Source organism: Pusillimonas sp. (genome assembly GCF_044464525.1).
GTDB lineage: Bacteria > Pseudomonadota > Gammaproteobacteria > Burkholderiales > Burkholderiaceae_B > Pusillimonas.
Window position 1 is genome coordinate 1 of the sequence record NZ_JBIQLE010000026.1, and the last position, 50785, is coordinate 50785.

The 50785-nt window shown below is 59.8% G+C and carries 49 protein-coding genes and 1 tRNA gene; 6 read left to right on the forward strand and 44 right to left on the reverse strand.

Features of this window, described 5'->3' with window-relative positions; translation table 11 throughout:
* The first annotated feature begins 212 nt into the window (after positions 1-212).
* The 3 genes from ACIY1O_RS13460 (at position 213) to ACIY1O_RS13470 (ending at position 2895) form a co-directional block, all read left to right on the forward strand.
* Positions 213-1019: an aspartate dehydrogenase domain-containing protein gene (locus ACIY1O_RS13460; protein ID WP_397475609.1), complete on the forward strand. Its 807-nt coding sequence runs from the start codon at positions 213-215 to the stop codon at positions 1017-1019.
* A 49-nt stretch (positions 1020-1068) separates the two neighbouring features.
* Positions 1069-2325 carry a kynureninase gene (gene kynU, locus ACIY1O_RS13465; RefSeq protein ID WP_397475610.1) on the forward strand — a complete coding sequence of 419 codons (1257 nt, stop codon included), beginning with the start codon at positions 1069-1071 and terminating at the stop codon, positions 2323-2325.
* Between the two features lie 90 nt (positions 2326-2415).
* Positions 2416-2895, forward strand: coding sequence for a MarR family winged helix-turn-helix transcriptional regulator (locus ACIY1O_RS13470; protein WP_397475611.1), 480 nt, complete (start codon positions 2416-2418; stop codon positions 2893-2895).
* Positions 2896-3066: 171 nt separating this feature from the next.
* On the opposite strand, the gene ACIY1O_RS13475 is transcribed toward ACIY1O_RS13470, so the two are convergent.
* The 8 genes from ACIY1O_RS13475 to petA all read right to left on the reverse strand — a co-directional run bounded on the left by ACIY1O_RS13475 (position 3067) and on the right by petA (position 9842).
* Positions 3067-3142, reverse strand: a tRNA-Thr gene (locus ACIY1O_RS13475).
* Positions 3143-3255: 113 nt separating this feature from the next.
* A complete protein-coding gene (locus ACIY1O_RS13480; protein ID WP_397475612.1) occupies positions 3256-4143 on the reverse strand; it encodes a universal stress protein in 888 nt (295 codons plus the stop codon).
* A gap of 62 nt (positions 4144-4205) precedes the next feature.
* Positions 4206-5327 (reverse strand): baeRF11 domain-containing protein, encoded by a 1122-nt coding sequence (locus ACIY1O_RS13485; protein WP_397475613.1) that lies wholly within the window; start codon positions 5325-5327, stop codon positions 4206-4208.
* A gap of 275 nt (positions 5328-5602) precedes the next feature.
* Positions 5603-6043, reverse strand: a complete 441-nt coding sequence (locus tag ACIY1O_RS13490) for a ClpXP protease specificity-enhancing factor (RefSeq protein ID WP_397475614.1) — start codon at positions 6041-6043, stop codon at positions 5603-5605.
* Between the two features lie 47 nt (positions 6044-6090).
* Positions 6091-6699: a glutathione S-transferase N-terminal domain-containing protein gene (locus ACIY1O_RS13495; RefSeq protein ID WP_397475615.1), complete on the reverse strand. Its 609-nt coding sequence runs from the start codon at positions 6697-6699 to the stop codon at positions 6091-6093.
* 178 nt (positions 6700-6877) lie between these two features.
* A complete protein-coding gene (locus tag ACIY1O_RS13500) occupies positions 6878-7720 on the reverse strand; it encodes a cytochrome c1 (RefSeq protein ID WP_397475616.1) in 843 nt (280 codons plus the stop codon).
* A gap of 19 nt (positions 7721-7739) precedes the next feature.
* On the reverse strand, positions 7740-9128 hold the full coding sequence (locus ACIY1O_RS13505) for a cytochrome b (protein ID WP_397475617.1): 1389 nt from the start codon (positions 9126-9128) through the stop codon (positions 7740-7742).
* A 54-nt stretch (positions 9129-9182) separates the two neighbouring features.
* Complete coding sequence (petA, locus tag ACIY1O_RS13510; RefSeq protein WP_397475618.1) at positions 9183-9842, reverse strand: ubiquinol-cytochrome c reductase iron-sulfur subunit; 660 nt, start codon at positions 9840-9842, stop codon at positions 9183-9185.
* A gap of 126 nt (positions 9843-9968) precedes the next feature.
* Here petA and mscL point away from each other — a divergent pair, with 126 nt between their 5' ends.
* Positions 9969-10427 carry a large conductance mechanosensitive channel protein MscL gene (gene mscL, locus ACIY1O_RS13515; RefSeq protein WP_397475619.1) on the forward strand — a complete coding sequence of 153 codons (459 nt, stop codon included), beginning with the start codon at positions 9969-9971 and terminating at the stop codon, positions 10425-10427.
* A gap of 49 nt (positions 10428-10476) precedes the next feature.
* Here mscL and ACIY1O_RS13520 read toward each other — a convergent pair whose 3' ends face one another.
* Entirely contained in the window at positions 10477-11253 is a 777-nt protein-coding gene (locus tag ACIY1O_RS13520) for a Nif3-like dinuclear metal center hexameric protein (RefSeq protein WP_397475620.1), read from the reverse strand.
* A gap of 16 nt (positions 11254-11269) precedes the next feature.
* Between ACIY1O_RS13520 and ACIY1O_RS13525 the strand changes: the two genes are divergently transcribed.
* Entirely contained in the window at positions 11270-12442 is a 1173-nt protein-coding gene (locus tag ACIY1O_RS13525; protein ID WP_397475621.1) for a S1C family serine protease, read from the forward strand.
* 10 nt (positions 12443-12452) lie between these two features.
* Here the strand turns inward: ACIY1O_RS13525 and tatC are convergent, their stop codons facing one another.
* From tatC to ACIY1O_RS13650, 25 genes are all read right to left on the reverse strand, one after another.
* A complete protein-coding gene (tatC, locus tag ACIY1O_RS13530) occupies positions 12453-13214 on the reverse strand; it encodes a twin-arginine translocase subunit TatC (protein ID WP_397475622.1) in 762 nt (253 codons plus the stop codon).
* The gene (tatB, locus tag ACIY1O_RS13535) at positions 13211-13729 is read right to left on the reverse strand and encodes a Sec-independent protein translocase protein TatB (protein ID WP_397475623.1); all 519 of its coding nucleotides are present in this window, start codon (positions 13727-13729) and stop codon (positions 13211-13213) included. The genes tatC and tatB overlap by 4 nt, the downstream gene beginning before the upstream one ends.
* A gap of 141 nt (positions 13730-13870) precedes the next feature.
* Positions 13871-14104 (reverse strand): Sec-independent protein translocase subunit TatA, encoded by a 234-nt coding sequence (gene tatA / locus ACIY1O_RS13540; protein WP_397475624.1) that lies wholly within the window; start codon positions 14102-14104, stop codon positions 13871-13873.
* A gap of 143 nt (positions 14105-14247) precedes the next feature.
* Positions 14248-14595 (reverse strand): phosphoribosyl-ATP diphosphatase, encoded by a 348-nt coding sequence (locus ACIY1O_RS13545; RefSeq protein ID WP_397475625.1) that lies wholly within the window; start codon positions 14593-14595, stop codon positions 14248-14250.
* The gene (hisI, locus tag ACIY1O_RS13550) at positions 14592-14999 is read right to left on the reverse strand and encodes a phosphoribosyl-AMP cyclohydrolase (RefSeq protein WP_397475626.1); all 408 of its coding nucleotides are present in this window, start codon (positions 14997-14999) and stop codon (positions 14592-14594) included. The genes ACIY1O_RS13545 and hisI overlap by 4 nt, the downstream gene beginning before the upstream one ends.
* Positions 15000-15001: 2 nt before the next feature.
* Positions 15002-15802: an imidazole glycerol phosphate synthase subunit HisF gene (hisF, locus tag ACIY1O_RS13555; RefSeq protein ID WP_397475627.1), complete on the reverse strand. Its 801-nt coding sequence runs from the start codon at positions 15800-15802 to the stop codon at positions 15002-15004.
* Entirely contained in the window at positions 15799-16542 is a 744-nt protein-coding gene (hisA, locus tag ACIY1O_RS13560) for a 1-(5-phosphoribosyl)-5-[(5-phosphoribosylamino)methylideneamino]imidazole-4-carboxamide isomerase (protein ID WP_397475628.1), read from the reverse strand. The genes hisF and hisA overlap by 4 nt, the downstream gene beginning before the upstream one ends.
* Positions 16543-16589: 47 nt before the next feature.
* Positions 16590-17243: an imidazole glycerol phosphate synthase subunit HisH gene (gene hisH, locus ACIY1O_RS13565; protein ID WP_397475629.1), complete on the reverse strand. Its 654-nt coding sequence runs from the start codon at positions 17241-17243 to the stop codon at positions 16590-16592.
* 21 nt (positions 17244-17264) lie between these two features.
* Positions 17265-17852: an imidazoleglycerol-phosphate dehydratase HisB gene (gene hisB, locus ACIY1O_RS13570; RefSeq protein WP_397475630.1), complete on the reverse strand. Its 588-nt coding sequence runs from the start codon at positions 17850-17852 to the stop codon at positions 17265-17267.
* A gap of 92 nt (positions 17853-17944) precedes the next feature.
* Positions 17945-19246 carry a histidinol dehydrogenase gene (gene hisD, locus ACIY1O_RS13575; protein WP_397475631.1) on the reverse strand — a complete coding sequence of 434 codons (1302 nt, stop codon included), beginning with the start codon at positions 19244-19246 and terminating at the stop codon, positions 17945-17947.
* Positions 19247-19347: 101 nt separating this feature from the next.
* A complete protein-coding gene (hisG, locus tag ACIY1O_RS13580; RefSeq protein ID WP_397475632.1) occupies positions 19348-20019 on the reverse strand; it encodes an ATP phosphoribosyltransferase in 672 nt (223 codons plus the stop codon).
* Positions 20016-21278 (reverse strand): UDP-N-acetylglucosamine 1-carboxyvinyltransferase, encoded by a 1263-nt coding sequence (gene murA / locus ACIY1O_RS13585; RefSeq protein ID WP_397475633.1) that lies wholly within the window; start codon positions 21276-21278, stop codon positions 20016-20018. Before murA ends, hisG begins: the two co-directional genes overlap by 4 nt.
* Positions 21271-21519 carry a BolA family protein gene (locus tag ACIY1O_RS13590; protein WP_017523125.1) on the reverse strand — a complete coding sequence of 83 codons (249 nt, stop codon included), beginning with the start codon at positions 21517-21519 and terminating at the stop codon, positions 21271-21273. Before ACIY1O_RS13590 ends, murA begins: the two co-directional genes overlap by 8 nt.
* A gap of 11 nt (positions 21520-21530) precedes the next feature.
* Positions 21531-22322, reverse strand: a complete 792-nt coding sequence (locus ACIY1O_RS13595) for an ABC transporter permease (RefSeq protein ID WP_397475634.1) — start codon at positions 22320-22322, stop codon at positions 21531-21533.
* Complete coding sequence (locus ACIY1O_RS13600; RefSeq protein ID WP_397475635.1) at positions 22319-23113, reverse strand: ABC transporter ATP-binding protein; 795 nt, start codon at positions 23111-23113, stop codon at positions 22319-22321. The genes ACIY1O_RS13595 and ACIY1O_RS13600 overlap by 4 nt, the downstream gene beginning before the upstream one ends.
* A gap of 83 nt (positions 23114-23196) precedes the next feature.
* Positions 23197-23844, reverse strand: a complete 648-nt coding sequence (locus ACIY1O_RS13605) for an MlaC/ttg2D family ABC transporter substrate-binding protein (protein WP_397475636.1) — start codon at positions 23842-23844, stop codon at positions 23197-23199.
* 14 nt (positions 23845-23858) lie between these two features.
* A complete protein-coding gene (locus ACIY1O_RS13610; RefSeq protein WP_397475637.1) occupies positions 23859-24719 on the reverse strand; it encodes an MlaA family lipoprotein in 861 nt (286 codons plus the stop codon).
* A 37-nt stretch (positions 24720-24756) separates the two neighbouring features.
* A complete protein-coding gene (gene mlaD, locus ACIY1O_RS13615) occupies positions 24757-25242 on the reverse strand; it encodes an outer membrane lipid asymmetry maintenance protein MlaD (protein ID WP_397475638.1) in 486 nt (161 codons plus the stop codon).
* A 15-nt stretch (positions 25243-25257) separates the two neighbouring features.
* Positions 25258-26043, reverse strand: a complete 786-nt coding sequence (mlaE, locus tag ACIY1O_RS13620; RefSeq protein WP_397475639.1) for a lipid asymmetry maintenance ABC transporter permease subunit MlaE — start codon at positions 26041-26043, stop codon at positions 25258-25260.
* Positions 26040-26873: an ABC transporter ATP-binding protein gene (locus tag ACIY1O_RS13625; protein ID WP_397475640.1), complete on the reverse strand. Its 834-nt coding sequence runs from the start codon at positions 26871-26873 to the stop codon at positions 26040-26042. Before ACIY1O_RS13625 ends, mlaE begins: the two co-directional genes overlap by 4 nt.
* Before the next feature lie 336 nt (positions 26874-27209).
* Positions 27210-28352 carry an ABC transporter substrate-binding protein gene (locus ACIY1O_RS13630; RefSeq protein ID WP_397475656.1) on the reverse strand — a complete coding sequence of 381 codons (1143 nt, stop codon included), beginning with the start codon at positions 28350-28352 and terminating at the stop codon, positions 27210-27212.
* 358 nt (positions 28353-28710) lie between these two features.
* A complete protein-coding gene (locus tag ACIY1O_RS13635; RefSeq protein ID WP_397475641.1) occupies positions 28711-29757 on the reverse strand; it encodes an aromatic ring-hydroxylating dioxygenase subunit alpha in 1047 nt (348 codons plus the stop codon).
* A 229-nt stretch (positions 29758-29986) separates the two neighbouring features.
* Entirely contained in the window at positions 29987-31450 is a 1464-nt protein-coding gene (locus ACIY1O_RS13640) for a glutamate synthase subunit beta (protein WP_397475642.1), read from the reverse strand.
* Between the two features lie 10 nt (positions 31451-31460).
* Positions 31461-36179 (reverse strand): glutamate synthase-related protein, encoded by a 4719-nt coding sequence (locus tag ACIY1O_RS13645; protein ID WP_397475643.1) that lies wholly within the window; start codon positions 36177-36179, stop codon positions 31461-31463.
* Positions 36180-36523: 344 nt separating this feature from the next.
* Entirely contained in the window at positions 36524-37255 is a 732-nt protein-coding gene (locus ACIY1O_RS13650; RefSeq protein ID WP_397475644.1) for a hypothetical protein, read from the reverse strand.
* Between the two features lie 137 nt (positions 37256-37392).
* Between ACIY1O_RS13650 and fghA the strand changes: the two genes are divergently transcribed.
* Positions 37393-38253: an S-formylglutathione hydrolase gene (fghA, locus tag ACIY1O_RS13655; protein WP_397475645.1), complete on the forward strand. Its 861-nt coding sequence runs from the start codon at positions 37393-37395 to the stop codon at positions 38251-38253.
* 6 nt (positions 38254-38259) lie between these two features.
* On the opposite strand, the gene ACIY1O_RS13660 is transcribed toward fghA, so the two are convergent.
* The 10 genes from ACIY1O_RS13660 to ACIY1O_RS13705 all read right to left on the reverse strand — a co-directional run.
* Positions 38260-39456, reverse strand: coding sequence for an MFS transporter (locus ACIY1O_RS13660; protein WP_397475646.1), 1197 nt, complete (start codon positions 39454-39456; stop codon positions 38260-38262).
* Positions 39457-39478: 22 nt separating this feature from the next.
* Positions 39479-40207, reverse strand: a complete 729-nt coding sequence (locus ACIY1O_RS13665; RefSeq protein ID WP_397475647.1) for an SDR family NAD(P)-dependent oxidoreductase — start codon at positions 40205-40207, stop codon at positions 39479-39481.
* Entirely contained in the window at positions 40204-41019 is an 816-nt protein-coding gene (locus tag ACIY1O_RS13670) for a cyclase family protein (protein ID WP_397475648.1), read from the reverse strand. Before ACIY1O_RS13670 ends, ACIY1O_RS13665 begins: the two co-directional genes overlap by 4 nt.
* 34 nt (positions 41020-41053) lie before the next feature.
* A complete protein-coding gene (locus ACIY1O_RS13675) occupies positions 41054-42295 on the reverse strand; it encodes an SDR family NAD(P)-dependent oxidoreductase (protein WP_397475649.1) in 1242 nt (413 codons plus the stop codon).
* The gene (locus tag ACIY1O_RS13680) at positions 42292-43467 is read right to left on the reverse strand and encodes a thiolase family protein (protein ID WP_397475650.1); all 1176 of its coding nucleotides are present in this window, start codon (positions 43465-43467) and stop codon (positions 42292-42294) included. Before ACIY1O_RS13680 ends, ACIY1O_RS13675 begins: the two co-directional genes overlap by 4 nt.
* A complete protein-coding gene (locus ACIY1O_RS13685) occupies positions 43464-45092 on the reverse strand; it encodes an AMP-binding protein (protein WP_397475651.1) in 1629 nt (542 codons plus the stop codon). Before ACIY1O_RS13685 ends, ACIY1O_RS13680 begins: the two co-directional genes overlap by 4 nt.
* A gap of 14 nt (positions 45093-45106) precedes the next feature.
* A complete protein-coding gene (locus ACIY1O_RS13690) occupies positions 45107-45601 on the reverse strand; it encodes an aromatic-ring-hydroxylating dioxygenase subunit beta (RefSeq protein WP_397475652.1) in 495 nt (164 codons plus the stop codon).
* Positions 45598-46926, reverse strand: coding sequence for an aromatic ring-hydroxylating dioxygenase subunit alpha (locus tag ACIY1O_RS13695; protein ID WP_397475653.1), 1329 nt, complete (start codon positions 46924-46926; stop codon positions 45598-45600). The genes ACIY1O_RS13690 and ACIY1O_RS13695 overlap by 4 nt, the downstream gene beginning before the upstream one ends.
* A 52-nt stretch (positions 46927-46978) precedes the next feature.
* Positions 46979-48529, reverse strand: a complete 1551-nt coding sequence (locus ACIY1O_RS13700) for an indolepyruvate oxidoreductase subunit beta family protein (protein ID WP_397475654.1) — start codon at positions 48527-48529, stop codon at positions 46979-46981.
* A 10-nt stretch (positions 48530-48539) separates the two neighbouring features.
* Positions 48540-50785, reverse strand: a 2246-nt coding sequence (locus tag ACIY1O_RS13705) for a thiamine pyrophosphate-dependent enzyme (protein ID WP_397475655.1), incomplete at its 5' end; no start/stop codon positions are given.

Sequence of the window (50785 nt, forward strand, 5' to 3'; positions counted from 1 at the left end):
GCGTCAGATAGCAGCGCCCATTGTTGGAGCTGTCGTGTATTACCAGTTGTCATCACTGGCCTTGGCGCTGGGGCTCAATCCATCCGATTTAAAGCTGGTAACGGGTCTGTTTGTCCTGCTGACAATTGGCTGGCCTTATTTGGTGGGCCGTAAGGTCAGTGGGACAGGTCTATAACACCGCGCTTCTTGGGCATCGGTCAATGGAGGAAGTTATGTTGTCGTCGGTTCGAACCCGGGTAGGGGTGGCAGGATATGGGTTTATTGGCCGGCACCTATGCGAAACGATCAATAGCCACCCTGAATGGGGTCTGGAGCTTGCTTTCGTGTGGAACCGGGATGGCGGCAAACTGGCAGGCCTGCCGAAGTCTATTGTGCTTGATGACCTGAGCCGCTTTGCCGACTATGCCCCCGACTTAATCGTCGAATGCGCGCATCCGTTGATTACGTTGAATCACGGTGAAGCTTTTTTACGTCGGGCCGATTATCTGCCTTTATCGGTCAATGCCCTGGCGGACGGCGAGCTTGCGACGCGCCTTACGCAAGCCGCGCAAAGTAGCGGACGACGCTTGTTCATACCCCACGGTGCCTTGATCGGCCTGGACAATCTGGTCGAAGTACGGGATATGTGGGAAGCCGTCACCATTACCTTTAAAAAACATCCCGACAATATCGACTTCAGTGATAGCGGAATATCCGCATCCGGCTTTGATGAGGCGACGGTTGTTTACGACGGCCCTGTCCGCGGTATCGCGCGCTTGTTTCCCCGCAACGTCAATACCATGACAACCTGCGCCTTGGCCACCGTTGGCCTGGACCGCTGCCGGGCGGTGTTGATCGCCGATCCAAATTTAAAAGTGGCTATCGCCGAAGTACGCGCGCAGGGTAAAGACGGTTCCGTGCATGAGTCCCGCAAGGTGCAGCCGGTCGTAGGAGTTTCGGGGACGGAAATGCTGGCGGCCCAGGTCGGCTCCGTGCTGCGCGCCGCCGCCGTCTGTCCGCCCGGAATGAACTTTGTTTGACCACGCAAAGCGATATTGCGTTGACGTTGAAACACTTCGAGAGATCACCATGACGACACCCGATACATCAATGGCCGGGCTGGACGCAGCCCTATTGGATGAACAAGATTCGCTGCGCCAATTTCGGCAGCGCTTTCATTTGCCCGAAGACGTGATTTATCTGGACGGAAACTCTTTGGGCCCTGCCAGCCATGCCGCCCTGGCGGCGCTGAAGCGGGCCGCCCACGACGAATGGGCCGAGGGCTTGATCCGCAGCTGGAACACGGCGGGCTGGTTCAAGCTGCCTAAAACGCTGGGTAGCCGTATTGCTCCCTTGGTAGGGGCGGCTTCTGAACAGGTAATTGTGTGCGATACGGTTACCTTGAACTTGTATAAGCTCTTGCATGCCGCCCTTACTTTACGCCCGGGGCGCCGTCGCATCGTCGCCGAGGCCGGTAGTTTCCCCACTGATTTGTACATTGCCCAGGGCGTGGCACGGCATTTTCCTGGAGTCGAACTAAAACTTTCGGGCCGCGACGGAGACACCCTTGAAGAGTTGATCGATGAAGACACAGCGGTGGTGCTCGTCAACCATGTCGACTACCGCAGCGGTGTATTGCAAGACATGGCAGCGTTAACGGCAATCGCCCACCAGGCGGGGGCGCTGGCGGTGTGGGACTTATGCCATTCTGTAGGCGCCATGCCTATTGAGCTGGATGCCTGCCAAGTCGATTTTGCCGTGGGGTGCACGTATAAGTATCTTAACGGCGGCCCCGGAGCCCCAGCCTTGGCCTACGTGGCGGAACGTCATCATGCCCGGTTGGAACAACCTTTGGCGGGCTGGTGGGGGCATGCACGCCCTTTTGATTTCGACACCGACTACACCCCGGCGCCAGGCGTACAAAGCTTGCAGACAAGCACGCAGGCGATGCTGTCCATGCGCTGTCTGAGCGGGGCGCTTGACGACTGGGACGAAGTCGATCTACACGCGTTGCGTGAAAAAAGCTTGCAGCTGACGCAATACTTCATGGACTTGGTAGAAGCGCGGCTGTCGGCATACCCGCTGCGGTGCATTACCCCCACGCGCCCCGAGCAGCGTGGAAGCCAGGTCTCCATACAGTTCGAGCATGCTTATCCGATGGTGCAGGCCTTGATAGCCCGAGGTGTAATCGGTGACTTTCGAGCGCCGGACGTGATGCGGTTTGGGTTTACGCCTCTGTACCTCGGTTTTTCAGACGTCGCGCGTGCGGTCGAAATAATGCAAGATCTACTTGATACCGAAACCTGGAAGGATCCAGCTTACGCGGTCCGGCAGGCCGTGACTTAAATTGCGGGGCCCGCACGGGAAATGCCAGCCCGTAAGCCGGCCAACGCGGATATGGGCGTATCGGGTAAATACAAAGCGGACGAGAATGGAATGAATGTGGATCAATGCGTCAGTTACGATGAGAACCAGACGGACGCGATGACGGTGCCGGTGGGTTTCGAAGTGCAGCAACTGCTTTCGCACTTGCTGCGTCGCGCGCATTTCTATGCCGAGTCAGAGTTTGTGGGCGCCTATCCGGGCTTGGACGCGACATCCCGTCAGCTGGCATTGTTATTTACCATCAATCGCATGCCTGGGGCAACGCAAATTGACCTGGCCCAAGCCGTAGGTATTGACAGCAATACGTTTAGCGATCTGGCTAAGCGCAGCGAACAAAAAGGCTTGCTGAAGCGCGTGCGCATGGCCAGCGACCGCCGTGCCTGGGGCCTGTACTTAACTGAGCTTGGAAGGAGCCTGGTGGCGCAAGCTGCGATACTGACGCCGGATTATCAGAATAGTCTGGCCAGACGGCTATCAGAACAAGAAGCGCTGCAGTTGGTATCGTTGTTGAAGAAGATGCTGGATTTATAGGCCGAGTGTGGATATGAAAAGAACATACGACTGTCACAGAAAGCTGGGCCTACAACCGGCCGCCTCTTCATTTGGCCTTTCATACCATATCGATTGGTGAGCCAACACAGTACACAGCATGGAAAGCAAAACGCCAACCCCGAAGGATTGGCGTATGTACCCTGATAACTGTGGTGCCGGCTAGAAGAGTCGAACTCCTGACCTTCGCATTACAAGTGCGCTGCTCTACCAACTGAGCTAAGCCGGCACAGCGCAACATTGTAGCAGAGATAGATTGCTTGCACTCAGCTGCATCTTATTGTTCTCAAGGGCGCCGAAGAGGGTGCATTCCGTGTGGCCCCGGTTCCTGCACAAGCGTGTTCAGGCTGCGGTAGCAGGCACTACCAGAACATCGCATTTTGCTCCGGCGAGAACTTCCCGGGCGACGCTTCCAAGCAGGTGTTGCGCCACTGCGTTTGCGCCCTGGGTGCCCAGAGCCACTAGATCGACCTGTTTTCGGCGCGAGACCCGAATAAGTGCAGTGGGAGCATCCCCTCTGACGATTCTGGCACGCATCATCTTTGGAAGCCGGCCGTTTTCTCCGTAGATGTTCAAGATCTGCTGACGTACTTTTTTAGCCCTGGCGTCTCGATATTGATCAATGTCAGTTTGGGAAGTGCCGGCTTCGTGCATGGCCTGTTCGACCACTAGCGGAATTTCAAAGACGTGGATAAGCTCGCGCAAAGCCTCTGGAGATAAATGGGAAGCCCATAACGCAGCTGCTTGAGCATGAGTGGACAAATCCACTCCCACTACGATATGTCTATAAGGCGCGCTCGCATTCTCGCGGACCACAAGCACGGGACACGGAGCACATCTGACCACGCGATCGGCCGTAGAGCCGAACACTTTCTCGCGTAAATTCCTGGGAACGCCCGGTCCGATCACGATCAGATCGGCCCCACATGAATGGGCCAGACTCTCAATGATGCCATGGGGTTTTCCCGTTTCCACATGAATCGTGGGCGGCTTTTCTGCCGCGTCCAGAAAGCGCTGAAGTTCAGACCTGCGCTGATCTTTGATTCTGTCGATGAGCGTCGGTGCATCAATGGCCGGCGGGAGATCGGAGCTCAACGGGTCCATATCTTCGATGACATGGACACACACGAGCTTGGCTTTATGCTGATTGGCCAGTTGAACCGCCCGGCCAGCGACTCGCTCGCTGTCGCCATGAAGTGCCAGGGTGACCAGGATTGTTCTAATAGGCATGGAGATTCGTTGTTTCGGGCCGGCCGGAGGAACGGCGCTACGTCAGTTCATCCGGCTGGCTGTCAGAGGGAATAGCGCAGGATCGCCGCAAGGTCATGGCCACCGGGGATGTCTTTGCGTCGCACTCCCAGTACTCTGGCGCCACTGGAGAATGCCCGGGCAGTGATCTCGTCGATCACACCGTAGGCCTTGGCGTCGTCCGAATCGACGAAGGATACCGCGCCGGTTTCATCATCAACAAAGCCCGGCACGACCGCGTCAATGTCGACCATGAGCGTCTGGATCGCGCCAAACGTAGCTGCACGGGCTGCATCGGAAATGTCCGTTGTGGTACGGCGCTCTCCTGCCCGTTTTTCATACAGTGCTTTGATGTCTGTAATCTGCTTGGCATAGGCGTTGTCGAGGACCGGTCGCGCGCGCTTGGTCAGTTCGGCCTCGGTCAGATGGTCGGGGCTTTCTGCGATTGTATCGGGCAAGATGTTCGAATATGAACTGACTTGTTTGAATAAATCGGCAAGCCGTCCTGCTGCGGCGAGGACCAACGGTGTTTCGCGACCGGCGAGAATGGGCCGCAGCGCTGCGTCGATTTCACGCGCATATTGTCGAAGCAGGACGTTATGGCCTTCCATTCCGCGTATGCGGCTTGCGAAGACGCGCTCATTGTTCGGGGAGCGACCCACAGAGGAGGCCATGTCCTTGGGCAGATCAGGTACTTCAACCTCAAGGGCCGGTTGATCTGCGTTTAGTTCAAAGAGACGCACCGCGTTCTCGGACAGCGCGAGAATGAATGCGGTATGCGGGAAGGTGATTGCACGGAACAAGGGCTTGACATGAAACCTGTCTGCGACTTGCACCATGGAAACAAGGTCGTTCGCGAGCCGATAAGTCTGAACGTTATCCGGTGTCGCGAAAACGGCCAGGCTGTTTGCCTGGAAGCGCCAGAACTTGTCGTCATCGAGAAGGTCGTTGAGGTTGTCGATCAGTGCGCCCAAGCGCCTTTTATCCAGCGCGGCTTCCTCGAGCTGTGTTTGCGCCTCTTTGACGAGGTTGCCCATTTGGATGCGGGAAGCCTGAACGTCCTGAGTAATGGGCGTGGTCTTCAGATATATTGAAACGCAGGCATCGGCACGCTGATTTGCCAGCAGGGAAAACTCGATACGGCTCGGAATGTCGACATACAGCATAAATTTCACCTTTTGTTGGGTTCTATCCTGCGTGCTTCGGACGGAAACCAGCAGATATGGCTGCCAGCGCAAGGCAGATGATATTGGATTACACCTCGTGAAGCGTTAAGGCACTACGAGAATTGATTGGCAATGCTCAATTAGATTAGCACACCGGTAGTTTGGTGATCGAAGCGGCAAGTGGTGTGCAGGAAACAAAGCAGCACTTTCGGGGGCTACAAATATAATGCGCCGCTCTACCAGCTAAGCCAAGCCGGCTAAAGGCAGTGTTCTGCCTATTTAACGATGGTCAGCCGTGGCCGTTTCGGGTCGTCGTCGGTGGGGTCGGGCTTGTCGGATGCCGCAGTCTCGCTGGTTTCGGCGGTATCGGCAGAGACGTCACCGCTGCCAGGATAAGCCTGCGACTCTTGCACCTCGAACCCCATGCCGGCGCCGGTTTCTCGGGCATAGATGGCGGAAACCGCTGCCACAGGCACAAAGATATGTTCAGTGACGCCGCTGAAGCGTGCTTGGAACTCGATGTATTCATTGCCCAGGACCAGCCGGTTGGTGGCAAGCGTACCGATGTTCAGCGTAATCTGGCCGTCGTGTATGTGGGCTCGGGGCACGACGGTGTTGGCGTCAACGGTGACGACGATGTGCGGGGTATAGCCGTTGTCGGTGCACCACTCGTGCAGGGCGCGTATCAGGTAAGGCTTGGTAGAGGATTCGGGCATTGACATAGGCATTGGGCCCGGGGCCTAGGCCCCGGCGGGCATGGGCTTTAGCGGCGCATGACCTTCTCGGAAGGGGTGAGCGCCTCGATGTAGGCTGGGCGTGAGAAGATGCGTTCGGCGTATTTCTGGATAGGTGCGGCATTCTTGGGAAGCTCGATGCCGTAATGGTCAAGACGCCAAAGCAAGGGGGCGACGGCCACGTCCAGCATGGAGAACTCTTCTCCGAGCATGAACTTGTTCTTCAGCAGCAGCGGAGCCAGCTGCGACAAGCGATCACGGATGTTCTGGCGCGCGTTCTCAAGCACTTTTTCGTCGGGGGTGGCGCGATTTTCAAGCGCCGAGACATGGACGAAAAGCTCTTTTTCAAAGTTGTACAGGAAGAGGCGGGTGCGCGCGCGCATGACCGGGTCGGCCGGCATGAGTTGCGGGTGCGGAAAGCGCTCGTCGATATACTCGTTGATGATGTTTGATTCGTAAAGGATCAGGTCGCGCTCGACAAGGATGGGCACTTGTCCATACGGGTTCATGACTCCGATGTCTTCAGGCTTGTTGTAAAGATCGATGTCGCGGATTTCGAAATCCATGCCTTTCTCGAACAACACGAAGCGGCAGCGTTGCGAGAAAGGGCAGGTCGTTCCAGAGTAGAGAACCATCATGTCGAGGCATCCCATCCAAAAAATACTTGAGCAATTACGTGCTCAAAAAAATGAAATAGGCGTACTACTTTACGCCTATTTTAGAAATGCTGCCCTGGCGGGAGGGCCGGAGCGCAACAGTATTTGCCTGTTGCGCTCCGGCAGAAACCAGGGGTTGCGGTGTCAATGAAGCCGTAGCTTATTTGACATGCTTCCAGTAGGCAGCGTTAAGTCGCCATGCTACGACCAGGAACAGACCCAGGAACAGCAAGACCCACACACCCAGCCTTTTGCGATAAAGCTGGTTGGGTTCGGCCATCCAACCCAGGAAGTTCGCCAGGTCGGCAACGTTGTTGTCGAAGGCGGCTTGGTTTTGTCCTTGGAAGTTATGCTGGGTGGCTTCGCCGCCCCGATAATTCTGAAGGACTTCGGTTTTGGTGTCGGCATAGCCCATTGGGTCGTACGACGTATTTGTGCGTTGCCAGACCATGTTGCCGTCTTGTTCGGCTTTGTGAATGTGACTTTCAGTATACGTGACCGGGCCTTGCAGTTCCCACAGCACGTTGGGCATGCCAACGCTTGGGAATACCGCGTTGTCCCAGCCGGTTTTCTTGGTGGTATCGCGATAATACGTGCGCAAGAAGGTGTAGATGTAGTCTACGCCCGAGGGGCCCAGGTTGGCCGACTTGGCGCGAGCGATGACAGAAAGGTCTGGGGGCGCGGCGCCGAACCAATTGGCAGCGTCCGGGCGGGTCATGGCGATAGTCATGAGGTCGCCGATCTTGTCGGTGGTGAACAGCAGGTTCTTCTGGATCTGTTCGTCGGTCAGGCCCAGTTCGGTGAGCTTGTTGTAGCGCATGGAAACCGCACTGTGGCAGCCCAGGCAGTAGTTGACGAACAGCTTGGCGCCGTTTTGCAGCGAAGCCATGTTGTTGATTCGGTCGGGAGCGTTGTCAAGCTTGTACCCGCTGTCGGCGGCGAGCGCCACCGAGCAGGTGAGGGTCATGGCCAGAACGCCTAGCAACTTTTTGATCATGATCATTCCGTAAGTGTTATGGGCCTTAGTGAGCGCGGAACGTGATGCGTTCAGGAACCGGCTTGAACGTACCCAGGCGGCTCCACACGGGCATCAGCAGGAAGAAGCCAAGATAGATCAGGGTGCCGATTTGGCTCATCAGGTTGAAGACCGGGCTTGGCGGCTGGGTGCCAAGATAGCCCAGGATCAGGAATGTCACGATGAAAATGCCATACAGATACTTGTGCCACGTGGGGCGGTAGCGGATGGAGCGCACCGGCGAGTGATCAAGCCAGGGAAGGAAGAACAGAATGACGACTGAACCGCCCATGGCCACCACGCCCCAGAACTTGGCGTCGATGGTGCGCAGCAGAACGGCAACGATCAGCAGGATTACCGGCACGGCGATGCGCCAGATTCCGCGCAGATTGCCGCGCAGGAACATGGCCACGGCGCCCAATACCGATGCCGCCGCCAATACCCATGTGAAGTCGGCCGTAATGGCGCGCAGCATGGAATAGAACGGGGTGAAGTACCACACCGGAGCAATGTGCGGAGGCGTCTTGAGTGAATCGGCCGGGATGAAGTTGTTGAACTCGATGAAGAACCCGCCCATTTCGGGGGCGAAGAACACAATGGCGGCAAAGACAATTAAGAAGCCGGCCACACCCACCAGGTCGTGCACTGAGTAATAGGGATGGAAGGGGATGCCGTCAATGGGACGACCCTTGGCATCTTTGGGGCCGTCTTTGATTTCGACGCCGTCCGGGTTGTTGGAGCCCACTTCGTGCAACGCGATAATGTGCGCAACCACCAGGCCGATCAGCACCAACGGAAGGGCGATGACATGGAAGGCGAAGAAGCGGTTGAGGGTTGCGTCGGACACTACGTAGTCGCCGCGAATCCATAGCGAAAGCTCGGGCCCGATGAAGGGGATGGCCGAGAAGAGGTTGACAATAACCTGCGCGCCCCAGTACGACATCTGGCCCCAGGGCAGAAGGTAGCCCATGAAGGCTTCGCCCATCAGACAGAGGAAGATGGCCATGCCGAAGATCCAGACCAGCTCGCGGGGCTTGCGGTAGGAACCGTAAAACAGGCCGCGCAGCATGTGCAGGTAGACGACGACGAAGAACATCGAGGCGCCGGTGGAGTGCATGTAGCGGATCAGCCAGCCCCAGGGTACTTCGCGCATGATGAACTCGACCGAGTTGAACGCGAGTTCGCCGTCGGGCTTGTAATTCATTACAAGGAAGATGCCGGTGACGATCTGGATGACCAGCACCAATAGAGCCAATGATCCGAAGAAGTACCAAAAGTTGAAGTTCTTCGGAGCGTAGTATTCCGACATGTGCTCTTTGAACATCTTAGACAGCGGGAAGCGCCTGTCTATCCATCCCAAGAGTCCTGTCGTTTCGACGGTTTTTTCGCCAGCCATGAAACGGTTCCTTTTATATCTCTATCTTACGAGGCGTAATGGTTCAATGCGGGGTTAGGCCTTATTGTTTTCGTCGACGCCGATGACAACTTGTGTTCCATCGGCGGACAGCTCGTAAGGCGGTACCTCGAGGTTGTCGGGCGCGGGTACGTTCTTGTAGACGCGGCCGGCCAAGTCAAACGAGGAGCCGTGGCAGGGGCAGAAAAAGCCGCCCTCCCAGTTGGCGGGCAGGCCGGGACCCTGGCCGGCGGCCAGGTGCGGCGTGGGCGAGCAACCTAGGTGAGTACAGATGCCCACGGCAACCCAATATTTGGGGTCGCGCGAGCGGTATTCGTTCTTGGCATACTCGGGCGTGAAACCCGGACGGTCGGAGTGCGGATCGGCCAGGAACTCGTCGTTGTCCTTGAGGTCTTCTATTTGGGCCGCCGTGCGATGCATGACCCAGACCGGCTTGCCGCGCCACTCGACGGTGCGCATTTGGCCTTCGGGGATGCTTGTGAGGTCGACCTGAACCGGGGCGCCTGCGGCGCGAGCCTTGTCCGAGGGCGCAAACGAGCCTACAAAAGGAACGGCCGTTGCGACGCCGGCGATGCCGCCGACGACACAGGTAGTGGCCACCCATGTGCGTCGCGAGGGATCGGGGGGTAGGTTGGCATCGATAGCAACCGTTCCGTCAGCCGAAACGCCGCCGAACTGTGACTTGTCCTGACTCATGCTTGTATCCTTGTTCGTGCCCTGGCGGGCAGCGCGATTCAGAGTATTTTAGTGTGTTGGATATTCTTTCAACCGCGTATTATAGCGTTAGCCCGAACTGGGGTGAAATTACTAGGGGATAACACAATGAGTACGACGCGAGGTTTTTTGGCTGAATTCCGCGAGTTTGCCGTCAAGGGCAACATGATCGATCTGGCTGTCGGCGTGATTATCGGCGCCGCATTTGGCAAGATCATCGATTCATTGGTGAGAGATGTGGTCATGCCCATCATCAGTTTCATACTGGGAGGACAGGTCGATTTCACCAATTTGTTCTGGGTGCTGAAAGAGCCCGAAAACTATACGGGGCCGCGCACTTACGACGCCATGGTCGAGGCCGGCGGCAACCTGCTGGCCTGGGGCAATTTCATTACCATCCTCATCAACTTCATCTTGCTGGCGCTGGTGGTGTTCTTGATGGTCAAGGCCGTTAATCGCGCCCGCACCAGCTTCGAGCGCGACAAGGCGGTTGCCGAGCCGGCGCCCGAAGTTACGCCTGACGACATCCTGCTGCTGCGCGAAATACGCGACCTGCTCAAGAGATAAAGCATCGGGCCGATGCCGAAGGGCGCTTTGCCCTTTGGCGCCGGCCGCCCTAAACCGGGTTGTCCAGGTCGATGAACTCGACCTTTATGCCGAAGTGTTCTTCGATGGCCTGCCCTACCGCCTGCGCGCCATAGCGTTCGGTGGCATGATGGCCCGCGCCGATGAAGCCGACCCCGGTTTCGTTGGCCAGATGAAAATTCGGCTCGGAGGCCTCGCCCGTAACGTAGGCTTGCGCGCCCGCGTCGATGGCTTCCTGCATCCAGCCTTGTGCGCCGCCGGTGCACCACGCCACGCGTTCAATTGTCTGGTCGGGCCGGCCCAGCACCAGCGGTTCACGCCCAAGTGCGCCGGCCACGTGGCGCCCCAGTTGTTCTAATGTCAGGCCGGGTTGGCAGCGTCCGAGCCAAATCAGGTTTTCGGGGCCGCAGGTACGTGGATTGCCTTCGGCGTCTTGGTCGGGTGTAAAACCCAGCACTCGCGCCAACTGGGCGTTGTTGCCCAGTTGGGGGTGGGCGTCCAATGGCAGATGGTAGGCGAACACGTTCAACTCATGCTGGAGCGCCAGGGCGATGCGTTCGCGTTTGGCGCCAATGATGCGAGCGTCTTCGTTTTTCCAGAACCAGCCATGATGAACGAACACGGCATCGGCTTTTCGGCGGATCGCTTCTTCGAGCAAAGCGCGAGAAGCTGTGACTCCGGTGATAATGTGGCCGATGGCGGGTTTCCCCTCGACTTGCAGCCCATTGGGGCAGTAGTCGCGAAAGTGCTGGGGCTGAAGGGTGTCGTCCAGCCAGGTGGCCAGGTCTCTCGTATTAATTTGTTTCATTTTTGCCTTTAGTCCTATGCGTCGATTTTGGTTGCTCTTCGCCCAAACCGTGACAGTGTGTTTAGGCATTTTATTCATTGTCGCCACTTTAAGGCCCGACTGGCTGGCTCGCGCGCCCGAAACCCTGGCAGTCAAGCCCGAGGCGCCGGCTTCGCTTGCGGCAAGCACTGTGCCGCCGGGCCTGGCGGCATCTTATGCCCAAGCGGTTGCGCGAGCGGCGCCCGCCGTGGTCAATGTATACACCACCAAGCAGATACGTGAGCCGATCTCGCCCTTACTGAACGACCCCGAGCTGTCCCGGCTGCTGCGGGGGATGCCCGGGTTCACCCGCAAGCGTGAAGCTACAGCCCTGGGGTCTGGCGTTATTGTTCGTGCTGATGGCTACGTGCTGACCAACTATCATGTAATCGCGGCGGCGGACGCCATCGAAGTGGCGCTTAACGACGGCCGCGAGATGTCGGCCAAACTGGTGGGGGCCGACCCCGAAACCGACCTTGCAGTGCTCAAGGTTGATCTTGATGGCTTGTCGAGCATCACTTTCAGTGGCCAACACAATGTGCAGGTAGGCGATGTTGTGCTGGCCATTGGCAACCCGTTCGGCGTGGGCCAGACAACCACCATGGGCATTGTTTCGGCGTTGGGCCGGAATCGGCTCGGCATCAACATCTACGAGAACTTCATCCAGACCGATGCCGCCATCAACCCGGGCAACTCCGGTGGCGCGCTTATCGACACGCATGGCAGGCTGATCGGCATCAATACGGCGATCTATTCCGAGACCGGCGGCTCGCTGGGTATCGGGTTCGCCATACCCGCCATAGCGGCGCAGTCCATTCTCGAGCAGATCATTGCCACGGGCCGGGTAACGCGCGGATGGCTGGGCATTGAGCCACAGGACATCACGCCTGACTTGGCCAAGGCCTTCGGTCTGGAGCGAAGCGACGGTGTGGTCGTGGCCGGCGTGCTGCGAGGCGGACCCGCAGCCGGCGCCGGTCTGCGCGTGGGTGATATCGTTCTTGCGGTAGGCAGCGAACCGGTCGTGGATACGATCGGGTTTCTGAATCAGATTGCGAGTCTGGAGCCTGAAAGCAAAATCGAGGCGAAAATCTTGCGCGCGGGCCGGCAACGGGTTGTGCCGATACAGGTGGGAGCCCGGCCTTCACTGCGGGGTGCGGGCCGCGTCCAGTAGCAAGAATTCTTCAGGCTTGGTCGTTGCTGTCTTCGGCCGGCTCGCCGACGGGTTCCCGAGGCGTCAGGCGCGCCGATATAAGCAAGCCCAGCTCGAACAGCAGACACAGCGGCACGGCCAGCATGAACTGGCTCAGGACGTCTGGCGGCGTGACGACGGCTGCAATGATGAAGGCGCCGACAATGACGTAGCCGCGCGCGGCACGCAGTTTTTCGACGGTGACGATACCGGCCTTGACCAGTAATATGACGGCCACCGGCACCTCAAAGGTGATGCCAAACGCAACGAACATGGTAATGACGAAGCTGACGTAGGCTTCGATGTCGGGGGCGGGCGTGATCGACTGCGGCGCAAACCCGGCAATGAAGTGAAATACCGTGCGAAACACGACAAAATAGCAGAACGCCATGCCTGCAAGGAAAAGCACGGTGCTTGAAAAAATCAGTGGCAGTGCCAGGCGCTGTTCGTGCTTATATAGACCCGGTGCGACGAACGCCCAGGCCTGGTACAGCACTACCGGCAGTGCGATGACGAAGGCCGCCAGCAATGTCACCTTGAGCGGCACCATGAACGGCGTGATGACGCCTGTTGCGATCATGCGGGTGCCTTGCGGCAAGGCGGCGAGCATGGGTTGAGCCAGCACGTCGTAAATGGCAGAGGCGCCCGGGTATAGAAACAGTGCGATGAATATGATCAGCACAGCACCGACGGCCTTGAGCAGGCGCGTGCGCAGCTCGATCAGGTGGGAAATGAAGCTATCTTGCTGCGTCACGGCTGCGCACCTTTGTCGGTGTGGTCCGGATTATCCGGCGCGGTTACCGGAGCCTGTTTCTGCTCGAAGCCGGGTAGTGGAAGAGTGCGGGTGTCGACCTCTTCGTCCGGTTGCGCATCTTGTTCAACGGCTTCAGAAGGCTGTTTTTCCGGCTCGTCTTCCACAGTCGTAGGCGATGGCGATTTTTGCGCGGCATCAGCCAGCGTCTTGATGGAGTCGGATGCTTCTTTGAGCGCTTCCTGGGCCTCGTCGATAGGCGCGCGCCACGATTTTCCGGCTTCCTCGACAGACGACTTTACCGAGTTGGCCGCCTCTTGCATCTGATCTTTGAGGTTGCCGATTTCGGTGGCGTCCATCTCTTTGCGGATGTCGGTTTTCACGTCATTCACGTAGCGTTGGGCACGACCCAACAGGTGGCCCACGGTGCGAGCCACCTTGGGCAGTTTTTCGGGGCCGATCACAATCAAGGCGACGACACCGATCAGCATAATCTCGCTGAAGCTAAGTCCGAACATGAGTCAAAGCCGTTTAGGGCTGGTTATAGCGGCTAAAGGGAGCAACCACGACACCGTTGTAGGCGATATGGGCTGCGCAGGGCTGGCGTTGCGCGGCGGAGCCACGTAAAGACAAGAGCGGAATATACGCCGGCCGGAATGTCAGGAGCCGTTTTTCTCTTTGGCCTGAACGTCGATGGTTTCTTTGGTTTCCACGCGCTCGGTTGTGACCGACTCGGGCTTGTCGGCTTCGCCGGCGGCGTCGGCCATGCCCTTCTTGAAGCCTTTGACGGCTCCGCCAAGGTCTTCACCCATGTTACGCAATTTCTTGGTGCCGAATATAAGGGCTACGATGACCAGAACGACAAGCCAATGCCAAATGCTGAAACTACCCATGTTTATCTCCGTGAGGCGGCGTTTCCGCCTGCATTTAAATGGTGGCGGCTAACGCCTGTGCTTTGAATAATTCCATTCTACCTAAGGATGCCCGGAATAAGTGTCGCATGCCCGGGCGGCAGTCCAGCGTACGTGCACTTGGCTTAAGAGTCGCCCCGCGCCGCTTTCTCGGCCAGGCCCGACACGCCTTCGCGACGGGCAAGTTCACGCAGAACATCTTCGGGCCGCAGATTATAGTGTGTCAAGGCGACGAGGCTGTGAAACCAGAGGTCGGCTGTTTCGTAAACGATACGGTCGGGTGCGTTATCTTTGGCCGCCATGACCAGTTCGGTGGCTTCCTCGCCGATTTTCTTCAAGAAGGCGTCTGGCCCGCGCGCCAACAGTTTGGCCGAGTATGACGACTCGGGGTCTGCGCCGCGCCCCGGCAGGCGGGATTCGAGCGTGTCGGCCAGGCGGGACAGAATATCGGCGGGGTTGTCGGCGTGCTTCATTTGTAGATCAGTTCTGGGTCTTTAAGTACCGGGTCTGTGATTTTCCATTTGGGGGCGTCGGGCGCGCCATCGAGCCGGCGGAAGAAACAACTGGGCCGACCCGTATGGCAAGCGATTCCCCCCACCTGTTCCACCTTAAGAAGGACAACGTCGCTGTCGCAGTCGAGGCGGATTTCGCGCACGACCTGATGGTGGCCGGACTCTTCGCCCTTGCGCCAGAGCCTGCCGCGCGACCGTGACCAATACACGGCACGGCTGGTGGAAGCGGTTTCGGCCAGTGCGTCACGGTTCATCCAGGCGACCATCAGCACGGCGCCCGAGTCGGCGTCCTGGGCGATGGCCGGCACCAGGCCGGCCGCGTCGAAAGCGACGTCGTCAAGCCACGAAGTAGAGGTGGTGTCCATGATTACAGTCGCATGTTGATGCCCTTGCGGGCCATGAATTCTTTGGCTTGCGGGATGGTGAATTCGCCGTAATGGAAAATGCTGGCGGCCAATACGGCGCTGGCGCGGCCTTTGATGATGCCGTCCGCCAGGTGCTCGAGCTTGCCAACGCCGCCGGACGCGATGACGGGAACCGGCACGGCGTCGGAGACGGCCCGCGTAAGGGCAAGATCGAAACCGGCCTTGGTGCCGTCGCGGTCCATGCTGGTAAGCAGGATTTCGCCCGCGCCATAACTTGCCATTTTGCGGGCCCATTCGATCGCGTCGATACCTGTGGCCTTGCGGCCGCCGTGGGTGAAGACCTCCCAGCGCGCGGGTTCGCCGGCCTCGGAGGTGCGGCGGGCGTCGATGGCCACGACGATGCATTGCGAGCCGTGGTAGTCGGCCGCCGCTTTTATCAGTTCGGGGTTGGCTATTGCGGCGCTGTTGATGGAGACCTTGTCGGCGCCCGCATTCAACAGTCGCTGGATGTCGCTCACCTGGCGTACGCCTCCGCCCACGGTAAGCGGGATGAAGACTTCGGAGGCCACGGCTTCGATAATGGGCAGGATGAGGTCGCGTCCGTCGCTGGTGGCGGTAATGTCGAGGAAGGTAAGTTCGTCCGCGCCTTGCTCGTTGTAGCGGCGGGCTATCTCGATGGGGTCGCCGGCATCGACCAGGTTGACGAAGTTGACCCCCTTGACGACCCTGCCGGCCGTGACGTCCAGGCAGGGGATAATGCGCCGCGTCAGCGTGTTGTTCATCGGAATGTCGGCTTGGCTCATGATGGGTTCAGTTCATCGGCGAGGTCTTGGGCTGTGGCGAAGTCTATCGTGCCTTCGTAGATGCTGCGTCCCAGAATGGCGCCTTCGATGCCTTCATCTTCGACGGCGCAAAGCGCGCGGATGTCGTCAAGATTGGTGACGCCGCCCGATGCGATGATGGGAATATTGACTGCCTGAGCCAGCTGGACGGTAGATTCGATATTGACGCCGGTAAGCATGCCGTCGCGACCGATATCTGTGTAGATAATGGCTTCGCAGCCATAGTCTTCGAACTTGCGGGCGATGTCAATGACGTCGTGGCGGGTAAGCTTGCTCCAGCCATCGGTGGCCACCTTGCCGTCGCGGGCATCAAGCCCGACGATGATGTTGCCGGGGAAGGCGCTGCATGCATCGCGCAAGAACCCGGGGTCTTTGATGGCCGCCGTGCCGATGATGACGTAAGACAAACCGATGTCGAGATAGCGCTCAATGGTGTTGAGGTCGCGGATACCGCCGCCTATCTGCACGGGTATGTCATTGTCGATTTCTTCGAGAATTGCCTTGATGGCTGCCTGGTTCTTGGGTGTGCCGGCCACGGCGCCGTTAAGGTCGACCAGGTGCAGCCGGCGCGCGCCTTGCTCGAGCCATTGCGCGGCCATCAAGGCTGGTTCTTCGGAAAAAATGGTGGCGTCGCCCAGGTCGCCCTGGCGCAGCCGAACGCATTGGCCGTCTTTGAGGTCGATAGCGGGGATCAGAAGCATGATCGGAATTCGTTAAGCAAAAAAGGAAAAAAGGCGAAGAACGTGAATCAAGGGTTCCAGGCTATGAAGTTGCGATACAGGCGTAAACCCGCCTCAGCGCTTTTTTCGGGATGGAACTGCACTGCGAAAATGTTATCCCGAGCAACCGCACAGGTAAAGCTTACCCCGTAATGGGCCAGTCCTGCCGTTAGCGCTGGATCATTGGGCTGCACGTAATAGCTGTGCACAAAATAAAAATGGGTGTTGTCTGGAATGCCATCCCAGAGCGCGTGACGCTGCACGTGCTTGACCCGGTTCCAGCCCATATGGGGAACTTTCAGCAGTTCGGTTTCGTCAGCCGCGGCCGAAGGCGAGGCGTAGCCGGGGCCCGAGAAGCGTTTGACGCGGCCCTGGAAGATGTCAAGACAGGGCGTGTCGCCTTCTTCACTGTGGCTGAACAGCATTTGTTCGCCTACGCAGATGCCCAGCAGAGGCTTGCTATGCGCTGCCCGCAGCACGGCCTCGCGCAGGCCGGATTCATCTAATGTGCGCATGCAGTCAGGCATGGCGCCCTGGCCGGGAAACACCACCCTTGACGCGTTGTCGATCTGGCTGGCTTCGCGGCAGATGCGTACATCGGCATCAGGCGCAGCCGCCCGCAAGGCGCGTGCCACCGAGTGGAAGTTGCCCATGCCGTAGTCGACAATGGCGATAGTATTCACGATAAACGCTGGTCGGTTGGGTTACAGGACGCCCTTTGTGGACGGGATGGTTCCGTTGGCGCGCGGGTCGACTTCGGTGGCGGCGCGAAGCGCCCGTCCGAATGCCTTGAAGACGGTCTCGCATTGATGGTGCGCGTTCTCGCCCTTGAGGTTGTCGATGTGCAGCGTGGCCAGGGCATGGTTGACGAAACCCTGGAAGAACTCGCGCGCCAGGTCGACATCGAAGCGGCCGATCATCGCTCGGGTGAAGGGCACGTTGTAGAACAGGCCGGGACGACCGGAGAAATCGATGACGACGCGGGTAAGTGCCTCATCCAGGGGCACGTACGAGTGTCCGTAGCGGCGCAGGCCGGCTTTATCGCCCACGGCGGCGGCAAAGGCCTGCCCCAGCGCGATGCCGACGTCTTCGACCGTGTGGTGGTCGTCGATGTGGGTATCGCCGTCACAGTGGACGTCGAGGTCGATGAGGCCGTGGCGGGCGATCTGGTCCAGCATGTGGTCCAGGAAAGGAACGCCGGTATTGATGGTTTGACGGCCCGTGCCATCAAGGTTGATGGAGACGCGGATGCGCGTCTCGTTGGTGTTGCGGGTGATGTCGGCAGTACGCATGATGGAAAATGAAATAGTGGTCGGGTCGGGCGCCGGCTGCTTGCGCGGCCGGCGGCGTTGCGGTTCATGGGCGGCGCGATGTCTTTGTTATATCAGGACTCGAGCCGGTATTGCGCGCTGCCCGCGTGGGCTTGCAAGCCTTCTCCGTGCGCCAGCGTTGCGGCGATGCGCCCCAGGGTCTGGGCGCCTTGGCGGGACACATTGATGAGGCTGCTGCGCTTCTGGAAATCGTATACACCCAGTGGTGACGAAAAGCGCGCTGTGCGCGAGGTTGGCAGGACGTGGTTGGGGCCGGCGCAGTAGTCGCCCAGTGATTCCGAGCTATAGCGGCCCATGAAAATGGCGCCGGCGTGGCGAATTTTCTCGGCCCACAGCTCGGGTTGCTCGGTGGAGATTTCAAGGTGCTCGGGTGCGATGTCATTGGCGATTTCGCAGGCCTGGTCAAGATCGTCGACCAGAATCAGTGCGCCTCTGCCGGAAAGGCTGGCGCGAATGATGTCGGCGCGTTCCATGGTGGGCAGCAGGCGTTCAATGGCGGCCTCTACCTGGTCGAGGTAGGCAGGGTCGGGGCACAATAGTATGGCCTGGGCCAATTCGTCGTGTTCGGCCTGCGAGAAGAGGTCCATGGCGATCCAGTCGGCCGGCGTGGCGCCGTCGGCGATGATCAGGATTTCGCTGGGGCCCGCGATCATGTCGATGCCCACCGTGCCGAATACGCGGCGCTTGGCGGCGGCGACATAGGCGTTGCCGGGGCCGACGATCTTGTCGACGGCCTGTATGGTCTGCGTGCCGTAGGCCAGGGCTGCAACGGCTTGCGCACCGCCGATGGCCCACGCGCGATCGACGCCCGAGATGGCGGCGGCGGCCAGCACGATGGGATTGCGCAAGCCATCGGGGGTGGGCGTAACCATGATAACTTCGGGCACGCCGGCAACTTTGGCTGGAATGGCGTTCATGAGCACCGACGACGGGTAGGCGGCCTTGCCACCGGGTACGTAAAGGCCGACGCGGTCCAGCGGCGTTACCTTCTGGCCGAGCACTGTGCCGTCGGGCTCGGTGTACGACCAGCTTTCGGCTTTCTGGCGCTCGTGATAGACGCGTACTCGCCGTGCAGCCTCTTCAAGGGCCGCGCGCTGATCTTGAGGCAGGGCGCAAAGCGCCGCCCGCCACTCTTCGCGGGGGATTTCAAGCGCCTGTACCGACCCGGCCTCGACACGGTCGAAGCGGCGGGTGTATTCAAGCAGCGCTTCGTCGCCGCGATGTCGCACGTCTTTGAGCACGTCGGACACAACGTGCTCGATGCTGTCGTCCTGTTCGGCGTCGAAGGCCAGGAGGGTGCGCAAAGACTTGGCGAAATCGGGATCTTGCGAGCGAAGGCGGTTGATGAGCGACATGAAAGCGAAAAAATAAATCTTTTAAATCAAGAGTATATATTAATTTCCAGGGGCGCCTGGTTTTGCGTATTTGCCCGGTGCGCCACGTTCCACATGCGGGGTCAGACGCCCGACGCCTGCGCGAAGGCGTCGATCAGGGGCTGCAGTTTTTTTGCACGGGTCTTCAGTGAAGCCTGATTGACGATAAGGCGAGAGGAAATGTCCACGATGTCTTCCACGGCGACCAAATGATTGGCCTTGAGCGTATTGCCCGTGGAGACCAGGTCGACAATGGCGTCAGCCAGGCCCACCAGTGGAGCCAGCTCCATCGAGCCGTAGAGCTTGATCAAATCGATGTAGACGCCTTTGCGCGCGAAATGCTCGCGTGCGGCGCGCACATATTTGGTGGCCACGCGCAGCCGCGAGCCTTGCGCCACGGCGGCTTCATAGTCGAAGCCTTCACGCACGGCCACGCACATGCGGCACTTTGCAATTTCCAGGTCGATGGGCTGGTATAACCCGCCGCTATTGCCGGCGGCATGCTCGAACAGGACATCCTTGCCCGCGATGCCGAAGTCGGCGGCGCCGTACTGCACATAGGTGGGCACGTCGGACGCGCGCACGATGATCAATTGCAGGCCGGGGTCGCTGGTCGGCAGGATCAGCTTGCGCGACGACTCGGGGTTCTCGCTGACCTGAATGCCGGCGGCGGCCAGCAAAGGCAAGGTTTCATCGAAGATGCGTCCTTTGGACAGGGCCAGGGTCAGGGGTTTGTCCAGGGCTGCTGGGCTCATTGGGCCTCCGTGATGCGGACGATGTCGGCGCCGACCTGGCGCAATTTTTCTTCCATGCGCTCGTAGCCGCGGTCAAGGTGATAGATGCGTTCGACTGTGGTGGCGCCCTGGGCGGCCAGGCCGGCGATGACGAGGCTGGCCGAGGCGCGAAGGTCGGTCGCCATGACTGTGGCGCCCGAAAGGGTGTCTATGCCCGTAACCACCGCGGTTGGACCGTCGATATCGATCTGCGCCCCCATGCGGCGCAGTTCTTGCACATGCATGAAGCGGTTCTCGAAAATGTTCTCGACGATGACGGCAGTGCCTTCGGCGATGGTGTTCATGGCCATGAGCTGAGCCTGCATGTCGGTGGGAAATGCGGGGTATTCATAGGTGCGGAAGCCCACGGCGGACGGACGGCGGCTCATGGAGCCCCGCACCCAGTCGGGGCCGGTTTCTATCACCACGCCCGCCTCGGCCAATTTATCCAGGACGGCGCCCATGGTGTCGGGCGCGGCATGGCGCAGCATGATATCGCCGCCCGTTGCGCCCACCGCGCACAGGAATGTGCCGGCTTCAATACGGTCGGCCACGATGTGATGCGTTGCGCCGTGCAAGCGCTCGACGCCGTCGATGACGATGCGGTCAGTGCCGTGGCCTTCGATGCGCGCGCCCATCTTGATCAGCAGTTCGGCCAGATCGGTGATTTCCGGTTCGCGGGCGGCGTTCTCGAGTATCGTGCGGCCCTCGGCCAGCACTGCCGCCATCATCAGGTTCTCGGTGCCGGTAACGGTGACCATGTCGGTGCGGATGGACGCGCCCTTTAGACGCTTGGCGCGAGCCACCACGAAACCGTGCTCGATGTTGATTTCGGCGCCCAGGGCCGCCAGACCCTTGATGTGCTGGTCGACCGGGCGCTGCCCGATGGCGCAACCGCCCGGCAGGCTGACCCGCGCCTCGCCGAAGCGGGTGAGCAACGGACCCAGCACCAGAATGGACGCCCGCATCGTCTTGACGAGCTCGTAGGGCGCTTCCAGGCTGTCGACCTGCGAGGCATTGAGGGTGACGACGCCAGCTTCGGGCTGATGCGCCCTTACGCCCATCTGCTCGAGCAGTTTGAGCGTGGTGCCGATGTCTTTGAGCGCCGGCACGTTATGAAGCGTGATGTCGTCGCTGCACAGCAGCGCGGCGCACAATATGGGCAGGGCGGCGTTCTTGGCGCCCGAAACGGTGATTTCACCTTGCAGACGCTTGCCGCCCGTGATCGACAGTTTATCCATTCGGATTCGCTTTATATTCTTCGGGCGTGAGCGTGCGCATGGACAGGGCGTGGATTTCCTCCTTCATGCGCTCGCCCAGCGATGCATAGACCAATTGGTGGCGTGCGATACGACGCTTGCCTTCGAAGGCCGGACTGACGATCAGGGCCTCGAAGTGAGAGCCGTCGCCCGCAACTTCAATATGTTCACAGGGGAGGTGGTCAGCGATGTATTGACGCACTTGCTCGGGGGTAGGCAGCATGATGTGGACTCCTAATTCCGCAGTTTGTAGCCAGAGGCCAATAGTCGTAGCGTGCACAGGCACAGTACGGCGAATACGCCCGCGACGACCGCCAGGCTGCGCCAGGGCGAAACATCGGATATGGAGAAAAATCCGTAACGGAAGCCGTCGATGGTGTAGAAGATGGGGTTCCAGTACGACACCTTTTGCCAGAACGGCGACAGGCTGTGTATGGAATAGAACACGCCTGACAAAAAGGTGGCCGGAAGAATCAGGAAATTCTGAAATGACGCCAGTTGGTCGAATTTTTCAGACCACAGGCCGGCGATGATGCCCAGCGAGCCCATGATGCCGCAAGCCAGAATCGCAAATGCGACGATCCATGCCGGGTTTTGCGGGGGGAGCGCCGTGAAGAACAGCGCCACGAGCCAGATGGCCAGCCCCACGCACAGCCCGCGCGCGATGGCCGCCAGAAGGTAGGCGCTGAATATCTGGCGATGAGACAGCGGAGGCAGCAACACAAACACCAGGTTGCCGGTGATGCGGCTTTGAATCAGCGAGGACGACGGGTTGGCAAACGAGTTTTGCAGCATGCTCATCATCATCAGCCCCGGAATCAGGAACGACGTATATGCAAGCGTGCCGTACACCTGAACCCGGCCTTCGAGCACATGGGCAAACACAAGCAGGTACAGCAGCGCCGTCAGCACGGGCGCGGCGACAGTCTGGAAGCCGACCTTCCAGAAACGCAACAGCTCTTTGCGCAGCAAGGTTGGAAAACCCGACCCGAGCCCTGCCTGGGGTTCAGTAATGGGTGTGCTCATGCCAGAACCTCCAAAGTGCTGTCGCCATGCATGATACGCACGAAAGCATCCTCCAGGTCGTTGCCGCCCACTCGCGCCAGCAGCGACTGGGTGGTGTCCAGCGCCACGATACGCCCGCTCTTGAGCATGGCGATACGCCCGCACAGCGCCTCGGCTTCTTCCAGATAGTGCGTGGTTAGCAAGATGGTGTGCCCCTCTTTGTTCAGGCGCGAAATGAACTCCCAGAGCGTGCGCCGCAGGTCGACGTCAACGCCCGCAGTGGGTTCGTCAAGGATGATGACGGGCGGGCGATGCACCAACGCCTGGGCCACCAGCACGCGGCGCTTCATGCCGCCCGACAGTGCGCGCATGTTGGTGTCGGCCTTATCGGTAAGGCCCAGATTGAGCAGAATTTCGTCTATCCAGTCGTCGTTCTTGCGCAAGCCGAAGTAGCCCGATTGCAGGCGCAAGGTTTCACGAACCGTGAAAAATGGATCGTAGACCAGCTCTTGCGGCACGACGCCCAGCGAACGGCGCGCTTGTTTGTATTCGGATACCACGTCGTAGCCACAGACACTGGCCGACCCCGAAGTGGCCCGTGCCAAACCGGCCAAGATGGAGATCATCGTGGTCTTGCCGGCCCCGTTGGGGCCGAGCAGGCCGAAGAACTCGCCGGGCTCGACTGTGAGACTGACGTCATTCAAGGCCTGAAAGCCGCGCCGTTTCGAGGCGGAAGCCGAAAACAGCTTCGCAAGCCCTGCCGACTGCGGAGGATAGATCTTCGAGATGTTGTGTAAAGTAAGCGCTGACATAATAAAAAAAAGCTTGGCTCGTGATTGAGCCAAGCTATCTATTATATAGATCGGCGGCGGCCCACTGGCCTGCCTGCGAAGAACTACTGATTTTGGCGGTTTAAAGCGTCGATCAGCCCGTCAATGCCGTTTTGGTTGATCTGCTGGGCAAATTGGTTGCGATAGTTCTGGATCAGCCAGATGCCCTCGACGTTCAAGTCGTAGATTTTCCATCCGTCGGGGGTTTTCTCAAGACGGTAATCGACGCCCACGGCCGGCCCGTTTCGCTGCGACAAGCTTGAGCGCACCACGACGTCGTCGGCGGCGGGGTCACCGCGAAACGGCAGTATCTGCAGGGAAGAGATCTCATCCACTTTTGCCAAAGCGCCGCTGTAGGTGCGGATCAGAGTGCCCTTGAACGCCTCGACCAGGTCTTTTTGCTGTTGCGCGCTGGCCTGGCGCCAGTAGCGGCCGGCGGCAAGCCGCGTGGTCTTCTCGAGGTTGACGTAAGGCAACACATATTCATTGACCAGTTCATTGATGCGGTTCAGGTCGCCTTGTTGCGCGGCCGGCTCTTGGCGTAGGGCCTGAAGCGCGTTGTTGCCGACGGTTTCAACGAACTCGTTGGGCGCCGCCTGCGGATCGACCGCCTGCTTGGCCTGTGCCGTCAGGGCGATGCCCAATGACAGCAATAGTGCAAAGCCGAATTGGTAGAGAGGGTTGTTGCGAAAGCTTGAGGCCGAAAAATTCATATGCGGTTTCCTGTTTATTGCGCTGCGGGCGCAGTACCTGAAGCGGGAGCGGCTGCCGGGCCGGCGGGCGCATCCTCGTCGTCGGAATAGTCTGGCAGCTCGTCGTCGGAGTAATCAGGCAAACTGCCATAAGGCGCGTCGGGGTCGACCGACTGGCCTTCGACCAGCGCTTGACGCCTCTGCAGGTAGGCGTCGCGTATGAAGCTGTAGCGATCGAGCGCGATGCGGTCTACCAGGTCGTCGGCGTCGAGCAGGCTTTCACGCAGGTCGAGCGCGGCCACGGCCAGGATGGTGTTGCGCAGCGGCACGTTGTCGATGGCCATTACGGGGGTATAGGCGGAGGCTCCCGCCCAGGTCATGGCGCCTCTGCCGCCGGCATCGCGCACCGAGCTGGAGCCCAGGAATGGCAGCACCACGTAAGGCCCCGGCTTGAAGCCCCAAACGCCCAGCGTGACGCCGAAATCGTTGGGGATGCGCTTGACGCCGTTCATGGAAGCGACGTCGATACAGCCGCCGATGCCCATTGTAGTGTTGAACAGCACACGACCGAACATGTTCACGCCGTCGTGTCCGCGCCCCTGCAGGAAGCTGTTGACCGACGACCAAAGGTCGGCCATGTTGGCGAAGATGTTATGGATACAGGTTCGCGCCGGCTGCGGGGTCAATTGCCGGTATCCCGTGGCGATCGGCTTGAAAAGCGCCTTGTCGACGGCATCGTTGAACTGGTACATGCTGCGGTTATAGCTTTCCCAGGGGTCTTGCGGGCTGGGGTTGGGCACATGTGCACAACCCGCCACGACGCCCACGAGCGCCAGTGCGGAGGCGAGTCGGCCAAGCCGCGCTTTGGTTTCAGTATTGATCGCTTTATTGTCCATGATTGTTCTTGGCCTGTTACTTGTCGAATGCCATCGATTAAGGCTGGGGCGCGGGTGTCGCGGTGCCTTCTTTATCGGCGGAGCTGTATAAGAACTTGCTGATCAGTTCCTCGAGTACCACTGCGCTTTGCGTGTATTGTATGCGGCTGCCCTGCTCAAGCATTTTATCGTCGCCGCCCGGCGTCAAGCCAATGTATTGTTCGCCCAGCAGGCCCGAGGTAAGAATGGAGGCGGACGAATCGGCAGGAAACTCGTAACCGTCATTGAGATCAAGCGTGACCAATGCCTGGTACATCTGATTATCGAATTGAATGCCGCTGACACGTCCGACGACGACGCCGCTGCTTTTAACGGGCGCACGCACTTTAAGGCCGCCCAGGTTGTCAAAATGCGCCTGCACCTGATAGCTGCTGCTGAACGAGAACGAACTGAGGTTGCCGGCTCGCAGAGCCAGGAACACCAGGGCGACGATACCTAACAGTACGAACAGGCCGACCCAAAAATCGGTTTTTTCACGCGTCATGATGGTTGTTCCGTGTTAATTGCTGAACATTAGAGCGGTAAGCAGGAAGTCCAGGCCGAGCACCACCAGCGCTCCGCTGACGACCGTGCGGGTGGTGGCCTTGGCGACCCCTTCAGGGGTGGGCCGGGCGTTCCAGCCCTCGTAAAGGGCGATAAGTGTGACGGCGATGCCGAAGATCAGGCTTTTGACCACGCCGTTGGCCACATCCTTGAAGACGTCCACGCCGCTTTGCATTTGCGACCAGAAGGCGCCCGGGTCGATGCCAATAAGCAGCACGCCCACAACCCATCCGCCGATAATGCCGACCATCGAGAAAACCGCCGCCAGGATGGGCATGGCGATGACCCCGCCCCAAAACCGTGGCACCAGGACCCGGCGCACAGGATCGACCGCCATGACCTCCATCGCGGCAATCTGCTCGCCGGCTTTCATCAGCCCGATCTCGGCCGTCAGCGAAGTGCCGGCGCGGCCCGCGAACAGCAAGGCCGTAACAACCGGGCCCAGTTCTCGGGTCAGCGACAGCGCCACCAGCAGCCCCAACGCCTCTTCGGAACCGTAGCGGTTGAGCGTGTAATACCCTTGCAGGCCCAGCACGAAGCCGACAAACAGCCCAGATACCGCGATGATGATGAGCGAATAATTGCCAATGAAATGCACTTGCTGCGACACCAGGCCCGGGCGCCGCAGGGCCGCGCCGCTGCGCGCCAGGATCAGCCCCAACAGCCGGGCGAACGCTCCAAGCCCGAACACGAAGTTAGTCACCCAAGAGCCTATGGCGCGTATGCCTTTGATTGGATTCATGGGCGGCCTCGCTGCTTGTCCAGCCACTGCTTGAAGGCGGGCGTCTCGGGGTAATGGAAAGCGATGGGCCCGTCGGGCTGACCGTCAAGGAACTGGCGGATATAAGGGTCGGCCGATTCGGCCATTTCAGTGGGGACGCCCGAAGCCAGCAGCCTGCCCTGGCCCACCATGTAGACCTGGTCGGCGATGGCAAAAGATTCGATCACATCGTGGGTAATCAGTACCGACCCGCAATTCAGGCGATCAGTCAGGTCGCGGATAAGCTGGGCCGTAATGCCCAGCGAGATGGGATCAAGGCCGGCGAAGGGCTCGTCATACAGAATTAGCTCTGGTTCGAGCACAATGGCGCGTGCCAGCGCCACTCGGCGGGCCATGCCGCCGGAAATCTCTGATATGCGCAAATGCGCGGCGGCGCGCAGGCCCACTGCATTGAGCTTATCGAGCACGCACTCCACGATTTGGGCTTCGGAAACTTGAGTGTGCTCGCGCAGTGGGAAGGCGACGTTCTCGAAAACGTCCAGGTCGGTAAACAGCGCACCCTGCTGGAACAGCACGCCCATGCGCTGACGCAGCTTGCGCAGCTCGTCGGGCGACGCTTGCGCCACGTTCTGGCCGAAAGCGGTGATGGCGCCCTGTTGGGCATGAATCTGGCCGGTGGCGCCGCGCAACAGCGTGGTTTTGCCCGACCCCGAACCGCCCATCATGGCGACAACCTGGCCGCGCTGGACGCGCAAGTCGATGTCCCGCAGCACGGTGAAATCTCCGTAGCCAAGGGCAACGCCTGAAAAGTCGAGGAGCGGGTCTGTGTTTTGGCTCGCGTCGGGTTCCATGTAAATGCCGGCCTGATGATCAACTGGGCATTGTATCGTGAGTCTTTGGGAACGGGCTTTCTTCTGTGGTTTGGGAGTGTGAATTTGTTTCTTTTATGCTATTTGCGAGCTCGTGGACAAGCTGCGCCTCTACATGCTGGGGTGGAAAGGCCATGTAGCGGGCATTGCGGTCGCATGGCCCCCGGCCCCCCGAACCGCCCGGAGCGGACCCGCATGCCGGGTGGTGTGGCAGGGGCGCAGCTCATGAGAACTGCGCCCTATGCCGATTAATTGAGTAGATGACTATAGCCAGTTTTTAGCAGGTTTAAATCATACAACCACCGCGGTAGAAATCTATTAATTCGCGGCCTTCAAAATGTCGCGCGGGCCCGCGAATTGTTCGAATTTATCAAACTCAATATTGTAGAGTTCTCCGTCGACCCTTTCCGTACGGCGGATGAAAATGTCTTGAATAATGTCGCGCGTGTCGGGGTCAATTTGTACGGGGCCACGGGGGCTGACCCACTTCATGCCTTTCATGGCTTCAAGCAGCTCTTCACCAGTTGCCTCGGGGCCGGCTTTTCTAAGGGCTTCATAAATCAGATGCATGCCGTCATAGGCTTGCACCGATTGAAAGCTGGCGCGCATGCTGCCGTTGGTTAACTTCTTGAAGGCCTCGACGTACTCTTTGTTCTCCGGTGAGTCGTGGGCGGCAGAGTAATGGTGCGCAGTAATTACGCCCTCGGCCTCGGGGCCCATGCTGGGCAGCAAGTCGTCCTCAAGCATATCGCCAGTACCGATGAGCCTAATGCCTTCTTGGGTCAACCCCCTATCGGCGAACTCTTTCATAAGGGGTGAGCCAACCCCGGAGGGCACAAAGACAAACACACCATCAGGCTTGGCGTCACGCACGCGCTGCAGGAACGGCGCAAAGTCGGGGTTTTGCAGCGGGATGCGCAGCGATTCGATGACTTCGCCACCGGCATCTTCGAAGCGGCGCACGAAAACCTTTTCCGCGTCGTGGCCCGGGCCGTAGTCGGACACCAAAGTTACCACCCGCTTGATATCGTTCTGGTAGGCCCAGTCTGCAATCGGAGCGGTGGTCTGAGGCAGGTTTTGTGAGGTGCGCACGATAAAGGGCGAGCGGTCCACAATGGATAGCGTAGCGGCGGACATCACCACCATAGGTACCTTGGCTTCGGAAGCAACCGGTGCGGTTGCAAAAGCCAGCGGGGTCAACACAAAACCAGCTAAAGCATCGACCTTATCGCGAACGACAAGCTCGCCGGCGATGCGTTTGGTGACCTCGGGCTGTATGCCGCCGTCGTCACGGATAATCAGTTCGATTTTGCGTCCGGCCACTTCATCGCCATGCATCTGCATGTACAAACGGGCGCCTGCTTCGTGCTGTTTGCCGGTAGAAGCAAACGGCCCCGTCAGCGAAGTAATGAGACCGATCTTAAACGGTTCTTGGGCGGCGTAAACCGACGTGGCTACCATGACGCAGGCAGCCACGGTAAGTGCTTTCGTTAGGTGTTTCTTCACAGGTTTGTCTCCTTCGTGTTGTTATGTGCTCTGAACGTGAGCGTACTGCACGCGCTGTTTTTAAAACGTGTTGAGAGTGGTTACTGTTGGTGGGATTGCTTGGAAAACCGTCGGCATCACTGGGTTTCAGACCAGTCTCCTTTACGATGCCAACGTCATGCATGGCTAAGCCGGAAGATTAAGCGAACAACTACGCTAGCTAGAAAACGAGGTGTAGCGGGTACAACGATCCGCAACGCAACGAAGCGCGGCATACCGCAGGCGCCAAGACAGACAGTCTGGCGCCTTGGCTCCCGCAATTGTTGGTGTTGGCTTAGGCCTCAACCGCGACTTGCTCTTGCTCTGCCTCGACCAAGCGATCGATCATGCGACGAGCTTGAACGCCGCCGGCGTCAATACCCAGCATGAGAAGATCTCGCTTGGGGTGAGTCTGTATATTGCGTTGCTGAGCTTCGAGCACGGCGATATCTTGGGTAAAGATGCGCGCTTGGTCTTCTTTGACGGCTTGTGTCCAGTCGGGATCGTCGATCTTGTAGTTGCGCGCCATGCCCCAGAAGTACCAGTGCGTGGTTTCGGTTTCAGGGGTAATGAAGTTAACGACGGTGGACGACGCTTTATATTTGGCATCGGCCTCGTAGCCGCCATTACCCTCCAGCGCTACGCCAACGTCAATCATGATGTGGCTGGGCAGGGTGAACCGAGAAATCTGCCAGCGGTCGACGCGCTCTTTATCGGGCAGGCCGTTAGAGCGCAGTGCCGTCTGCCAATGCGGTGGCGCGTAGATGTTGTTCATATAACGGCTAGTGACAACCGTGCCGCCTTCCATCTTTGTATTGACGGGCGCCTCGTCGATCTCGGGTTGGCCGATGCTACCGCTGTGCACGTAGGTCTCGTGGGTGAGATCCATTAAGTTGTCGATCATGAGGCGGTAATCGCTCTTGATATGGAAAAGACCGCCGTCAAATACCCACTCTGGGTTGTCTGTCCATTCGAACGAAGGTATTGTCGATACGTCCGCTTTTTCCGGATCGCCGGGCCACACCCAGATAAAGCTATAACGCTCGGCTACCGGATAGCTTTTAATTTGCGGGAAGCCTTGCGTGCGTTGCATGGGCATTGAGACCGTTTTGCCGTTGCATCCCATAACGAGGCCATGGTAGCCACAGACTAAGTTGCCGTTTTCCACATAGCCAAGCGACAACGCGGCTCCGCGGTGAGGGCAAAAATCTTCGACCGCACAGGGTTCACCGTTAAGCCCGCGATAAAAAGCGATGCTCTCGCCACAGATGGTTCGTCCTAATGGTTTGGATCCTACCTCTTCCTTCTTTGCCGCTACATACCACGCGTTCTTGGGAAACATATGCTCCTCCGGAAAGTCTGGTTTTATGGATGCTGCTGCTTTCTAGTAATTTGTACGTTGAGCGTCCGAGACTGTATTCGGCTCTTTGTCCGTTGTGTTTCAATACGCTCAATTACCCCATTCGTTGAGCACCAGTCTAGGACGATATGCGCGGGGGTAGTAGTCTATTCTGCTTTTAAGGTCTGCCAATTTCCTTATATTGGCGCAGGAGCCAACAAAAACCGGACCCTCATCGAGGCAAAGTACTACTTCCCATCAGAAACTCATCCACCGACCGGGCACACTGCCGCCCCTCGCGTATCGCCCAGACCACCAGCGACTGCCCGCGCCGCATATCGCCCGCCGCGAACACTTTATCAACGGTGGTCGCGTAGCGCTCAGTATCTGCCAATGCATTGCCCCGGCCATCCACCTCCACAGCAAACGCCGAAAGCACCTCTTTGACCGGCGACACAAAACCCATGGCCAGCAGCACCAGATCAGCCTGCATCTCGAAGCGCGAGTCTTTGACTTCACGCATCTTCATTTGCCCCGTAGCCGGATCGCGCGTCCATTCCACTCGTACCGCCACCAGCTTCTGTACTTGGCCGTCCGTTCCTTCCAGCGCCACTGTCGATATCGCCCAATCACGCTCGCAGCCCTCTTCCTGTGACGAAGACGTACGAAGCTTCAACGGCCAATCAGGCCAAGTGAGCTCCTTGTTTTCCGAGGCGGGCGGTTGCGGCATCAGCTCGAACTGCGTCACCGAGGCGGCTCCTTGACGAATACTGGTGCCTACGCAGTCAGAGCCCGTATCACCCCCGCCGATCACGATTACGTGCTTACCTTTAGCCGATATTTGCCCGTCAATGCGGGCGCCCGCATTCACTTGGTTCTGCTGTCTCAGGAAGTCCATCGCAAAATGCACGCCCTCTAGTTCGCGTCCCGGCACCGTCAGGTCACGTGGCGTTTCCGAGCCTCCGGCCAGCACCACTGCGTCGAAATCTTCGTGCAGGGATGCCGGTGTGCGCACTGTCAGGCCTTCTGCGGCATGCCCCGCCTCGCCCACGTAGGTGGAAGGGTGGAACTCGACCCCTTCGGCCTCCATCTGCGCCAGACGGCGGTCGATGTGCGACTTGGCCAGTTTGAAATCCGGAATGCCATAGCGCAGCAGGCCGCCGACGCGATCACTTTTTTCGAACACCGATACCGCATGGCCGGCTCGAGCAAGTTGTTGTGCACACGCCAGGCCTGCCGGGCCCGAACCCACCACAGCCACTTTCTTGCCCGACTTGCGGCTGGGCGGTTGCGGCTGCACCCAGCCCTTCAGCCAGCCGTGATCAATAATGGCATGCTCGATCGACTTGATGCCCACCGGGTCGTTGTTGATGTTGAGCGTGCACGCCGCTTCGCACGGGGCGGGGCAAACCCTGCCCGTGAATTCCGGGAAATTGTTGGTGGAGTGCAGCGTATCGAGCGCCGCCCGCCACTCCTGTTGATAGACCAGGTCGTTCCAGTCAGGAATGATGTTGTTGACCGGACACCCCGTGGTACAGAACGGAATGCCGCAGTCCATGCAGCGCGCACCCTGCACCTTGGCCTGCTCTTCGTTCAGAGACTGGACAAACTCACTCCAGTGCTTGACACGGGTCAGCGGCGCCTCGCTGGTTTCGTTGACGCGTTCGAATTCGATGAAACCGGTAATTTTGCCCATAGCGTTCTTCCTAGGCTGCCACTTGTTGCAGGTTTTCCGCAGCCCACAGCTCTTTCATGGCGCGGCGGTATTCGGTTGGCATGACCTTGACGAAGGCCTCGCGCGAGCGGCTCCAGTCGCCAAGAATGTCGCGTGCGCGGAAGCTGCCCGTATAGCGGTAGTGGTCTTCGATCAGGCGGCGCAGAATGCCTTCGTCGGTTTCACGTTCGGCGCCGCGCATGGGGCAATGCCAGAATTCTTTTTCGTCGGCCTCGAATTGCTCGGCGTGGCCGAGTACTTTTTCGAGCTGAACCATGGATGGATTGCAGTAGCGCCTGAAGCTGCCCTCAGGGTCCCATACGTAGGCCACCCCACCCGACATCCCGGCCGCGAAGTTGCGTCCGGTGGCGCCAAGCACCACCACGGTCCCTCCAGTCATGTACTCGCATCCGTGGTCGCCGGTGCCCTCGACCACCGCCGAAGCCCCCGAGTTGCGTACCGCGAAGCGCTCTCCGGCGACCCCGCTGAAGTAGGCCTGGCCGCTGAGCGCTCCGTACAGCACGGTGTTGCCCACGATGATGTGCTCCGGCCCGTAGCCGCGGAAATCATTGGGCGAGCGAACGATGATGCGACCGCCTGAAAGGCCCTTGCCGACGTAGTCGTTGCCTTCGCCTACCAGGTCCAGCGTGACGCCGTGTGCCAGGAACGCGCCGAAGCTTTGCCCCGCCGTGCCGTTGCACTGAATGTGGATGGAATCATCGGGAAGGCCCTCGTGGCCGTGGCGCGCCGCCACCACGCCGGACAGCATGGCGCCGATACTGCGGTTGCGATTTCGCACCGGCGTAATGAAGGAAACCTTCTCGCCTTGCTCGATGGCCGGCCGCGCGCGTTCTATCAGTTGATGGTCGAGCGCCCCGGTGATGCCGTGATCCTGGTCTTGCACTTGGCGAAGAGGGGAGTCGGACTTCACCTGATGAAAGACACGCGTAAAATCGAGCCCCTGGGCCTTCCAGTGATCGATTCCAGCGCGAGTGTCGAGCAGGTCGACCCGGCCGATCAGGTCATCAAACTTGCGTATGCCCAACTGAGCCATAATCTCGCGAACCTCTTCGGCGACGAAAAAGAAATAGTTGACTACATGCTCGGGTTTGCCGGTGAACTTCTTGCGCAATTGAGGGTCTTGGGTGGCAACGCCCACCGGGCAGGTATTGAGATGGCATTTGCGCATCATGATGCAGCCTTCCACCACCAGCGGCGCGGTGGCAAAGCCGAACTCATCGGCCCCCAGCAACGCGCCCACCACTACGTCGCGCCCCGTTTTCATCTGGCCGTCGGCCTGGATGCGGATACGGCTGCGCAGATTGTTCAAGATGAGCGTCTGCTGGGTTTCGGCCAGCCCAAGTTCCCAGGGCGTGCCGGCGTGCTTGATCGAAGACACGGGCGAAGCGCCTGTGCCGCCGTCGTGGCCCGCGATGACGACGTGATCGGCCTTGGCTTTGGCTACACCGGTAGCTACCGTGCCCACGCCCACCTCGGACACAAGCTTGACCGAAATGGCCGCTTGCGGGTTGACGTTCTTCAGGTCGTGGATGAGCTGGGCCAGGTCTTCAATTGAGTAGATGTCGTGATGTGGCGGGGGCGAAATAAGGCCGACCCCTGGCACTGAATAGCGCAGCTTGGCGATATAGTCGGACACTTTATGGCCAGGCAATTGGCCGCCTTCGCCGGGCTTGGCGCCCTGGGCCATCTTGATCTGAATCTGGTCGGCGCTGCTGAGATATTCCGCCGACACGCCGAAACGGCCCGATGCCACCTGCTTGATGCGCGAGCGTAAAGAGTCGCCCGCCGCAAGAGCGACGTCGGCCTCGATGCGTTCGGTGCCAAGGATGGATGCCAGGGTGTCGCCTTTCTTGATCGTGCTTTTCCCGGCGCGCATTTCGGGCCGGTAGCGCAATTCGTCTTCGCCCCCTTCGCCCGTGTTCGATTTGCCGCCGATGCGGTTCATGGCCACCGCCAATACGCTGTGCGCCTCGGTGGAGATCGAGCCCAGCGACATGGCCCCGGTTGCGAAACGGCGAACGATTTCTTTGGCCGGTTCCACTTCGCCAAGAGGGATGGCATGCGCGGGGTCGGCGCGAAACTCGAATAGGCCGCGCAGCGTCATGTGGCGACGCGATTGATCGTTGATGAGCTGAGCGTATTCCTTGTAGGTGGAGTAATTGTTCGAGCGGGTGGAGTGCTGCAGCTTGGCGATGGAGTCGGGGTTCCACATATGTTCTTCACCCCGTACGCGGAAGGCATAGTCACCACCGGCCTCCAGCGTATTTTCAAGCACCGGGTCGTCGCTGAACGCCGCATTGTGAACCCGCAATGTTTCTTCGGCGATTTCAAATATGCCGATGCCTTCGATATTGCTGGGCGTGCCGGTAAAGTATTTTTCGACCAGGGCCGAGTTCAGCCCCACGGCTTCGAAAATTTGAGCGCCGGTATAAGACATATAGGTCGAGATGCCCATTTTGGACATGACCTTGTTAAGCCCCTTGCCTATGGCTTTGATGTAGTTCTGGATCGCCTTGTCGGCGTCCGGCATCACTCCCAGTGATTCGAACGCCAGATAAGGGTGTACGGCTTCGGCGCCGTAGCCGCCGAGCAAGGCAAAATGGTGAACCTCGCGCGCCGAGCCGGTTTCCACCACCAGGCCGGTTCGGGTGCGAAGCCCTTCGCGGATCAGGTGCAGGTGAATCGCGGAAGTGGCCAGCAAGGCCGGTATGGCCATGCGCTCGGCATCCGTCTTGTGGTCGGTGATGATCAGTATGTTGTAGCCGCTAAGCACCGCGTCGGCGGCGTTCGAGCACAAGGCGGCCAGGCAGGCCTCTATGCCGTGCGCACCCCAGGCGACCGGATAGGTGATGTCCAGCTCCATGCTGCGGAATTTGTTTCCGGTGATCTGCTCGATATTGCGGATTTGCGCCATGGCCGCGAAATCCAGCACGGGTTGGCTGACCTCAAGCCGCAGTGGCGGGTTGACGTTGTTGATGTCCAGCAGGTTGGGCTTGGGGCCGATGAACGACACCAGCGACATGACCAGCTGTTCGCGGATCGGGTCGATGGGCGGGTTGGTGACCTGGGCGAACAACTGCCGGAAATAATTATAGAAAGGCTTGGAGCGGTTGGACAGCACGGCAAGCGGCGTATCGTTCCCCATCGAGCCGGTGGCCTCTTCGCCGTTGCCGGCCATGGGTTGCAATACGTATTTGAAGTCTTCCTGCGTCCAGCCGAAAGCTTGCTGCCGATCCAGTAGCGAAGCGGTGGGCGCCGTGGCGGCTGCGGGGTGCGGAGCAGGCAAGGATTCGAGCTTGATGCGCAGCCGTTCTATCCATTGCTGGTAGGGCCGGGCGCTGGCAAGCTGGGTTTTGATTTCGTCGTCGTCGATGATGCGGCCTTGCTGCAGGTCGATCAGGAACATCCTGCCCGGCTGCAGGCGCCATTTTTTCACGATACGGTGTTCGGGAATGGGCAGCGTACCCGCTTCGGACGCCAGTACGACCAGATCGTCGTCGGTCACCAAATAGCGCGCCGGTCGCAGGCCATTGCGGTCGAGCAGCGCGCCGATCTGGCGCCCGTCGGTAAAGGCCATGGCGGCCGGGCCGTCCCATGGCTCCATCATGGCGGCGTGATATTCGTAGAACGCGCGGCGGCTTTCGTCCATTTGCGCGTGTTGCTCCCAGGCCTCGGGAATCATCATCATCATCGCGTGGGCAAGCGAATAGCCCGACATCACCAGCAGCTCCAGGCAATTGTCGAAGGTGGCGGTATCGGATTGCCCCTCATACACAATGGGATAGAGCTTGGCCAGGTCTTCGCCCAGCACGGCCGATTGCATCATGCCTTCGCGGGCGCGCAGCCAGTTGAAATTCCCCTTGACGGTGTTGATCTCGCCATTGTGGGCAATAAGCCGGTAGGGGTGGGCCAGCGGCCATGCCGGAAAGGTGTTGGTCGAGAAGCGCTGGTGCACCAGCGACAGCGCCGAGACGGCGCGCGTGTCGGCCAGATCGAGGTAGTACTGGCCCACCTGGCCGGCCAGCAACAGGCCTTTGTACACTACAGTGCGCACGGAAATCGAAGGAACAAAATACTCCTGGCCATGTACCAGGTTCATGCGATGGATGGCATGGCTGGCGGTTTTGCGTATAACGTACAGTTTGCGTTCAAGTGCGTCGGGGACCATGATGTCGGGGCCCCGGCCGATGAACAACTGCCGGATCACCGGCTCGACGGCCCTGACCGTCGGCGACATGGGCATGTCAGAGTCGACGGGAACGTCACGCCACCCAAGCACGACCTGGCCCTCATCGCGTACAGCGCGTTCAAGCTCTTGCTCACAGGCCAGACGAGAAGCGGTTTCCTTGGGCAAGAACACCATGGCCACCCCGTACTCATCGGGAGGAGGAAGCTCTATGCCTTGAGCGGCCATGTCGTCGCGATACAGCGCGTCTGGAATCTGGAGCAGAATACCGGCCCCGTCGCCCATGAGCTCGTCCGCGCCGACTGCGCCGCGATGGTCGAGGTTTTCAAGGATTTTGAGCCCCTGCTGGATGATGGAGTGGCTTTTGTGGCCCTTGATGTGGGCGACGAAGCCCACGCCACAGGAATCGTGTTCGTTTCTGGGGTCGTACAAACCCTGGGGGGACGGCCGGCCGTTGCGCTGCGCGTCGGTAACGACGGGCGCTGGTTGCGATGAATGCTTCATGAGTGGCTCCGCTACATTGGGCGCGTGCAAGATGAACTGGTGTAGAGAAAAAACAATAGCGGTGGCAGAGCCTGCTGACAAGCGTTTTTTAATGGGGTGCGTCCCTATTAATTACATGTATAGGAACTTTCGAAGGTAAATGGGGACGTACCAATTTTTTTGAAATAAAACGTGTTTTTTGCCGTCTTCGTTGCAGTGCACAAATTTGTTATCCTGAAAAGCAAGGAAATTTATTTTTATTTTCTATCGCGCATGCCTTCACCATTGTTGCGAAATCGCCATGCGCACGTAGAAGAAAACGCTTAACCGGTTGTGCCAAAATGGTCGTTGGCGTTGCGCGGCGATCAATCCGACGGTTCTTGTTGTGGTGCGTCAAGTTTGATTGGTCTTGCCGATTTTGCAGGGCGGCCGCGCTTGGCGGGTGCAAGCCGACGGCTCGACATATGGTTAATTCGGGCCAGGAACTCTTCATCGCCCAGGGCCCATTGTCCAAAGAGCGCTCTTTCGAGCTCTTGTGCTTGGGCTGCGCTGGGCCCCTGTTCAAGCAGGCGGCGATAGCGAGCCTGCCGTTCAAAGGGCGTGTTGCCCAAGCGCCAGTAGTCAGGATGTTCGGTTGTCCATCGCAAGGCTGCCTGTCCTTGGCCGGTGTGTTGCGCCGCAGACGACCAAGGCCAACGGCTCGGCTCATCGACGTATTCAAGTTGGACGGGCAGGTGTTCCAACCAGATCAGGCCCTTGAGCACCCAGGCGTCGGGTTGCAGCAGCGCGCTGCGATATCGCTCGGCGAAGGCGCGGCCCCTTTGAATGCGTGTGGCATAGCGCCGCCCGACTGCCTGTACCAGTCGGGCCGTGCCGGTTTTGGCGGGCGGAGTACAAAGCAGGACGAGCCGGTCATTGAGCAAGACCCAGCCATGCACCGGTACTTTTTCTTCGCTTGCGGCATCGCGCAGCCAGTCAGCCAGTAAATTGAGCTTTCCCGACGGCGCCGGCTCTAGCGGTGACCCCAAGCTGCGATTGAAGCGCACTTGGATCAATTGCGGTGTATTGGGTGCGTAAAGGCGCGCAAGTCGGGCCATTGGGCGTAAGTGTTGTTGGTTAAGCTCGTTGTGAAACGGCTATATTGCATAATAGCGTTTGGATCAGGAGCCGTGCGTTTGTGTAGTGTCTACTACATAAATGTGTGTTCCGACAATTGCATTTTAGGAGGGTTTTGATGACCATTGCATTGGAATTGCTTAGCGAGCATCGCTGTTTCGAGGGCGTGCAGCGCTTTTACAAACATGATTCCAGCGCCATCGGGCTGCCGATGCGCTTTTCGGTTTATATACCGCCCGCATCCGCGGCGGACCCGGCTAAAAAAGCCCCTGTGTTGTTCTACCTGGCGGGGCTCACCTGCACGGAAGAAACTTTTATGATCAAAGGCGCCGCCCAGCAATGGGCGGCGCGCCACGGCATTATGCTCGTCGCGCCCGACACCAGTCCGCGCGGCGCTAATGTGCCGGGCGAGGACGATGGGTGGGATTTCGGCACGGGAGCCGGGTTTTATCTCGACGCGACGCAAGAGCCGTGGAGCACGCGTTACCGCATGGAAAGCTATGTTACTGACGAGTTGTTCCGCATAGTCACCACCGAGTTGCCGGGCGACGCGGCCCGTGCGGGTATTTTCGGCCACTCGATGGGCGGCCACGGCGCCCTGGTGCTGGCGCAGCGCCACCGCGAAAAATTCCGCTCTGTCTCGGCGTTTGCGCCCATCGCTTCGCCCACGAAATGCCCATGGGGCCACAAGGCTTTCGGGGGCTATCTGGGCGACGATAAAAGCCAATGGGCGCAGTACGATGCTTCTTTGCTGATGGAAAAATCGCAGACGCCGTTCCCGGACGGCATTCTGGTCGACCAGGGTCTGGCGGACAACTTCCTGGCCGAGCAACTGTATCCCGAAGCGTTCGAGGTGGCTTGCAAGCAGGCGGGCCAGCCGCTTACATTGCGTCGCCACGAAGGCTACGACCATGGTTATTACTTCATCTCCACCTTCATGAAAGACCACATCGATTTTCATGCGGAACGCTTGAAGTAAATGGGTCTAGCCCCGGGCGCTGCGCAGCCGCAACAGCGAGGCGGCCGCCAGGCCCAGGGGCAGCAATAAAATCATATGCAAGGTCTTCCAGCCTAGTTCTTGCAGTAGCGGTGCGGCGGCGATCGAGCCCAGGGTGGCCAATGTGAACATGGCCAAATCGTTGACCCCCTGAGCTTTGCCACGCTCGGCCGGCTGATGCGCGGTCGACAGCAGCACCGCGCTGCCGACGAACAGAAAATTCCAACCCACGCCAAAGGCGATGCGAGAGGCCGCATATACAGGCAGGGTCGAGCTGATCGAGCCCAGGAGCATGGACAAGGCCAAAAACGCCACGCCCGTCCAAAGAATGGGCATCAGCCCGATCCGGTTGATCAGCACCCCGGTAAAGAATGCGGGAACGAACATCGACAGCACCTGGCTTTGAACGACCAGCGTGATGTCGTTCAGGCCGAAGCCTTGTTGCTGCATGCCCAGGGGCGTCACCGTCATGTACAGCACCATCAGCGAAAAGCTGACCATGCTGGCAAGAACGGCTGGAATGAAGCCGGGATGGCGGGCTATGGTGAACAGTGGACGCGTCTTGTGTGGGTCCGGGCCTTGCGCATCGCGGGCGGGAACCTTTAGCCTTAGCAGCAAGGTGGAGGCCAGCACGGACACAAGCAGAGTCACTAGAAATGGTTCGCCCAATGGCACTGAGGGTATCAGCCCAAGGGACGAGCGTGCATTGATGGGCCCCAGCACGGCGGCCACCACGCCTCCGGTCATCACAAACGAGATGGCGCGGCTGCGAAACTCCGCCCGCGTGACGTCGGCGGCGGCGAAACGGTAGTACATCGCAAAGCTTTGGTAGATGCCTATCAGAAACATGCCGACGCAAAACACCGCAAATGAATCGCTCCCCACGCCGGCCAGTATCAGGGCGCTGCCAAGCACCCCTCCTATCGAAGCACCAAGAATGAAACCGGCGCGCCGGCCAATGCGCTTCATCAGCAGCGAGGCCGGCAAGGTCGTCAACACCGTTGACAGCATCATCAAGGCGATGGGCAGGGTGGCCAGTTCGGGCGTGTTGCTAAGGCGAAGGCCGATGACGCTGCCCAGCGTCATGACCGTGATGGTTGTGATGGTGAACAGGCTCTGGCTGCTGGCCAGAATCAGGACGTTGCCGATTTCGGCTCGCGTGGGTTGCGGGGGCTTCGCTGGCACGGGGTTTTGAAAGACCGCTGGCCTAGATGGTGACCGAGCTGACGCTGGCCCCGCCGCACACGTAAAGCGTCTGGCCCGTTACGAAGCTGTTGGCAGGATCGCAGAAGAACATGACCGCACGGGCGACATCGTCCGACCTGCCCAGGCGCTGCACCGGTATGCCCTTGGCGATATTGGTCTCGCGTTCGCTGCCCGCGGGCACCACATCGTAGAACATGTCGGTTTGAATGGGCCCGGGCGCCACGACGTTGACGGTAATGCCTGAAGCCGCCAGCTCGAGCGACCATGTACGCGCCATGCCGACCATGCCCGCCTTGGTGGCCGAGTAGGCGGTGCGCGTGGGCAGCCCCAGCGCTCCGCGCGAAGACATCAACACGATGCGGCCGAAGTTTTCTTGTCGCATGCGCGGCAGGCAGGCCTGGGCGATCTGTATGGCTGACCCAAGGTGAATTTGGGTCAGGCCTTGAAGCTCGTCGAGCTTTACGTCGGGCAGCAGGTTGGGCCAGATCACGCCGGCGTTGTGTACGAAGTGCGTTACCGCGAAGCGCTGGGCCACTTCGTCCGCCGCTTGTTGCGTAGCCTTGGCGTCAAGCAGATCAACCTGCACGTTGTGCAGGCGCTCATGCGTGAACTCCGCCGCTCGGCGGGCCATGGAAACGACTTCATAACCGGCGTCCAGCATCTGGCGCGCGATCTCGGCGCCGATGCCGGCGCTGCCGCCGGTGACGATGGCAATATTGGAAGTGGTCAAGGCGTGTCTCCGGAGTTAGGGGTGTACGCCGCGGTAGGCGTCAGGGCCAGTACGCGCAAGGGGCTGCCCGAGCCGCTGCGGATTTTCAGCGGGGCTGAAAATATCACCGCGCCCTTGGGCGGCAGCTGATCCAGGTTGGCCATGCACTGCAAGCCGTAGCGGTTGTTTCCGTGCATGTAGTAGTGGCATGGATAGGGCGGGTCAAGATGCTGTGCCTGGCCTGCGTCCGTGCCCACCGACTCGGTGCCGAAGCCGTGCACATCGCGTTCTTTGATCATCCAGGGCACCACGTCGCCGTCGGGGCCCGGAGAATGCGCGCCTTCGTCGTCCATGTTCAGGTAATCGCCAGGCTTGTCGCGCTTGGACCAGTCGGTGCGCATGAATACCCATGACCGGGGCGGAATGCGGCCGTGGACGGCCTCCCATTGCTCGACGAAATCGATGGTAAGCAGAAAGTCGGGATTGTCGCGTGATTCCCTAGAGCAATCGATGACGCAGGCCTCGGCGATGAAGGCCTCGATGGGAATCGTGTCCACGGTGTTGTTGGGCTGGTCTTTGCCACTGACCCAATGCACCGGCGCGTCAAAGTGCGTGCCCGTGTGCTCGGAACACGAGAAGTTATTCCAGTACCAGGCGGGGCCGCGCTCGTCGTAGCGCGAGATTTCCTCGATGCGGAATGGCCAGGCCTGGCCGAACTCGGGCGGCAGGACGATGGTGGGGAACTCTGGCGTCAGGGTTTCGGTCAGGTCGACGATGCGTATCTTTCCCGCCAGCAACTCGGACATGAACTGGCCCAATATGGAGGTCGTCATGGTGATTCCTTGTGGTTCAGGTGATAGGGTGGCATCAGCCGCCCAGCTCAATCTCGAGTACCTTGGGGTTGTCAAGCAGGCGGGCGCGGAACTCTTGCGCCACGTCGCCCACGTAGCTGTCCTCCACGCCGTCCTTAAGCGCTTTGACGATGGCCCGGGCCAGCGCGGTGGGCGCCACGCGCGGGGGCGGCGTAAGCTGCTCCCATTCGTAGTCGATCGGCCCGCTGAAGACGTTGACCACCCGGATGCCCGATGGGCGGAACTCGTTGCGCAGGCACTGGCCCATGGACAGCGCCGCCGCCTGCGAGGCCGACCAGATGCCGTGCGAGGGCAGACTTGCGTGTGCATAGATGGACAGGATGTTGACCCATGCCACGGCGCTGTTGACGCCGTCGGCTGCGCGCCCCGCCATACCCGGCCCGAAGTGCTGGGCCAGCCGCATCAGGCCGACGCAATTCACGTTCAGCGAATCTTGCAGCCTGGTCAGGTCGCGGTTGTACAGCAGGCCGCCCTCGCGCTGGTGGCCCGCCGTGTTGACCAGTATTTCCACCTTGCCGCCGATGGATCTGGATACGCGTTCGACCGAGTCGGTGTCGGTGACGTCGAGCGCCTGCGCCTGGACGCGGGGGTCGGCGCACAAGGCCTCGAAACGGGCCGACTTGCGCCACGTGGCCGGATCGCCAACGAACACCATGGTTGCGCCGGCGTCGAGCAGGGCCTGGGTTACGGCCATGCCGATATCCGATTTGCCGTCGGTGACCAGGGCGCGCCGGAACTTGGGGTCGCAGGAGCTTTCGCGCAAGGTTTTGTCGTCTTCCATGTGGGGCGTGGCCTTTACGGGAAGCGCGATCATGACGGCTTGGCCGCTGCGATCGAGCTTGAGACTGAGTTTGACAGGTTCGCCTTCAACGCAATCGCCATGCACATGGGCGACCACGCTTGGGCCGGAGTCGAGCTGTACAGTGCCTACCCGCCAGGGCAGCCGTTCCCGGAAATACAGATCTGTACTGTGATGAAGCGTGGTGGCGGCAAGCAATCGTCCGGACGGGTTCACGGGCTGCCAGCGAAGTTGCTCGGAAAGGCAGTTGTGGCATACCTCTCGTGGGGGATACTGCACGGCCGAGCACGCCTGGCATACCTGCAGATCGAAACGGCCTTCCGCGGCAGCGGCGGCCAGGCCTTTTGCGCGGCGGCTACGGCTGGCCGGCGGTACCGTCGGTTGCCGCGTGCGCGCCATAGGGTCTTTCTTGGAAGGCCGTGGTAGCGGTTCTGTCATGTGTCGCTCCGGGCGAGCAAGGCCGCAGCCGTACACAGGCCACGGTCGTAGTTGATCATGCCGAAGCCGCTGACCAGGCCGATGCGTGCATCGGCAACCTGGCGCGAACCGGCACAGCCGGTGAGTTGCTGCAGGGTCTCGACCATGCCCAGGTAGCCTCCGGCCGCTCCGGCCTGGCCCACCGAAAGCTGGCCGCCGTTGGTATTGAACGGAAAGCTGCCATCGAAGGTGAAGCTGTGCTTGCGCACGAACTCCGGCCCCTGGCCTTTTTCGCAGAAACCAAGGTCTTCGATCTGCATCATGTTGATGACGGGGTAGTCGTCGTAAGCCTGCATCAGGTCGACGTCTTCGGGGCCGATACCGGCCAGCGAATAGAATTCTTCGCGGTCCATGGTCCATCCGCCGCGCATTTGTATGGGGTCTTCCGTCCAGGCGTTATGGCGTTCGATAGTGGACAGTATTCGTACGAAAGGAAGATCGAGCGCGCGGGCCCGCTCTTCGCTCATGACCAAAAAACCGTCGGCCCCGGCGCAGGGCATGACGCAATCGAAAAGATGGATGGGGTCGGCGATGACCCGTGAATCGAGATACTGCTCGAGTGTCAGCGGCCTTTTCATAAGCGCGTTGGCATTGTGCAGGGCGTTGCTGCGCTGCGCCACGCACAGCTTGCCGAAGTCTTCGCGCGTGGCGCCGCTTTCGCGCATGTAGTTGCGCGTCAGCAAGGCGAAGCTGGCGTTGGGCCCGCCCGCACCGTAGGGATAGACGGCGTCTTGCGCAAAGCGTGAAAACTGGCTGACTGTAGTCCGAAAGGAATCGACGTGGTTGGTGTCGCCGGCAATGCAGGCCACGATGCTTGCATCACCGCTTTGCACCGCGCGCGCGGCGCGGCGCAGGCCAATGACGCCGCTGGCCCCGCCCATGGGAATGTGGTCGAGCCACCTTGGAGACATTCCCAGATGCTGTGTCAGGCCCACAGCCGTGTCAGGCGCCAGCGTAAAACTCGACACACACATGCCGTCGACTTGGTTCTTGGCGACGCCGGCGCTTTTTATCAGTTCGCCCAGCGCTCGCCCCAGCCACCAATGAGCACTGTCGATGGAATACCGTGCGTAGGGAACCGTGATTGGTACGGTGGCCACCACGCCGTCATAGCCCATCCGGCCTGCGCTCATGGTGTTTCCTGCCGTTTTTTCATGTCGCGGGTATCAATGCAATGTGTTGTGCCCGGCAGCGTGGGGGCGAGGTTTTTCAGCTCGCCTCGCTGAATCTTGTTGGTGGGCGTTAACGGCAGGGCATCGACGAAAGCCACGTAGCCCGGGACCTTATAGTAAGAAAGCTGAGTCAGGCTCCAGGAGACGATTTCTTGTGCGAGACGAGGCATGTCGGCATCGGCGGGCTTGGGTTCGCAAACCAGGCAGGCCAGCACCTCGTCTCCGCGTATTGGGTCGGGCACGGCAGCCACCGCAGCCGCCTTGATGGCCGGGTGCTGCAACAGGATGCTTTCCACCTCGACCGCTGCGATGTTCTCGCCGCTGCGCCTGATCACGTTTTTTTTACGATCTACGAAATGCAGATAGCCTTGCTGGTTTCGGCGGACGATATCGCCCGTATGGAACCAGCCGTTTTTCCATGCTTCGTCGGTGGCCTGCGGGTCTTTCAGGTAGCCGGCAAAGAAGCCAAAGCGGGGATTGTCTCCGGCATGGCGAACCAGCAGTTCGCCGTCTTGGTCGGGGCCCACAGGCCGGCCGGCATCGTCTACGAGGAGAACCTCGACCTCATCCTGTTCCTTGCCGAAACAGCTGCTGCCGATGAAGCGCGGCTCGTGATTGGCGATGACGACCGCGCCGGAGCCGGTTTCAGTCATGGCCCAGGCTTCCAGCAACGGAAAGCCGAAGCGCTCTTCGAAGGGCGCATGCAGGCTGCGATCGATGCCGGCGCCGAAGCCGAACCTTACCTGGTGGCGGGTGTCTTCGGGGCTGGGGTCGGCCTTCATGAGAATGGCCGGCATGACGCCCAGATAGTGCACCACGGTGGCGCCGGATTCACGCACGTTGTCCCACCAGCTACGCGGATGGAAGCGATCTAGGGGAATGAGGCAGCCGCCGGTAACCACCATGGCCATGGTCGAGCAGGCCATGGCATTCATGTGCACCAGGGGCAAAGGGGTGAGCATGCGCTCTTTGCCCGGCCGCAGGGTTGCCAGGCCGCCGACGTTTGCATACCAGTTGCCGCAATGCAGGTAATACTCATTGGGCAATATGCAGCCCTTGGGGCGGCCCGTTGTGCCAGAGGTATACAGCAAGCCGCATTCGGTGTGGCTGTCGGGCTGCCGGCCGGCATGAGGCGGTGCAAAGGAAGGCGCGGGCGGGGTGCTGCCGTGGGCGATTATTGCAAGCGGCCGGTCGGCGGCTTGCGCGGCTGCGCGCAACGCATCGTGATGGGTGCTTAAAGCCACCGCCAGCACTATCTCGGAATGGCCGATCAGGTATTCAAGCTCGGCCGCGCGCAAGTCGGCGTTGATCGGCACCACCGACACGCCCAGGGCATTGAGCGCAAACCAATGCAAGAAAAACGATGGGCGGTTATCCAGCAACAGGCCGACCCGATGCCCGTGGCCGTAGCCGGCATTTTCGTAGGCGGCCTTGAGGGAGTCAATGGCGGACAGCGCACCCTGGTAGCTGAGCTCTCCTGATGCGATGCCATAGATTTTGGCGGTTTCAGGAAGGACTTGTACAAAGGGGTTGTCCGGCCATTTTTTTGTGGTTTCAACAAATGCCTGGTATACGGTCGATGACAAGATTCGGCCCCTGGTTACATGAGAAGTTGAATGCTGCGCATGGCAGCGTCGCAGTTGACCAGATCGACGCGCTTTTGCTTGATGCGAAGGCTGTTTTCAGCAGCCAGCAATTCGAAAGTGGCCCACCCGGCGAACAGCACCTGTTGGTCAAGCCGGCTCTCGACATAATGGAAGGCCACCCGCACAACGTACTGCCCTTTATCGGGGGCGTGCCATTCGTGTGAGGTTTCAATCTCGGGCCGTGCCAGCAGGTGATGGCTGCGGCTGCGGGGCTGTTGCGAGAATGTGCGCTGGCCTGCCAAACGTTCTACGCGCACCCGCAACAGTAATTTGTCTTCGTACAGCAAAGAGCTGTGCAGGCGCGGGTCGGTCTGGTCATGCGCCAGCGGCATCCAGTAATGGCCGTCTTCGGTGAACAGTTCGAGCCAATCTTCGAAGCGCTGCTCGTCAAGCATGCGCGCCTCGGCATAGACGAAATCGATAAGCTGCTGATCGGTGATGGCGCTCATGCCGTCTCCTTTTGTTTCATGTCGGCGGTCATGTAGCGGGCCCAGGCGCGATACTGGTTTCGCATCTGCCACTCGTTGGTGCCGTTGGTAACCTCGTTCTTGCGGTCGATTTCAGTGGGATCATAAAGGCGTGCCACATTGACCCACTCGCGACCGCGCGAGTGCAAGCCGTGTTGGGCGCGCTCGTATACCTCGTGGTCGTCGTGGCCCACCATGGAGGTGGGCGCATTGATAAGGCGGTTGTACATCAGCGTACGCTCAAGCAGTTTATCGGGCGCGCCCACCAGGCGGAAGGTCCAGGATTCGACCAGGGTCTTGTTGGCGGCCAGCGGCTTGAAGATGCGCAGGGTCTGGATGGGGCCCTTGACCATGATGTTGGGAAAATAGGTGGTGTTGTGCCGCACGTCGCCAAGTATCTGTTTGGCTCGTTCTTCGCCGTAGGCCTTGATCATGCTGTCTTCGTAGCCGGGTACATCAGAGTAAGCCGCATGGATCGAGTCGCTGACCCCGGTGTGGCCATGGCCGTTTTCCCAGACGCGGATGCCCATGCCTTCGAAGAACTCATAAGACGAGATGAAAGGCGCGAACTGCTCGACCGCCATCGGCTTGGGTGTGCCTTCCGGGGCTTCGTTCCATACGCGCACCGCCGTTCCGGCTGACGATTCGTGCGCCACCATGGGGTGGCAAGTATCGGTTTGATTGTCGACCAGCATCTTCCAGTTGCAGTCGTGCATGTAGCGCAGCACCCCGCCCGCAACCTCGAGCTTGCCTTCGGGCGAGCGATCGATCATGTTGTCCAGGGTGCTTAGCGATTCGCCGAAGAAATCTTCGAAGCTTTGTCCTTCCGGGTTAAGACGACAGAAAATGAAATCGCGATAGTTGTGTACGCTTTGCACTTCGGCCATTCCGCCTGCGGCCTCTGTCTGTTTGAAGTGGTCGGGGTCGTAGCCGCGCTTCAGGGGCAGGGCAAGCAACGCACCGTCGGTCTTGAAAGACCAGGCGTGATAGGGGCAGCGAAAGAATCTGCCGGTGTTGCCGCAAGGCTCGTTGACCACCATGACGCCCTTGTGCGGACAACGGTTGTGCAGCACGCGCACCGTGTTGTCGTTATGCCTGACCATTACCACTGGCTGGTCGCCCACCGTGGTCGTAAAGAAGTCGCCGGGGTTGGGAACTTGGCTGGCATGGCCAACGTATACCCAGGTGTTGGCGAACAGGTGCTCCATCTCGAGATCGAAAATCTCGTCGTCGATGAACAGGTCGCGGTGAACTTCAGAGGAGCGCACCAGCGCCTGTACGGCTTCGGGGTTGTCGCGATAATTCATGAGTCGCCTCATCAAGAACAAGCCTGCGGCCTCGGGGGCGCGCAGGCCGGGGTTATGCAGCCAGCTTCATGTCTTCGGCCAGCATGGTGTCCAGTTTGCCGCCTTTATCATCCGCCAGGGCGGCTTCGCGCAGATCGCGCAGGCGTTGCGCGGCGTCTGGGCGGCCACGCATGCCCGCAGCCGCCGTGATCAGTCGGCGGTATTTGCTTTCACCGCGCTCGTGCGTGTCGCTGTATCCCTTGACGAGACGGCGGCAATTGACGATCTCGACCGCCAGGTCATAATCGACGGGGGCGGTTTCTTCAATGAGACGCACCCAGGCTTCGAGACTGGCAACCTCAATGCGGTGACGCAGGGTGCTGCGGCGGAAGCGGCGCATGCCGGCCAGGCTATACAGCATGAGAAAGCCCGACAGAGTGCCGCTTTGCAAAAACCTGCCCTTGCGACAGAATCGGCCGAGAAAACCGCTGGCAAGTTTCGAATTCTCGACCCACCTTCCCAGCGGCGCGGGCATCGTGCCGCATAGTTCTTCGACGCGGGGGTGCATGTATTCGGTGGTGTAAAGCAGTTGGTCAGACTTGGCGCCGACTTCGTCTCGCACGCGATCGTAGCGGCTGGCACGGGTTTTCAGGTCGGCCACGCGGATGACGTCGTCGTAGGCCATGGCCACAGCCATATAACGTGCTGCTGCATTGGTCAGTGCCCAGTTCTTGGCATCGCCGCCATGCTGTTCGTCAAGGTTGCGCAAGGCGCGCATGCGATCCAGATACTTGGCGCCATAGGCCGGGTCCTGGAAATCGATGACGCGGCGCAGGCCGGTGACAAGCATGGGTTGGGCCGAGAGGGGGAAATTCCCGCGCAGATCGTCGAGCATCTTGCGGATGCGGGGGTTCGAGGCTGTGTCAGGCACGGCCGGCATTGCTTGCTCGGTGTTGATGCGCGCTGGCGTGGCCGGCGCGTTGGAAGCGGCATCAAAGCCCAGGGCAAACGCTCGCAGGCTTGCATCGACGCCCACGCCGCCGCGCCGAATGGTTTCTTCGTAGTCTTCGCGAGTGAAGGGCAGCCGGCCGCTGCCGGCCACCGCGCCGAACAGGCTGGCGCTGATGACACTGCCCGCCTGGTCGGCCAGGGCTTGCAGGTCGAGACAAATGAAGCGCTTGGCAGCGGCTTCGCCGGCTTCGATGACCTTGTTTGGGTCGGCAATGCCGTTGCCCCGCGCCGACTTTTCACCCACGGCATAGCTGCGGTGCGCGGATGCGATAAGCGTGCTGCGGTCGGGGGTAACCAGACCGCGCTGGATGGCGCGTCCACCCTCCATAAGCTCGGCTGCCACAACCAGGTCAACGTCGCCCGGGGTGGGCATCTGGGCCAATGCGGGCTGACGGCCGGCTGCGTTTACATCGGTCTCGGGAATCATCTCGAGATAGTAGATGGTGGCCCCCGTGCGTTGGGCCACGCCCGGCACCGAGGTGGTTTGCGCCCACCACTTGGCGTGCTCGGCCATGTCGACGAACCAGTCGGCCAGGACGCCGCCGCCCTGGCCGCCCATGGCCAGAATAGCGATCTTGATGGGCGTGCCCGGGTGAAGTTGTGTGCTTGTCATTGCTCGGCTCTTAGAACGAATATTGATTCAGTCGCTTTGTGCGGCGGGATTGCAGCAGTCCGATGACGCGCTTGCGCACCTTGGCCATGAACTGATCCCACTGGGTCGGGTTGTGGATGAGATCGGCCCGGTAAAAAGAGGGGCACAATACGGCCGCGTGCGCGACCTCTCCGCAGTTGCCGCAGCCGACGCAGGTGTTGTCCACATAAGCTATGGGATCTTCCCTGAGCGGGTCGCCGCTATCTTTGACGGTAAGTGAAGGGCAGCCTGAAAGACGTATACAGGCGTGGTCGCCGGTACAGACGTCGGGGTCGACCCCGAAGCGTTCCTTGACTACGCGTTTGCCCTCTTTGACCGCTGTTCTGAACAGCGGCTTTTCGCGCCGCTGCTTGTTCAGCATGCATTCGGATTGCGCGATGATGACCTTGGGGCCTTTCTCGGGGGTGGTCAGGGCTTCTTCGATGGTGGCCTGCACCTTCGAGACACTATATGTGCGCTCTAGCACCCGCACCCAATTGACCCCGACGCCCTTGACCGCATCCACGATGGGGTTGTTGGTGGAACGGCTCTTGTTTTCGGCGCGAGACGAAAGAACGTCTTGCCCGCCCGTGGCGGCGGCGTAGAAGTTGTCGATAATGATGATGACGCCGTCGTACTTGTTGAAGACAGCGTTGCCGATGCCCGAGGACAGGCCGTTATGCCAGAAGCCGCCATCGCCCATGATGGAGATGGAACGCTTTGAGTTCGGCACGTTGAACGCCGCCGCGCTGGATGCGCCCAGCCCGTAACCCATGGTGGTGGCTCCAAGGTTGAACGGTGGCAGGATCGAAAACAGGTGGCAGCCAATGTCGCAAGCGATATGGTGTTCACCGAGTTTTTCCTGAGCCAGCGACAATGCCGCGAAAACCGGGCGCTCGGGGCAGCCGGTACAGAAACCGGCCGGCCTTGGCGGCACCACTTCTGCAAGTTCCACCGCCTGCTTCTGGAAATTGATGGGTTGCACCGTCTGCCGGCGCGCTACCTGGTCGATTTTCATGGGTTGGACGCGCGGCACCACGGCGGGCGCGCCGTTTTGCGCGACGGCATGGCCGTTGGTTTGGCCGTTGGCGGCCGAACCGTTCTTTGCCGAAACCTGGTCCTCTTCCAGGGCCAGGTCGCCGTCCTCTTCGACTTCAGGCATGGTGGCGGTTGCCGTAGCAGTGGCCGTGGCGGTGGCGGAGGAATCCTCAACAGGCTCTTCGGCAACGTCGATAACCGGCAAGGCTTCGGGATGATGCTTTTCGACGAAGGTTTGCAGGCCGTCGCGCAGGACGGCGGTGGTGTACTCGCCGGCAACCGGCAGCATGTCTTTGCCCGACAGCGGGGTGTCGATGCCGGCCTGGCGCAGTATGGTGGCGATGTTCTGTTCAATATAGTTGGGCTGGCCCTCTTCAATCATCAGCACCGCTTTTTTATCGCGGCAGAACTCGGTTACCTCGTCGTCGATCACCGGGTAGGTGACGTTCATGATGTATAGCGGGATGCGGCTGTTGCCGAAGTGGTCGGCCAGGCCCAGTAGCTGCAATGCGCGGATGACGCCGTTGTACAGGCCGCCCTGCAGGATAAGGCCGACGTCGTTCAGGTCGCCGTCGGAGAACTCGTTAAGCTTGTTCTCTTTGATGAATTTGATGGCGGCAGGCCAGCGGTTTTTCACCTTTTCCTGTTCGTGCAGGAAAGACGCCGGCGGCAGCACGATGCGGCTGACGTCGCGCTCGGGATTGTCAAGCGCCTCGCCCAAAGTGAATTGCGGACGCTTGTTTTCTTTCGTGATGAAGCGTCCGTGCACATGACAGCTTCGAATTCGCAATTGCAGGATGACCGGCGTATTGCTGGCTTCAGAGAGCTGGAATCCGTGCTCTACCGCATCAACCATGCTTTCGAGGTTGGGCCTGGGGTCGAGCAGCCAGATTTGCGACTTCATTGCAAAAGCGTGGGTGCGTTCCTGCATGATGGACGAACCTTCGCCATAGTCTTCACCGACAATGACCAGGGCGCCGCCCTTCACGCCGCCGGAAGCCAGGTTGGCCAGGGCGTCTGAGGCAACGTTGGTGCCGACGGTGGACTTCCAGGTAACGGCGCCGCGCACGGGATACATGACCGAGGCGGCCAGGGTGGCCGCCGCGGTGGCCTCGGAAGCGCTGTTCTCAAAGTGCACGCCCAGCTCTTTGAGAATATCTTGTGCATCAGCCAGCACATCCATCAGATGCGAGATAGGTG

Excerpts from the sequence above, each read along its gene's own strand:
- ACIY1O_RS13460 (WP_397475609.1), top strand. The coding sequence starts at position 213 with ATGTTGTCGTCGGTTCGAACCCGGGTAGGGGTGGCAGGATATGGGTTT.
- kynU (WP_397475610.1), top strand. The coding sequence starts at position 1,069 with ATGACGACACCCGATACATCAATGGCCGGGCTGGACGCAGCCCTATTG.
- ACIY1O_RS13470 (WP_397475611.1), top strand. The coding sequence starts at position 2,416 with ATGAATGTGGATCAATGCGTCAGTTACGATGAGAACCAGACGGACGCG.
- ACIY1O_RS13480 (WP_397475612.1), bottom strand. The coding sequence starts at position 4,143 with ATGCCTATTAGAACAATCCTGGTCACCCTGGCACTTCATGGCGACAGC.
- ACIY1O_RS13485 (WP_397475613.1), bottom strand. The coding sequence starts at position 5,327 with ATGCTGTATGTCGACATTCCGAGCCGTATCGAGTTTTCCCTGCTGGCA.
- ACIY1O_RS13490 (WP_397475614.1), bottom strand. The coding sequence starts at position 6,043 with ATGCCCGAATCCTCTACCAAGCCTTACCTGATACGCGCCCTGCACGAG.
- ACIY1O_RS13495 (WP_397475615.1), bottom strand. The coding sequence starts at position 6,699 with ATGATGGTTCTCTACTCTGGAACGACCTGCCCTTTCTCGCAACGCTGC.
- ACIY1O_RS13500 (WP_397475616.1), bottom strand. The coding sequence starts at position 7,720 with ATGATCATGATCAAAAAGTTGCTAGGCGTTCTGGCCATGACCCTCACC.
- ACIY1O_RS13505 (WP_397475617.1), bottom strand. The coding sequence starts at position 9,128 with ATGGCTGGCGAAAAAACCGTCGAAACGACAGGACTCTTGGGATGGATA.
- petA (WP_397475618.1), bottom strand. The coding sequence starts at position 9,842 with ATGAGTCAGGACAAGTCACAGTTCGGCGGCGTTTCGGCTGACGGAACG.
- mscL (WP_397475619.1), top strand. The coding sequence starts at position 9,969 with ATGAGTACGACGCGAGGTTTTTTGGCTGAATTCCGCGAGTTTGCCGTC.
- ACIY1O_RS13520 (WP_397475620.1), bottom strand. The coding sequence starts at position 11,253 with ATGAAACAAATTAATACGAGAGACCTGGCCACCTGGCTGGACGACACC.
- ACIY1O_RS13525 (WP_397475621.1), top strand. The coding sequence starts at position 11,270 with ATGCGTCGATTTTGGTTGCTCTTCGCCCAAACCGTGACAGTGTGTTTA.
- tatB (WP_397475623.1), bottom strand. The coding sequence starts at position 13,729 with ATGTTCGGACTTAGCTTCAGCGAGATTATGCTGATCGGTGTCGTCGCC.
- tatA (WP_397475624.1), bottom strand. The coding sequence starts at position 14,104 with ATGGGTAGTTTCAGCATTTGGCATTGGCTTGTCGTTCTGGTCATCGTA.
- ACIY1O_RS13545 (WP_397475625.1), bottom strand. The coding sequence starts at position 14,595 with ATGAAGCACGCCGACAACCCCGCCGATATTCTGTCCCGCCTGGCCGAC.
- hisI (WP_397475626.1), bottom strand. The coding sequence starts at position 14,999 with ATGGACACCACCTCTACTTCGTGGCTTGACGACGTCGCTTTCGACGCG.
- hisF (WP_397475627.1), bottom strand. The coding sequence starts at position 15,802 with ATGAGCCAAGCCGACATTCCGATGAACAACACGCTGACGCGGCGCATT.
- hisA (WP_397475628.1), bottom strand. The coding sequence starts at position 16,542 with ATGCTTCTGATCCCCGCTATCGACCTCAAAGACGGCCAATGCGTTCGG.
- hisB (WP_397475630.1), bottom strand. The coding sequence starts at position 17,852 with ATGCGTACTGCCGACATCACCCGCAACACCAACGAGACGCGCATCCGC.
- hisD (WP_397475631.1), bottom strand. The coding sequence starts at position 19,246 with ATGTCGCTCATCAACCGCCTTCGCTCGCAAGATCCCGATTTCGCCAAG.
- hisG (WP_397475632.1), bottom strand. The coding sequence starts at position 20,019 with ATGAGCCCAGCAGCCCTGGACAAACCCCTGACCCTGGCCCTGTCCAAA.
- murA (WP_397475633.1), bottom strand. The coding sequence starts at position 21,278 with ATGGATAAACTGTCGATCACGGGCGGCAAGCGTCTGCAAGGTGAAATC.
- ACIY1O_RS13590 (WP_017523125.1), bottom strand. The coding sequence starts at position 21,519 with ATGCTGCCTACCCCCGAGCAAGTGCGTCAATACATCGCTGACCACCTC.
- ACIY1O_RS13595 (WP_397475634.1), bottom strand. The coding sequence starts at position 22,322 with ATGAGCACACCCATTACTGAACCCCAGGCAGGGCTCGGGTCGGGTTTT.
- ACIY1O_RS13600 (WP_397475635.1), bottom strand. The coding sequence starts at position 23,113 with ATGTCAGCGCTTACTTTACACAACATCTCGAAGATCTATCCTCCGCAG.
- ACIY1O_RS13605 (WP_397475636.1), bottom strand. The coding sequence starts at position 23,844 with ATGAATTTTTCGGCCTCAAGCTTTCGCAACAACCCTCTCTACCAATTC.
- ACIY1O_RS13610 (WP_397475637.1), bottom strand. The coding sequence starts at position 24,719 with ATGGACAATAAAGCGATCAATACTGAAACCAAAGCGCGGCTTGGCCGA.
- mlaD (WP_397475638.1), bottom strand. The coding sequence starts at position 25,242 with ATGACGCGTGAAAAAACCGATTTTTGGGTCGGCCTGTTCGTACTGTTA.
- mlaE (WP_397475639.1), bottom strand. The coding sequence starts at position 26,043 with ATGAATCCAATCAAAGGCATACGCGCCATAGGCTCTTGGGTGACTAAC.
- ACIY1O_RS13625 (WP_397475640.1), bottom strand. The coding sequence starts at position 26,873 with ATGGAACCCGACGCGAGCCAAAACACAGACCCGCTCCTCGACTTTTCA.
- ACIY1O_RS13630 (WP_397475656.1), bottom strand. The coding sequence starts at position 28,352 with ATGGTAGCCACGTCGGTTTACGCCGCCCAAGAACCGTTTAAGATCGGT.
- ACIY1O_RS13635 (WP_397475641.1), bottom strand. The coding sequence starts at position 29,757 with ATGTTTCCCAAGAACGCGTGGTATGTAGCGGCAAAGAAGGAAGAGGTA.
- ACIY1O_RS13640 (WP_397475642.1), bottom strand. The coding sequence starts at position 31,450 with ATGGGCAAAATTACCGGTTTCATCGAATTCGAACGCGTCAACGAAACC.
- ACIY1O_RS13645 (WP_397475643.1), bottom strand. The coding sequence starts at position 36,179 with ATGAAGCATTCATCGCAACCAGCGCCCGTCGTTACCGACGCGCAGCGC.
- ACIY1O_RS13650 (WP_397475644.1), bottom strand. The coding sequence starts at position 37,255 with ATGGCCCGACTTGCGCGCCTTTACGCACCCAATACACCGCAATTGATC.
- fghA (WP_397475645.1), top strand. The coding sequence starts at position 37,393 with ATGACCATTGCATTGGAATTGCTTAGCGAGCATCGCTGTTTCGAGGGC.
- ACIY1O_RS13670 (WP_397475648.1), bottom strand. The coding sequence starts at position 41,019 with ATGACGACCTCCATATTGGGCCAGTTCATGTCCGAGTTGCTGGCGGGA.
- ACIY1O_RS13675 (WP_397475649.1), bottom strand. The coding sequence starts at position 42,295 with ATGACAGAACCGCTACCACGGCCTTCCAAGAAAGACCCTATGGCGCGC.
- ACIY1O_RS13680 (WP_397475650.1), bottom strand. The coding sequence starts at position 43,467 with ATGAGCGCAGGCCGGATGGGCTATGACGGCGTGGTGGCCACCGTACCA.
- ACIY1O_RS13690 (WP_397475652.1), bottom strand. The coding sequence starts at position 45,601 with ATGAGCGCCATCACCGATCAGCAGCTTATCGATTTCGTCTATGCCGAG.
- ACIY1O_RS13695 (WP_397475653.1), bottom strand. The coding sequence starts at position 46,926 with ATGAATTATCGCGACAACCCCGAAGCCGTACAGGCGCTGGTGCGCTCC.
- ACIY1O_RS13700 (WP_397475654.1), bottom strand. The coding sequence starts at position 48,529 with ATGACAAGCACACAACTTCACCCGGGCACGCCCATCAAGATCGCTATT.